Here is a 50,378-nt window from a genome sequence, read left to right as displayed (position 1 = left end):
CGAAAAAATCTACGCCAATCTGACGGACTTCATTTTATCAGCGATTCCCTAAAAATCCAATGGGGATAGAGGGAGAACTACCACATGAAGAAAGTATATACCTGCTTCTGCACCGACATCATCCACGAGGGACACAGAAATCTCCTGCGTGCAGCGGCAGAACTGGGGCGGGTTACGGTCGGCGTACTCTCCGACGCGGAGATGGTGCGCTACAACCGCTTTCCAACCAAGACGCTCGCGGAGCGCATGGAGATGATCCGCGCCCTGCCCGAGGTCGCGGAGGTCGTCGTACAGGAGCACATCATGTACGACGAGATCCTTGACCGTCTGCGTCCCAACTACGTCGTGCACGGGAGCAACTGGGCGCAGGGGCCGGAGTCCTCCATCCGTCAGAACGTCCTCGCCGCTCTCGCACGCTACGGCGGCGAGCTCGTCGAGCCGCCCTATACGGAGAGCGCCGAGGTGCGTAACATCGACTGGCGGATGCGTGAGCAGCTCGCCATGCCCGAGGCGCGGCGCGGACGGCTGCGCCGTCTGCTCGACATCGTTCCCATCGTCAAGACCATCGAGGTACACAACGGGCTGACCGGGCTGATCGCCGAGAAAACCGTTGTGGAAAGCGATGGCGGGCTCGACCAGTTCGACGCCATGTGGGTCTCAAGCCTCTGTGACTCGACCGCACGCGGCAAACCCGACATCGAGCTGGTTGACCTCTCCGACCGCATCCAGACCATCAACGAGGTCATGGACGTGACGACGAAGCCCATCATCCTCGATATGGACACGGGCGGCACGGCGGAGCATTTCGCCTACAACGTCCGTACATTGGAGCGCATTGGCGTCTCCGCCGTCATCGTCGAGGACAAGACGGGCGCAAAGCGCAACTCCCTCTTCGGCACAGAGGTCGCGCAGACACAGGATACGATCGAAAACTTCTCCGCGAAGATCGCGGCGGGCAAGGCGGCGCAGCGCACCGAGGAGTTCATGATCATCGCACGCATCGAGAGCCTGATTCTGGAAAAAGGATTAGCAGACGCTCTCAACCGTGCATACGCGTATGTCGCGGCGGGCGCGGACGGCATCATGATCCACTCGCGCACGAAGACGCCCGACGAGGTCATTGCGTTCTGCGATGCGTTCCGCACGCAGCATCCGAGCGTTCCCATCGTCGCGGTTCCCTCCTCCTACAACACGATCACGGAGGCGGAGCTTGCGTCGCACGGCGTTCGCATCGTCATCTACGCGAACCAGCTCACGCGTGCGGCATTCCCCGCCATGGAGAACGCAGCACGCTCCATCCTCACGCACCACCGCGCACACGAGATCGACAGCACGCTGCTACCGATCAAGGACATCATCCGACTGATTGAGGTAATGTAATGGGAAACAAATGGAAAGAGATCTGGAACCGCCGCAAGCCCCTCACGGGCGGACTCGACGGCGACTGGGAGCACGTTTATCTCGAGCTGAAACGACTCAACGGTTACGATGTCATGGGCGACGGCATCCCGCTTGAGGCATTTTTGAACTTTCATGAGGGGCTGATGGAACTCCTCGACCTCACACCGGGCAAGAGCGTCTATGAGGTCGGCTGCGGCGCAGGCGCAAACATGTATCTTATGCAGCGCAACGGACTGATCGTCGGCGGCTCGGACTACGCCGAGGGGCTGATCGAAACGGCGCATGCTGTCGTCCCTGACGCACGCGAGATGGGCGCGATGGAGGCGGCGGATATCCCGACGGAGGAGAAGTACGATGCCGTCTATTCCTGCGGCGTCTTCTCCTATTTCCCCGACCACGCATACGCAGCCCGCGTCCTTCGGCGGATGCTCGAAAAGTCGCGGTACGCCATCGCCGTCACGGATCTCCATGACCGCGCGAAACGGCAGGACTATCTCACGTTCCGCCGCGCGAACATCCCAAACTACGATGAACGCTATGAGGGGCTCGGCCGCCTTTTCTTCCGCAGAGAGTTCTTCGAGGACTTTGCACGGGAACACGATCTGCGTCTCGTATTCCCAAATCTCGAAATGGCAAATTACTGGAACACACCGTTTATCTTCAACTGCTTTATGTATCGGAAGTAAGCTATGAACATCAAACGCAACATCCTTCTCAACCCCGGTCCCGCGACCACCACGGATACAGTGAAAGCCGCGCAGCTCGTCCCCGATATCTGCCCACGCGAGCGTGAATTCGGTGCGCTCATGCGCGATCTCGGCGCGGATCTCCTCAAGGTCGTCCACGCAAATGAAACGGAGTGGACGACCGTCCTTTTCTGCGGCTCGGGTACGATCTGCATGGACGCGTGCGTCAGCTCGCTCATCCCCGCTGACGGAAAGCTCCTCATCGTCAACAACGGGGCGTATTCCGCGCGGGCGGCAGAGATGGCGCGCGCCTACTCTGTGCCGCACATCGACCTGAAATTCCCAATCGACGGTCTGCCCGACCTCGATGAGATTGAACGCACACTGAACGAGAACCCCGACATCACCGCCGTCTACACAACGCATCAGGAGACGGGGACGGGCATCCTGAACCCCGTGCGGGAGATCGGCGCACGCGCCCACGCGCACGGTGCAATCATGATCGCGGACACGATCTCGACCTATGCGATGATCCCGTTCTCCGTCGATGAGATGAACATCGACGTGTGTATGTCCTCGGCGCAGAAGGGCATCCAAGGCATGACGGGGCTTTCGTTTGTGCTGGCGAAAAAATCCGTCCTCACAGCGGCAAAGGCATATCCCGTTCGCTCGTACTACACGAATCTCGTCATGCAGTACGAGGGATTCGAGCAGACAGGCGAGATGCGCTTTACCCCGCCCGTGCAGACCGTCTATGCGGCAAAACGCGCCCTCGCAGAGTACTTCGCCGAGGGCGAAACGAAAAAATGGGCACGCCACACACGCACGATCGAGGCGATCCACGAGGGACTTGCAAAGCTCGGGCTAAAGGAAGCCATTCCGCGTGCGCTCCAGTCGGGGCTCGTCGTCGCGGTCGAGTACCCCGCAGACTTTGACTTTCGGCGCGTGCATGATTACTGCTACGAGCGCGGCTACACGATCTATCCCGGCAAGATGCAGACCGCATCGACATTTCGCCTCTGCGCCCTCGGTGCGATTGACGAGACGGACATCAAGGGCTTTTTCCGCGTGCTTGCGGAAGCGCTGCAGGCATAAGACACCTCGAAAGGACACAGGATAAATGCAGGACGATTTCACCGTATTTTGGCAAAGCAACACCCACGCCCGCACGCTTTTTCTCGATCTGCTTGCACGCGGGCAGAGATCTGCCTACGACGACGATTTCCTCGCCGCGCTTGCCGCCTATCGGATGGCTGCCCCCGACTCCGAGCGTGCGGATATCTTTGCCGCACTGTATCTCCTCCATCATGGTGATGCGGAGAATGCAGCGATCTGCGGGGAGCGTGCCTACGCAAAACGTCCGCAGAGTTTCGTCGTGTGGAGCACGCTTGCCGATGCCTACCGAGCGGTCGGACGTGCGCTCGATGCCCTCACAATGCAGGGATACTGTCAGCGCCGCGCCCCCAATGATGCGTTCAACCCGCCCCTCCCACAAAGCCCTCAGCACGAGGCACTCAGCCGCCTCACCCTGGCGACGAATATGTCGAGCTACGCGCCGCTGATCATCGGTCGTGCAGTTCTTGAAAACGGTGTCGTGCAGCTCGTCAACGATATTTACCTCGGCGAGGAGATTCCCACCACGATGCCAAGCGGCAGTGCCCGTTTCTGGGTTGGCATCTTCATTGATGAGGGGTTTCTCTCCATGATGTCACAGGTTCATGAACCCATGCGGCATAACCTCAAGTTCTTCATCAACAATCGGGATGCAACCTTTGACATTCAAAAGGCACGGGAGGTGACGGGCAGTACCCGCATCGAAGTCCCGACAGGCACGTCACTCGTTGTACCTGTCGCGGGGACGACGGAGGATCAGCCGTTTACGATTCAGACTGCTGGAAACGCATATCCCGGCTACCTTGGCAAGTGGATGTTCAGCTATTTCCGCCTCACAGAGACAGCAACACTGCGCTCAGACGATGCTCCCTTTGCCGTCGGTACGCCAATTCGCCTCGGGCACAGTCCGCATCGCAAAAAGCTCGTGCTGAATCTGCTCATCGACGGGCTGTGCTGGCCGGCTGTACGCCCTCTATTTGCGGAGTACATGCCACAGATTGCGAAATTCTTTTCACGCGGCGTCATCTTCGATCAGCATTTCTCTGCATCCGAGCACACCTTCCCATCCATCCCCTCCATCGAGACGGGACGCTATTCCCACCACACACAGATTTTCAACGAACGGGATGCGCACGAGCTGCCATGCACAATGCGGACAGTTGCCGAGGAGATGCAGGATCTGGGCTACTACTGCAGCGCACCGCTCGCTACGGGGCAGACGTTCTACAGCGGTGTATACCGCGGCTATCACCGCCTCATCTCGACGCATGGCTTTCAGCCCGCCTACGAGGGGACAGAACGCCTTCTGCGTACATTGGAGGCACTGCCCGACGTGGATCACTTCATGCTCTACCATACGAGCGATGTGCATCCGCTCAACGTACAAATGCCGCCCAGGTTTTCCACGGAGGTGGAGGCGCACATCCCCCTTTCCGATCGCTTCGTCCCGCTTGATCCGTCCCTGCCGAGTGTACGGACACCGCGTCTGCCGATCTATCTGGAGCAGCACCTCGTGAGCCTCCGGCATATCGACCGCAGCGTCGGGGCACTCCTCTCCTATATCGAGGAGCACTATGACGAGGACGAGTATATTGTAAATCTCTACTCCGATCACGGCTGCGCACTCTTCGACCCCGATCCTGCGGGAGCAGAGACTGACCTCATCGGAGAATACGCGACAGGTGCGGCATGGATGATGCGCGGGGCGGGTGTCCCCACGAGTGGCATTGTGCATGAACTGACGAGCAGTGTCGATATCTATCCTACCCTCGCGCATCTCTGCGGCTTCCCTGTTGCGGCGGACATCGACGGCAACCTGCCCGCTGTCTTTGGCGGTACGGCACGCGACGCGGTCTACAGTACGTCACAGTTCCCGGGGCAGACGTTCAAGCTCGCCGTACGCACGCACGAGCACGTCCTGCGCGTCGAGACACGCGGCTGTACCGCACTGGATGGAACAGCGGACTTCACGGACGCAGAGGCGTGCATCTACCTGCGTGGGCACGAATGTCACCCCGCCTATGCGGTCGACACCGAGGAGCTGCGTGCCTTCTTCTATCCACGCGCACGCAGTTTTCTGCGGGAGATATCCAACAACGGCGAACTGTTCGTACGCTAGGGAAGCACTGATAAATTCAGCTGCGTCACTCTGAGGGTCTATTTTATCAGCGACTTCCTAAGGGCTCTGTCGGGAAAGGACAAAGTATGACAAACGATCTCAGCGTATTCTGGCAGAACAATGAACGCGCATACACGCTCTTTCAAGATCTCATTGCGCGTGCGCAGCGCAACGAATATGACGATGACTTTCTGGCACAGCTGGCTGCCTATCGGGAGGAGTCTCCCGACAGTGAGAAGGCGGACATCTTCGCTGCGCAGTACCTCCTCCACCACGGCGATGCGGAGGATACCGCCATCTGCGGCGAACGTGCCTTTGCCCGCCGCCCCGTGAACTACGAGGTGTGGAAGGTGCTCGCCGCCGCATACGAGCAGCTAGGACGCGACCTCGATGCGCTCGTTTTGCGGGCATACTGTCACAGTCTCTACGGGGATCCCCTCCCTCCGCTGCGTCTCACACATACGCCCGTAAACGAGGCACTCTCCTACCTGTCCGCCGCGCTCGAAGATACGACGTATGCGCCAATGGCAACCTACCGTGCCTACCTCAAGAACGATAAGGTACACTTCCACCGCGATGTCTTCATCGGCGAGACGATGCCGCTGCCGGTTCCTGCGGGCAGCGATCCCTTCTGGGTCGCCTGCTATGCGGACTACGGCTTCCTCTCGGAGAAGAGCTACCTGATCGACGATGTACGCAACGCCCTGTGGTTCGCGGTATACGGGCATCGTGATTTTACCTTTCAGATGCAAAAGGCACGCGAGGTCTGCGGCACAGTAAACATCGCCATCGAGGACGGACAGGAGATCATACTGCCGCTCGCGGGGACAGCAGACGAGCAGCCCCTCTCCGTGGAGACGGCATCGCTCGGGACACGTACCACATATCTTGGGAAATGGGCGTTCAGCTACTATCGCTTGCAGGAGGACACAACCCTGCGCACGACGCCGGATGCGCCCATCGCCGTCGGTATCCCCATCCGCCTTGGACACAGTCCGCACCGCAAACGGCTCGTACTGAACATTCTCGTCGATGCCCTCTCATGGCCGGTCATGCGCCCCCGCTTCGCACAGGATATGCCGAATCTTGCCGCCTTTTTCAAACAGGGCATCCTCTTCGATCAGCACTTCTCCACCTCGGAGTACACCTATCCTGCACTCCCCGGCATCGAGACGGGCTGCTACCCCCATCACACGCAGCTTTTCAACGGGAAGCACTATCACAGACTCGCGCCGAACTTCATCACGCTCGCGGAGCGCATGAAGGATCTCGGCTATCACTGTGCCTCTCCCATGCTCATGTCGGACTGCCTCTACAGCAATATTTTCCGCGGATATGATCAGATCTCTCCCTGCTCGTGGGATACGCACGCTTTCGAGGGAGCAGACCGCACGATACGCTATATCAAGGCATTCGGCGAGACGGATCTCTTCCTCTTTCTCCATGTCTCAGACGTACATCCTTATGATGCAAAAGGGTACAAATTCAATCTGCCGGTGGAGACATCGCTCCCGCTCTCCGACCGGCTCTATGAGGTGCAAGACGGCGTCGCCAGTGTCCGCCTGCCGAATGCGGAGATCTATCAGCAGCAGTTTTTGGATGGTGCACGCAATGTTGACCGCACGATCGGTCAACTGCTCGCCTACGTCGCGGAGCAGTTCGACGAGGACGAATACATCGTGAACCTCTACTCCGACCACGGTGTTCCGATCTTCAGTGTAAACCCTAGGACATGGCTCGTCGACGTCACCGGATAGCAGTCTACGGGTGCGACGTGGATGATGCGCGGGGCAGGCGTCCCCGAAGGCGTTGTCGCGCATGAGCTCACGAGTTCCCTTGACCTCTACCCGACGCTCGCGCATCTCTGCGGCTTCCCCGTCGCCCCCGATATCGACGGGAATCTGCCCGCCGCGTTCGGCGGCACGGCACGCGATGCGGTCTATACGACCTCCATGTACCGTGGGCAGACGTTCAAGCTCGCCATGCGTACGCACGAGCACGTCCTGCGCCTTGAGACGAAGGAGCTCGTCAACGAGGACGGAACGGTGGACTTTGCTGGATGCGAACCGACGATCTTTATGCGCGGTCACGAAGGAGACTCTGCGTATGCAGTGGACAGCCCGGAGCTTCGCTCCTTCTTCTATCCGCGTGCGAGGGATTTCGTACGGGAGATTGCAAACAACGGCGAGCATTGGCCGGCGATGCGTGCGGCACGGCCGGAGTGGTTCGGGGAGAAATGATGGTGGATAGCGCGGAAAGGAGCGTAACGTGACGGATGATTTTTCGGTGTTTTGGCGCAATAATGACCGCGCCGCAGCACTTTTTTACGACCTTTTGGCACGTTCTGCGCGTGCGGAATACGACGACGACTATCTCGCCATCCTTGCCGCCTATCGGGAGGCTGCCCCCGAGAGCGAGAAGTCAGACATCTTCGCCGCACAGTACCTTCTCCACCACGGCGATGCAGAGAGTGCCATCGTCTGCGGCGAGCGTGCCTTTCGGAAACGTCCGCTCAATCTTGAGGTGTGGCGTGTACTCGCTGCCGCCTACAAGACGGTTGGTCGAGAGCTTGACGCTGTGACAATGCAGGGATATGCCTACGGTCTCTATCAGGGAGCGGCAACGGGTGGGGTTGACCTTGACCTCAGTCTGACCGAGGAGATGCAACATGAGGCATTGGGACGACTCACGTTTGCCGTCGGCAGGTGTCTGAACCCACCGATCACCGTCAGCCGCGCCTATTTCATGAATCCCGGGTTGGGCTTTCGCTACGATGCATTCATCGGCGAGGAGCTCCCGCTCACGATGCCGGAGGGCAGCCCGCGCTTTTGGAGCGCCCTCTACACCGAGAATGCGGGGCTCAGCGATCACAGCTATATGCTCTCGGAGGCACGTCACGATCCCTGGCTCGCACGCTACGGGCATCGCAGCATCTTCTTCGATCTGCAAAAGGCAAATGAAATCCGCGGCACGACCGAGATTCGTCTCCCCGCAGGGCGGGAGGCAATCGTCCCCATTGCGGGCACAGTTCCCGATCAGCGGCTGACCGTGACGACGGCATCCACAGGCACACGCGATCTCTATATCGGCAAATGGGCGTTCAGCTTCTTCCGCCTGAACGAAGATACCCGCCTCCATGCGGACGAGGCGGACACCTACGCCGTCGGCACACCGATCCTGCTCGGACACAGTCCGCAGCGCAAAAAACTGGTGCTGAACATTCTCGTCGACGGGCTTTCCTGGGCGGTCGCCCGCCCTCACGCGGAGACGCATCTGCCGAACATCATGCGCTTCTTTGCACGCGGTACGATTTTCGATCAGCATTTTACAACATCGGAACACACTCTGCCGTCATTTCCTGCGATCGAGACGGGCTTCTACCCCCATCACACGCATCTCTTCAACGCAAATGCGGGATGTGAACTGCCGCGCCACATGACGACAACGGCGGAGTACATGAAGGATCTCGGCTACTACTGCGCGATTCCCATGGGCGCGAATCAGGGGCTGTCCCACGGCGTGATGCGCGGCTATGACCGCGTGGTGGTCTCCTCGTGGATTCAAAACGCCGTCGACGGGGTGGATCACGTCCTGCGCCAGCTCCAGGCCTTTGACGAGGTGGATCAATACCTCTATCTTGCCGTGAATGACGTGCACCCCTACGACGGGCTCGGCTATAAGTTCGATACCGCGGTTGAGACCCATCTCCCGCTCTCCGATCGGTTCTTTGACCATACGGAACGCAAGGCGAGTGTCTTTTTGACCAATGCACGCATCTATCAGGAACAATACCTTGAACGGATACGGCAGGCCGATCGGAACATCGGCATCCTCCTTCGATATCTGGAGGAACACTTTTCCGAGGACGAGTACATTGTCAGTCTCTGCTCGGATCACGGCGTTCCCATATTCAACACAGTAGCGGCGGGCAGACACGACATCATCAGCACGAACGTCTCCAATGCAACGTGGATGCTGCGCGGCGCGGGCGTACCCGAGGGGGTTCGCGCAGACGAGCTGACCAGCATTGTCGACATCCATCCGACCCTCGCGCATCTGTGCGGCTTCCCCGCTGCCCCCGAGATCGACGGCAACCTCCCCGCCGTCTTCGGCGGCACGGCACGCGATGCGGTCTACACCTCCTCCCAGTATCCGGGGCAGACGTTCAAGCTCGCCGTACGCACGCATGACTACGCGCTGCGCCTGGAGACAAAGGAGGTCGTCGACGAGGACGGCACGGTCGACTGCGCGGGGGCGGAGGTGGGCATCTACCCGCGCACGCACGAGCTCGAAGCGGACTATGCCATGGACAGCGCGGCGTTGCGTGCCTTCTTCTATCCGCGTGCACGTGACTTCGTACGGGAGATTGCAAATAACGGTGAATTCTGGCCGGCGATGCGTGCGGCGCGGCCGGAGTGGTTCGGGGAGAATTGATGGTGGATAGCGCGGAAAGGAGCGTAACATGACGGATGATTTTTCGGTGTTCTGGCGAAACAACGACCGCGCCTATGAACTCTTTTACAATCTTTTGGCGCACGCGGAAAAGGGCGTCTATGACGACGACTTTCTCGCTCTGCTCGCCGCCTATCGGAAGGCGGATGGTGAGGCAGCACACGCGGATCTCTTTGCCGCGCAGTATCTCCTCCATCACGGTGATGCGGAGACCGCAGTCCTCTGCGCCGAGCGTGCCTATGCTCTGCGCCCGATCCAGGCGGTTCTCTGGGCTGTGCTCACACGTGCCTACGAAGCGCTCGGACGCTGGGCGGATGCACTCATCATGCAGGGCTATGCGGCAAAGCTCTACAATCTGCCGTTCCATGTGGGGCACTATCCGCCGGAGGTATTCACAGAGGAGGTGCTTGACCGTCTCTCCGCCGCGCTGTCCCGCCCCCCGTTCGCACCGATTGCCGTGCGTGCCTCCTACGATCCGGAGAAGGGCATCACGACGGAGGACGGAGTATTCGCCGGCGAATTCCTCCCCGTCGCCCCGCATATCACGCCGCCGCTCTACGTTGGGGTCTATGCGGAGCTGGGTCTACAAGGCGATAAGGCGTGGCAGCTGAACGCCTTGCGCAGTGCATACGGTGTTGCTTACTTCGGCGCGGGGGATTTCACCTTTGACCTCATCCGCTGTCAGCGCACAGGCGGCGCGGCACGCATCGAAATCTCGGAGGGAGCAGAGGCGGTGCTCCCCGTGATCGGCACGGTTCTGCCCGCGCTCGGCATACGACCGCCGCAGCAGCTCCGCGTGCGCACCTCCACCGTCGATACCATCGGATGGCTGAACGTGGCGACGCCGAATTTCTTCCGTCTGAACGAGAAGACGGAGCTCTCCTCGGAACAGGACTTCCTCGTGGGGCAGCCGATCCCGGTCAGACGCGATATGGAGCGTCCCCGTCTCGTGCTGAACATCCTCGCCGATGCCCTCCCATGGCAGGTGCTGCGCGGGAATTTCGCCGAGGAGATGCCACGCACGGCACGCTTCTTTGCGGAGGGGCTGATCTTTGATCAGCATTTTTCCGTTGCGGAGTATACGACGCCTTCCTTTGCCTCCATCGAGACGGGAATGTATCCCCATCGCAGCCAGCTCTTCAACAACAAGATCGGGATCCCCCTGCGGGAGGAATATGTGACACTCTCGGAGCGCATGCGCGATATGGGCTATATGACATCGAATCTGATGGGTGTCGGCGAGGGGATCTATACCGGTGCGGCGCGTGGCTATGATCGCTTTATCACATCCGCATACCGTCAGACAAACAACGAGGGGGTCGCACGCGTCATCCGCCACCTGGACGGGATGGGCGATGCGCACAATTTTATCCTCATCCACTCCTCCGATGTACACCCATGGCCCTCGCCGAGTTTCCAATATCCGACGGCAGCACAGGCACGGCTGCCGCTGGCGGCACGCATGACCGAGCCGATCGGTCCGATCCCGAGCCCCTACCTGCTGCCCAGCCCGCTGAGTCAGGAGGCATACCGCCTCGGCATGCGTGACCTCGACCGCTCGCTCGGGGTACTCTTCGACTATCTGGAGGAGCACTACAGCCCCGAGGAGTACATCGTAAATCTATACTCCGACCACGGCGTTTCCATCTTCAGTCCGCACCCCTACATTGTCGATCCGTACCTCACAGGAGCGTCGTGGATGATGCGTGGCGCGGGGATCCCACGCGGCGTATATACAGACGAACTCACCAGCCCCGTGGATATCTATCCGACCCTGGGGCATCTCTGCGGCTTCCCCGTCGATGACTACATTGACGGCGTGCTCCCGCGTGCATTCGGCGGGCAGGGACGCGCGATCACATTCAGCAACTCGCATTTCCCGACGAAGCCCTACTTCCTCGCGGCACGATCCGCATCTCACGTGCTCTGCCTGGAGACAGAGGAGCCTGTGGCGATGGACGGCACCGTGGACATCGCAAAGGCAAAGGTCGCGATCTACCCGCGTGAACACGAGCATGAAGCGGGCTATGAGGTGGACAACGCGGAGCTCCGCGCCTTCTTCTACCCGCGTGTACGGGACTTTTTGCAGCGGATTGCGAGCAACGGCGAGGTTTTCCCCGCGCCGAAAAACGATAAAAAGACACAGGAGCGTATATGAACGCAAGCGATCTCATCTCCGCGCTCGGCGCGGAGTTCTTCACGGGTGTCCCCGACTCGAAGCTGCGCCCGCTCGTCGATCACCTCATAGCGACCTACGGCGTACAGAGCCCCGCACACGTCATTGCGGTGAACGAGGGCAGCGCGACGGCACTCGCGGCGGGCTATCACCTCGCGACGGGCAAGATGCCGCTCGTCTACCTGCAGAACAGCGGGCTCGGCAACATTGTCAACCCGCTGCTTTCGCTGCTGCATGAGGAGGTCTACGGCATTCCGTGTATCTTCGTCATCGGCTGGCGCGGTGAGCCGGATCTGCACGATGAGCCGCAGCACCTCGTACAGGGGCGGCTCACCCTCCCGCTCCTTGAAACAATGGGCGTGAAAACAATGGTGCTGACGCGTGAGAGCACCCCCGCCGGGGTTGCTGCGTGGATAGAGGAAATGCGCCCCCACCTCGCGGGCGGCGGCCAGTGTGCTCTCCTCGTGCGCGACGGCGCACTCACAGCACCCAAACAGAAGTATGCGAACGACTATACGCTGCGCCGTGAGGAGGCGATCGCACACATCCTCGATGCAGCGGGAGACGCCATCATCGTCGCAACCACGGGCAAGACGGGACGAGAGCTCTTCGAGCTGCGGGAGAAACGCGGCGCGGATCACGCCCACGACTTCCTCACCGTTGGCTCGATGGGGCATGCGGGTGCAATCGCCCTTGGCATCGCTCTCCATCGTCCGCAGCGGCGCGTGATGGTCCTTGACGGTGACGGCGCGGCACTCATGCACATGGGCGCATTCGCAACCATCGGCGCAGCCGCTCCGCCGAACCTCGTCCACATCCTCCTCAACAACGAGGCACACGAGAGCGTCGGCGGCGCACCGACGGCGGCAGGCAGTATCAACTTCCCCGCCGTCGCCGCCAATGTCGGCTACCATGTCCTCCCCACCGCGCAGACAGCGGATGAACTCACGCATGCCCTCGCGCAGCTGCACGAGATGCGTGCCCTCACCTTCCTCGAAGTCCGCACCGCCATCGGTTCCCGTGCGGACCTTGGACGTCCGACAACGACGCCGCATGAGAATAAAGAGGCACTGATGCAGACGCTGAGAGCATAGCAGCGGGGTAGCAGATAGGAAGATTTTTCTCTGTCGAATGAAATGAAAGGAGATGTTTCCCATGCGTCCCCTGCTTCTCATCGGAAGAAGATCTGAGGCGATGAGCAATGACACAAAATGATCTGCGCTCCCTGCGCGTGCGCCAAAAACGACGCAGCTACACGCGCCTCTTTGCCCTGCTCGGCTTCGTCCTCGTGCTTGCCCTCGGCTATGGCGCATACCGCTATTTGAGTCCCGTGGACGAACCTCCTGCACGCGCCGCCGTAACCGCACACGACCGGACATCTGCACAGGAGCAGACAGCCCCCACATCTGCCGAAAATAAGGCGGCGGCTGCCCCCATCAGCGAACCAGCGGAGAAGCTCCCTGCCGAAACGCAGACAAAGCCCGCCGCACAGGCATCCACAGGTACGAGCATCCTCATCAAGAAGAGCGAGTTCCGCCTGTATCTCCTCGCGGACGGGAATCTCGTAAACTCGTGGCCGGTCGCACTCGGCAAGAACGCCGGACAGAAACGTGTGAGCGGCGACATGAAGACGCCCAACGGCATTTTTTCCATTGACGAAGTGCTTGACTCCTCCTACTGGACGCATGACTTTCATGACGGCAAGGGCGAGATCGAGGGCGCATACGGCCCGTACTTCATCAGTCTCGATACCTCGGATCTCTCGGGCGGCGCATGGGACGGCATCGGCATCCACGGCACGCACGATCCCGCAAGCATTGGGACATGCGCCTCCGAGGGCTGCATCCGTATGCACAACAGCGATCTTCTCGCGCTCAAGAAGCAGATCAGTGTCGGCACACGGGTGACGATTGAGGAGTGAGTGAGCGAGCAAAAAGCCGCCTCCCTGCATGGAGACGGCTTTTCCTATAGAAAATACGTTTGTGTTTTGTTCGTTCCTGGAGTATAGGAAGCACTGATAAATTCAGCACCATCATCTTGACGCATCTTTTTTGCCCGCACTTCGGCGAAAAATCCTCCACAGAGCACTCCTCTGCGTCCGGTTTTCCGCCTCGTTCGGACGAAAAATCTACACCAATCTGGCAGGCCTCATTTTATCAGCGATTCCCTAAAAAGAAACAGCACCTCCACCTGAATAAGATGGAGGTGCTGGACGTGTGCTCTACACGCTATATTGCTCCTACTCCTGCCAATACTTTGCGTGGTTCTTGCGATAGGTCTCGGAGTCTTTTGTCTTGATTTCTTCCTCTAGCTTCTGCACCTGCTGCTTCACAGATGCCTTTTCGCTTGGATCAGCGATCTGCTGTATGCTCGACTGGAGCTTCTGCTTGCGCTGCTTCAGGCGGCTGACCTCCTGATCGACATTCTGATCCGACGATACCGTCACAGGAACTCCATCCTCCTGATCGCCCACTGCGGGCTGCACTGCGGACGAGGGCTTCTCTGCTTCCTCTCTAAGCACAGGCTTCTCAGTAGGTGCGAGCACAGGTTTCGCGTCAGCGTTCACGTCGCCAGCCTTCGCAGAAAGTGCTACACCCTTCTTTGAAATCTCAGCGATTGCCGCAGGACCAACGTCGTGCGGTGTAACCTCTTCCGCCTTCTGCTCATCAAGTTTCGGTGTCTGCACAGCTCTTTGCAGTCCCTGCACATCCTCTAGCGCATGATTCTTCTGATGCAATCCTGGAATATGTGGCATATAGACCCCCCCTCTTTCCCTATTGGTGACAATATTAAATCACATGAACCCGAAATAATTACCACCCCAAGAGGCATTCATATTGTTCCCTAGGCGGCAACCACAACGGCAAACACGCCATGGGCGAGCATGTCCTTGCATAAGACGAGCCTGCTTCTTGAGTTTTTTCAGCGTATTCCTAAAAAAGTAACTTGTAGATTTCGGAAAGATGCCGCCTAGGGCGTTCTTTCTGTTTTTATTATAGCAACGATTGTATTGATTGACAAGCAGAAAATGTAACATAAAATTACATTTTCTTCCGCACCAGCCCCATCGCAAGCTCGGCATTGCGTGCGGCTAGGGTGCGCATCTGCGCGAGGAGGTCGGCGTTTGCCGCCGTGAATGTACTGCGTGCCGCCCATTTGCGGCGCACCTCCTTGAGAACGCTCGCGGTCGTGATGTCCTGCAGGTCGTTGACGGGCTTCTCGCCGATGGAGCGGAGGAAGCGGTCAACCTTCGGGTCGTAGGAGATGCCAATCATGGGGACGCCCATGACGCCCGCGAAGATTAGTGCGTGCAGGCGTACGCCGATCATCAGATCCATATTGGCGACGAGGGAGAGCAGCTCACTCGTACTGTACTCATCCGCAAGGACGGTGCACTCCTCTTTCGTCCATGCGGCGACGGTCTTTGCCGTGCGCACGTCCTCGGGGTACTGCATGGGGAGAAAGACGACGCGTGCGTCCATCTCGCAGACGATGGCGTCGCTGATCTCGGCGAGGATCTCCTTGTAGTGCTGCCAGCCCTGCCAGTCGCGCACGGAGATGCCGACGACGGGCTTTGCACCGTCCGCTCCATAGCGGCTGAGGATGGCACGCCCCGCCTCCCGTCCGACGGGATGGATGCCGAGCACGGGATCTGCCGTGCACTCCATCGGCGGACGTGTGATGCCAAGGCGACGCAGTTCCGCCATCGAGCCCTCGTCCCGTACGGTGATGAGGGAGACGCGGTTGCCGAGCCAGCGCATACACTGGCAGGCAAAACGCCCCGTGACAGGACCGATGCCCTGTGCATAGAGCATGACCTTTTTATCAAGCATGAGCGCGAGCAGGATAATGCCCATGTAGTAGTAAAGGCTGCGGCGGCTCGTGACGTTCTGGAGGAGGCTGCCGCCGCCGCTGATGAGAAGGTCGGTGCGGCGCAGTGCCCCGAGGATTCCGCCCATGGCAAAGGAGCCGACGGCGTGTACGCCGTGGCGACGTTCAGTGTCCGCAGGGTCGGCACTGATGACGGTGATATGAAGTTCCGGGTCCAAATCCGCGAGTACTTCAAGCATCGCCGCGAGCATGGCTTCATCGCCCGCGTTCTTCGCTCCGTAGTACCCCGATACAACGATCCGCTTCATCGGGTGAAATGCCCTCCGTTCCGTTTTCCCATTCCTATGACAATCTTCCTTTATTGCACAAAGCGCCCCTTCCGCCCTTACAAGGAGGCGATACTATACCGCTTTCCGCACGCGCTCCAAGAGATGATTCCATGCCGCGACAAGCGCGACAAGCACGACACCAATCGCACCGCCGAGGAAGACGCCGCCGATGCCGCGCACGAGCGACATTTCCACAGGAGTTCTCATATGTGCAAAGGTCTCGACCATCGACCCCTGTCCAATGGTCGCAGCGAGCACGAGCCCGAAGATGATCCACGTCTTCCACCGCCGCGCCGCCCCGTAGAACGCAAGCAGGAAGGCGGGGTGTCCGATCATGAATTCCTTCGTACGCGGGCGCGCGTAAAAGAGCTGTTCCAGTGCCGCGCGCATCTTGAGCTCGACGCCGGGCACGGGCATCCCCGAGGTGTGTCCGCTCCGCAGGACGAGAACGACGAGGGCGCCGATGAGAACGAGTCCGCCGAGGAGTGAGCCGACGCGCACGGGGGTCGCCATGATCTCCCGCAGCTGTCCGAGCACGCCCGCCGAGGCATCGAACTGCCCGTCAAAGATGTCAAACCGCTGCATGAATGCGACAGCGACAAGGATCATCGGCAGAACAAACGTGAGCTTGATCCCACGGAAGATGTCGAACTCAAGGAGATAGCGCGTATCCGTGAGTGCCCCCGAGAGATAGGACGCGCCGATCATGGAGAGCGCACTTGTAATGCCGAGCAGTACCAGCCCCGCGACGAGGATGCGCCATGTGGGCGCATTTTTCTGGAAACGCCGTCCGCGCAGGAGGTCGAGCAGCGCGACGATGGCGAGCGTGGGAAAGAGGTTCGCGCTCGCGAGTGCCGCGACAACGCGCACCTTGCTACCTGCGCCGATGAGGATCGGCATCATCGTGATGAGTGCCGCCACGGCAAAGAAGAGCAGAACCGCCTTTCTCCGTCGGTTCAGCGCGGGGATGATGAGTGAGAGGTAGAGCACTCCCGCCGCCGCAACGCCCATGATGACGAGTGCGCGCAGGATGTGTGAGGGCTCGTAGGAGGCGAACATGCCCGCCCGCCCGATCGTAAAGCCCTTTGCCTCGAGCGCGGCGCGTGTGTCCGCGAAGTACTTCATATTCGTCTCGAGGAGGCTCATATCAGGCGCGGGCTCGTCATAGATGCGCAGGAGATCGATGCGGATGTTCCGCTCCTCGTCCGTCGTCACCCAACGCTCGACAGAGGCATCGATCTTGAGCTTTTTCAGTTCGTCCTTCGGGATGGCGTAAAGACGTGCAACGTGGTCGTAGCCAACCCCCTTCGCGATCTCGTCCATGCCCTGCTGTTTGTAAAACTGCAGCTGGGTCACGCCCTCGATCAGTCCGAGCGGGAGGCGGCGTGCGTTCATCTCGTCGATGGTTGTCTGGAGTGCCTTCGGTGCGCCGAGCGTCTCCTGCCCCGAAAAGACGATTGCCGAGACGGCAATGCCGTCCATGCGGGAGAACACCGCGTGCACATCCTCGGGCGTGCAGTCATGGTAGTTCGAGGGACGCGCAATCACATCAAAGCCCGCCGCATTGACGGCACGCATCTCATCGGACGGCAGCCCGATGTTGCGCTTCTCGAATGCCTCATAGTGATCCTTGACCGCGATGACCTCATCCGTGCCGACCGTATACACGGTGACCCGCGCCGCACCAAAGCGGCGAAGGAGATCCTCCTTCAGCTCGGCATAGGTCACGGGGTCATGCGAGACGACGTAAATCTCTGTGCCGACGATCTTGCCTTCCTCTACCAATGTGCGCCAGCGCGGATCGGTGAGTGTACCCGTGTGATAGGCGGCGAGAAGATCCGCGCCCTGGACGGCGTTTGCCTTGCCGTTTTTGTTGAATTTTTCAAAGGTCGTCTCGTAGACGGCGAGCGAGGTAATCCCCGCCTCCTTCGCGCGGGCGAGCACCTGCTCAGCAGGCAGTCCCTCGCGTGCGGCGAGCTCCAACAGCCCCTCGTAGTCGATGGCGAGCTCCACCGTGCGGGACTTCTCCTCGACGGCATGACGCTCCATCCCGATGAGGAGGCTCGCGATGAATCCGATGAGGATTGCCGCGAGCAGAATCGGATGATAGTGAAATTTCTTCATGTATGATTCCTTGTTACTGTGATGCACGCCCCACGCGAACGCTTAGTTACGCAAGCGGTCGTACACTTATCTGCCTAAATACCTGCGGACTTCTTAAACGCGCTTCGCTTGAACGAAAGAAATCCGCAGGGGGCAGAACGTGTACTTTCCCCGCTTGCTCCACTAGGGTTCGCTTTGGGGCGTTGCACCACATTCGTTCAAGCACATCTATTCTTATTTCCCCGCCGTGAGGATCACCACGCCGTCCTTCGCCTCGACCGTCTGGAATGCAAGGCCAAAGGGGAGGGTGTCAGCGCGTGCGACAAGCACATCAGGGAAAATCCCGTCGAGACTGAGGGCGTTGAGCCCAAGCCCCCGCGCAGAGATGCGTGTCGCCTTGTAGTAGAGGTCACCGCTCTCAATCGCAAAACCACCCTCGAGCGTCACCTCAAAGGTCTGCCCAAAGGCACGCGTCTTCGCCGTAGCGAGGACATTGCCCGGCTGCACGGTGACGGCGACATCGGCGAATTTATCCGCCGCATTCGTGATGAGCTCGCGAATCGCATCCGCATCCACCACGCCCCGCATTTCGATGTGCTCCGCCTCGGTGAGGATCAGCTCCTGCGTCGAGAGGAGCGTGCCCACATCAAAGCGCAGATTTGTGCCCGTGACCGTCAGCTCGCGCACAAACAGCTTGCCGATGCGCCCCTGACGGAGCACACCGTCCATCGCGCCGATCTCACCAAAGATGAGGCGCGGGCTGTCCATGATCGAAAGCTGCACATCCTGTGCGCCCGTGCGCTCGCGCAGCCCATCCGTCACCATTGATGTGACAGCGCGCGGCAGCGTGACCACGCCGCACACAATACTCACGGCAAGAAAGAGGATAAGGGCAGATACTTTCCACATGATGAACTCCTTAGGGAATCGCTGATAAAATAGGCCCTCAGATTGGCGTAGATTTTTTCGTCCGATTGAGGCAGCAAACCGGACGCATAGCCAAAGCTACGTAGAGGATTTGCTAACGAAAAGCGGGCAAAAAAGATGCGCTAAGATGGCGCGGCTGAATTTATCAGTGCTTCCCTAAATCTCGTGATTTGCCTTTGCATTCAGATATGCGCGGATGAAGGGGTCGATGTCCCCGTCCATGACCGCCTGTACGTTGCCCGTCTCGGCGTTCGTGCGCACGTCCTTCACCATCGTATATGGCTGAAACACATAGGAGCGGATCTGGCTGCCCCACTCGATCTTCTGCTGTACGCCCTCGAGTTTGGCGATCTCCTCTTCCTTTTTCTCCTGCTCCAGCTCAAATAGCTTCGCGCGGAGCATCTTGAGACACTGCTCCTTGTTCTGGAGCTGTGACCGCTCGTTCTGGCACTGCACGACGATGCCCGTCGGCTCGTGCGTCATGCGCACGGCGGACGAGGTCTTGTTGATGTGCTGTCCGCCCGCACCGCTCGCGCGGAAATAGTCGACGCGCACATCGTCCATATTGATGGGGACTTCCACAGCATCGTCAATTTCCGGCATAACATCGCACGCAGAGAACGACGTGTGCCGCCGCGCCTGCGAGTCAAACGGCGAAATGCGTACAAGGCGGTGGACGCCCTTCTCGGACTTGAGGAAGCCATAGGCGTTGTGCCCCTTGATAAAGAGCGTTGCAGACTTTACGCCCGCCTCGTCGCCCGGCTGCAGGTCAGCGGTATCGACGGTAAAGCCGTGCCGCTCCGCCCAGCGTCCGTACATCCGCAGGAGCATCTGCGTCCAGTCCTGCGCCTCCGTGCCGCCCGCGCCCGCGTGGAGTGTGAGAATCGCGTCGTTCGCGTCGTACTCGCCCGAGAGCAGCACCTCAAGCTGGAGCGTCTCAAGCCCCTCGGCGATGAGGTTCAGCTCCGCGCGGATGTCCCCCTCCATCGAAGGATCGCTCTCCTCGATGCCCATCTCGTAGAGCGTCTCGGCATCCTCGTACTTCGCCTTGAGGTCACGGTAGGTATCCACGCCGCCCTTCAGCGCGGCGAGCTCCTGATTCAGCTTCTGCGCTGCCGCCGCATCGTCCCAAAAGGACGGCTCGCTCATCTTGTATTCGAGCTCGGCGATCTTCTCCTCCTTCGCGGGGATCTCCAGAGAGATGCGCATCTGATCGAGCTTCTCGCCCAGATCATTCAGTATCGGTTTCAGATCTTCCAGCATAATATGTTCCTTAAATTATTTATTCTTCCCGTGGCAGTTCTTATACTTCTTGCCGCTGCCGCAGGGACACGGGTCGTTGCGCCCGACCTTCTTGCCGTCCTCGTCCTTCTTCGCACTCTTTGCCTCGGCGGGAACGGACTCGTCGCCGTGCGAGGCGCGTGCAGTCGAGAGGTGATCCTCGAGCTTTGACCGCTCGCGTGCGAGGAGCTGCTCGGCGCGGCGCTGTGCGCCCTCGTCCACCACGGGTGCGGGGCGCGACGTACCATCCTCCGCCACAGGGGCAGCGGGCGGTGCAGACTGCGGTGTCACGATGCTCACATGGTACATGAGCGAGGCGATCTGATCCATGATGGACGCCTCCATCTCCTCGAACATCGTGAGAGCCTCGATCTTGTACTCGACAAGAGGGTTGCGCTGTCCATACGCACGCAGGTTGATGCCCTCGCGCAGCATATCCATATGGTCGAGGTGATCCATCCATTTCTGATCGACGACGCGGAGCATGACGACCTTCTCGAGCTCGCGCATATTCTCCTCACCAAACAGCAGCTCGCGCGTGCGGTAGCCCTCCTCCGCGACCTTCTCGAGTTCCTCCTGGATCTCGTCGCGTGCAAGTACCTCGAGTTCCGCTTTTTTCAATCGACCCGCAGGTGCGTACACCTTCTCCGCATCCTCGATGAGCGCGTCCAGCTGCCACTCCTCGGGGTAGAGCTTCTCGTTCGCGTACTGCGTCATCTCGTCCTTGATGATGTGCTTCACCATCGCGAGGATGTTCTCGCGCAGGTTCTCCCCCTTGAGGATCTTCTTGCGCTCGCCGTAGATGACCTCACGCTGCTGGTTCATGACATCGTCGTACTCGAGGACGTGCTTGCGGATGTCGAAGTTGCGCGCCTCGACCTTCTTCTGTGCGTGCTCGATGGAGCGTGTGATGATCGCGTGCTCGATCGGCTCGTCCTCCTCCATGCCGAGGCGATCCATGATGCCGGCGATGCGGTCGGAGGCAAAGAGACGCATCAGATCGTCCTCGAGCGAGAGGAAGAACTTCGACGCGCCGGGGTCGCCCTGACGACCCGAACGTCCGCGCAGCTGATTGTCAATGCGCCGCGATTCGTGGCGTTCTGTACCGACAATGTATAGTCCGCCGAGTGCCTCAACACCCTCGCCGAGCTTGATGTCCGTGCCGCGTCCCGCCATATTCGTAGCGATGGTAACCGCGCCTTTTTGCCCCGCATTTGCGACGATCTCGGCTTCCTTCTCGTGGAACTTTGCATTTAGAACGACGTGCGGGATGCCGTTTTTCTTGAGGACGTTCGACATCTCCTCGGACTGCGTGATCGAGGTCGTGCCGATGAGGACCGGCTGCCCCGTCTCGTGGATCTCCTTGACAGCTCTGCCGACGGCGCGGTACTTCGCCGCCTTCGTCTTGTAGATGACATCCGGCTCATCGATGCGCTGGACGGGCTTGTTCGTCGGGATGACGATGACGGGCAGATTGTAAATTTTCAGGAATTCGTTTTCCTCGGTCTTTGCCGTGCCCGTCATGCCCGCGAGCTTGTCGTACATACGGAAGTAGTTTTGGAAGGTGATGCTCGCGAGGGTCTGTGACTCGCGCTGGATCTTCACGCCCTCCTTCGCCTCGATCGCCTGATGAAGCCCGTCGGAGTAGCGGCGTCCCTCCATCAGTCGACCCGTGAACTCATCGACAATGACGATCTCGTCGTTCCGCACGACATAGTCGCGGTCGCGGTGCATCAGAGCCTTCGCGCGCAGTGCCGCCGTAAAGCAGTGCGATAGTTCGATGTTCTCGGGGGCGTAGAGGTTCGTGATACCGACGATTTTTTCAATTTTGGGTACGGCAGAGTCGGCGGGTGCGACGGTCTTCTGTTTCTCGTCAACCGTGTAGTCCTCGCCCTCCTTCAGGTGGCGCACCGCCTCCGCCATGACGCGGTAGTTGTCCGTGGACTTCGTGCCCGGCCCCGAGATGATGAGCGGCGTACGCGCCTCGTCGATGAGGATGGAATCCACCTCGTCAACGATGGCGTAGTGAAGCGGCCGCTGCACCATCTGCGCCTCGGAGAGCACCATGTTGTCGCGCAGGTAGTCAAAACCGAACTCATTGTTCGTGCCGAACGTCACGTCCGCCGCGTACGCCGCCTTGCGCTCGGGAAAGTCCATGTTGTGCGCGATGAGACCGACCGAAAGTCCGAGGTAGCGGTAGAGCTTGCCCATCCACTCGCTGTCACGGCGTGCGAGGTAGTCGTTGACGGTGACGACGTGGACGCCCTTGCCCTCGAGTGCGTTCAGATAGACCGCCGTCGTCGCGACGAGGGTCTTGCCCTCGCCTGTGCGCATCTCCGCAATCCGCCCCTCGTGGAGGCAGATGCCGCCGATCATCTGCACGTCAAAATGACGCATGCCGAGTACGCGGCGCGAGGTCTCACGTACGACGGCAAACGCCTCGGGCAGGATCTCCTCCATCGTCACGCCCTCTGCGAGCTGCTCGCGGAATTTGCGCGTATAGCCTGTGAGTTTGTCATCGGTAAGGTTTGCCATCGTGGGCTCGAGCGCGTTGATCTGCTCAACGATGCCACGGTAGCGCGCGATCTCCTTGTCATTGTTGTCGCCAAGGAAGCGTTTGAGAATCGAAGATATTCCGAACAAGTAGTTTCACACTCCTATGTTTGTGCTGTGGCTCTATGATAATACCGTACGCAAAAAAACCTGTGCCAAGACAGTATTCGTTTCATTATAACACAAAGCCCCCGCCTTTGCATAATAAATGTTGCAAGGGCGGGGGCAGGGCAAATTGGACGTTTAAGGATCGCTGATAAAATGATAGAATCGCAGCATACATCGACCCATCAAGAAAACTTGACGAAACATGGTAGTCATGTTAAAGTAATATGAAAACCAGAATAACATCCTTATGGAGAAGTCGCTCTATGTGCATGCGCTGCACGATGGACTATAGTAATCGGGAGGAAATGCTGTGACGGAAACCGGAAAACACCTGACTCTTTTGCTTCTGCTGTGTGCCATGTTCTTTCTCGGAAACGAGACACTCGCCATCACCGATCAGGTAGAGTCGAACTATGTGCTTACGGCAAAGGAAATGCTTGCTTCGGGCGACTATTTTTCGCCACGCATCTATGGAAGGTACTGGTATGATAAGCCGGCATTCTTCTACTGGGAGCTGATCGCTGCCTTTTCGATCTTCGGCACGACAGATTTTGCGGCACGACTCTTCCCCGGTATATTCGCAAGCATCGGCGTTCTCCTGACCTACGCATTTGGGCGGCAGATCTACGATGCGCGAACGGGATTCTTCGCCGCAGGCATTCTCGCAACCTCCTTTGGCTACTGGATCGTTGCAAAAAGCGTCATTACCGACGCAACGCTGTTCGTTTTTCTCAATGCCTCACTCGCGTTCTTCTACCTCGGATACAGGCGTGATCGACGACTCTACTATGCGTCATGGCTTGCTGCGGGGCTTGCCGTACTGACGAAGGGGCCCGTCGGCATCGTCCTGCCGGGGCTCATCATTCTCGCATTCCTGCTCGTACGCCGCAATATCGGCGAACTGTTGCGCATGAAACTGCTCGGACTCGGACTCTTTGTTCTTGTGGGCGGCAGCTGGTACGCAGGAATGTACGCACTGCATGGCACGGATTTCATCTCGAACTTCTTCGGGGTACACAATGTCCTGCGTGCGACCGTCGCGGAACACGGCGCGTGGGATGTCTGGTATTTCTACACCGCCATCTTCCTTGTCATCTTCTTCCCGTGGAGCTTCATGTTGATCCTTCCACTGATCCGCCGTCTGCACAGAGGACTACGGGGGATTGCGCCGGATACGATCTTTCTCCTGATCTGGGCACTTGGTGTCAACGCATTCTTTCAGTTGATGGCGACAAAATACTCGACCTATACCCTACCGGCACTGATGCCCTTTGCCCTGCTTACAGCACGTCTCCTGATGCCATATGGACATTTCATGCGCCGTCTGGCGATCTCTGCCGCGCTGATCGGGGGAGGGGGAACCATTATCCTTTTTTCTTCCATTGACGCACTGGACGGACGTATCGCTACGGCTCTCGAAGTGCCGGGACAGTCGGGGTATCGTGCGGTTGAGCTGTTCTCGGGAAAATGGTAGGCATCCGTGCTAAACAAGCATGTGAGGGAGGACGACCTCATCGTTTCCTATGGGGAGTATCAGACCTCAGTGGTCTACTATGCGGATCACATGGTCTACGATCTCATCCCTGCGGCAGAGCACGCACAGCGAACGGGTTCGGGCATGGACTGGCGACGTAAATATGTCATGCCGGTGTTGACGTTCGAGGAGTTGCCACACGACCGCGACATCTATCTGCTCTGGGATACACGACGTAGTCAAAAAATCGACGAGCACCTGTCCCCTGGGGAGTGGCAGATGCTCGCCGCGCAAAAACATATCCGTATTTACAGACGCATAAAACAGAGCACTGCGGAACAATGATACACAAGCACACATCCCGTCTGACGACATCGCTGCCGTCAGACGGTTTTCTTCTTCCCGTCGCCGAGCAGTTCCTTTGTCAGACCGCGCAGGTAGTTCATAACGAGGCGCACGTCGTCGAAGGTCTGGCGTCCCTTTTTCGTCACAAGTCCGCTGTTGATGAAGATGGGGTCGAGCAGGGGGATCTGGACGAAGTTGTCCGTCGGCAGCACGGACGGCCGTGCGAGGAAGGTCGAGCCGATCCCCGCGTGCACGAGGTTCTTGACGGTGTGGAGGTAGGGCGAGTAGTGGATGACGTTCGGCTTTTCCCCCGCGCGTCCATACGCATCCTGCACGAGGCGGTCAATGAAGAAGTTGCTGTCGAGCATGATGAGCGGCTCGTCCTTCAGCTCCATGACGCTGAGGGCGTGCCGCCGTGCAAAGGGGTGGTCGGGGCGCGTAACAAAGGTACACTCGCAGTCAAAGAGTTTCGCGTACGAGAGGCGTGCGCTGAAATCGACGGTGTAGTTCGTCAGCGCAAAGTCCAGCTTTTCCTCCTCGACCATCTGGAGCGCACTCACGCCGCCTGTCTCGATGATCTCAAGGTCGATCTCGGGGTGCTCGCGGCGAAAGTCGCCGAGGATATGCGGCAGGAAGATGCCGCCGAGCTGCAGCGGCATTGCAATCCGCACCTTTGCATGACGGTGTGCCATGTCGCGAATCTCGGCGTCCAGGCGCGCGACCTCCGTGAGGATGTACGAGACCTTGCCGAGGAGTTTCGCGCCGTCCGCCGTGACCGTAATCTTGCGTCCCTCGCGGTGGAACAGGTTCAGCCCCGTCTCCGCCTCGAGTGCCTGCATGGCGACGGTGACGGTCGGCTGTGAGACGTGCAGGTGCTCCGCCGCCTTTGTGATGTTCTGCCACTGGCATACCTCGTAGAAATATCGCATCTGTACCAACGTCATCCGGCTCATCTCCCTTAGTATGATTCCTGGTGCCATTTGCCCCCCCTATATTAGTTTACTATATATCGAAATAGCGGAATAGTATAAAAGTCACACATGAAATAAATTTTTTTCATAGGTTGACACTATCATTTTATCAGAAAGAAATATTTTATACAATACAGAAAAAGTGCTAAGTTAAGGAAGCACTGATACATTCAGCACGGACAGAGAGGTGCGGCAGGGCAGAAATCGACAGAAAAGGGGAACTGAAATGGCAGTCTATTTTGCAGATGCGGTGGAGCGTTTTGTCGAGGATATGCTTGAGGCGAACGCGGACAATCTCAAGGCGTTCGAGACGAAGCCGGGCGTGTACTCCAACGTCGACCCGGACACACACCACGATGTTGAGATCCCCGACGTGCATCTCACGAAGTAATACAGCTTACTATCATCCTACTACAGATAGATAAGGGAAGAATCGGGGAGAAAGGCTAGGTTCTCAGCGATTCTTCAAGAAAAAAGCGGGCGGCTGACCACTGCCCGCTTTTTCGTGCGTGGAAAATTGCAAACCAAAATTTCTGCGTATGCAATCCATGGAGATATGTGCCCCAAAGTGAATCCTAGTGGAGCAAGTGAGTAAAGCGTGCGTTCTGCCCCCGACGAATTTCGTCGTTCAACTGAAGGACGTTTAGGGAAGCACTGATAAATTCAGCCGCGCCATCTCGACGCATCTTTTTTGCCCGCACTGTGTCGGCAAATCCTCCACATAGCCCCTGCTATGCGTCCGGTTTGCCTCCTTGTTCGGACAAAAAATCTGTACCAATCCGACAGACTTCATTTTATCAGCGATTCCTTAGAAATTCGTCGGTATTTAGGCAGATAAGCACACGATCACTTGCGAAACGAGGTGTTCACGAGGGGTACATACCGAAATACCTCTCAGCAAATGCGCGGCACAAGGGCCCCGAGCGGCAGATCCACGACGCGGATGCCGCCGAGTGCGGTACGCAAGCCGACTGCACCCGCCGCCTCCGCCGTCGTATGACCGATGACGCACGCAGCACGTCCGTGCGGGTCGGCGTGCATGACGGCGAGGACGCGCTCCGTGTCTTCGGGCGGGACAAAGGCGAGGAGTTTCCCCTCGTTCGCGAGTGTGAGCGGGTCGAATCCGAGGATGTCGCAGACTCCCTGCACGGCGGGATGGACGGGGATTGCCGCCTCGTCCAGCAGGATGCCGACGCCCGCCGCACCCGCGAGTTCGTTCAGCGATGCCGCCACGCCGCCGCGCGTCGGGTCGCGCAGGACGGCGATGGAGGGAGCCGCCGCGAGCATCGCTGCCGTCATGTGGCAGAGCGGCGCACTGTCACTCATGATCTCAGGCGGCAGTGTCAGATTGTGCCGCGCCGCCATGACCGTAGCCGCATGGTCGCCGAGCGTACCCGAAACGATGATGTCCATGCCCGCCTTGATGTTCGTCGGAGCGATGTCCACGCCCGCGATCAGCTCCCCAACACCCGCCGTGTTGATGTAGATGCCGTCGCCGCAGCCGCGCGGCACAACCTTCGTATCACCCGTGACGATGAGAACGCCCGCCTCCTGTGCCGCCGTGCGGATGTCGCGCACGATGCGGCGCAGGGTCTCCATCGGGAAGCCCTCCTCGAGGATCACGGCGAGCGAGAGCCAGCGCGGGACTGCGCCCGTCATCGCCAGATCGTTGACCGTCCCGCAGACGGCAAGCCGCCCGATGCTCCCGCCGGGGAAGAAATGCGGCTGCACGACGTAGGAGTCCGTCGTAAACGCAACGCGTCCCGCATTGGGCAGGATTGCACCGTCATGCAGTGTATTGAGGATCGTATTGCCGAGCTCCGGCAGCACGACCTCCTCCATCAGCGCGTGACTCATCTTTCCGCCCGCACCGTGCGCGAGTGTGATGACCTCATGCTCCATAGCGGAATTTTCCTCCCCCATATTTATACCATGCGGCACACGTTCCCTCGACCGACACCATGCACGGGCCGATCGCGTGCTCCGGCACACAGACCCTGCCAAAGAGCGCACAGTCACGCGGCACGATTGCACCGCGCAGCACTTCGCCGCAGCGGCATCCGTTCCGCCCATCCCCAACCGTCGCATGCGCGAGCGGACGTACGCAGGCAAAGTCGAACGCCGCATATTCCTCCCGCATCACGAGCCCCGAGGCGGGGATTTCACCCAGCCCGCGCCAACGCACCGTCGCAGGTTCATAGACACGCTCGATTGCCGCACGCGCGACCGGATTGCCCTCCCGCCGCACAACCGTCTCGTATGCGTTCTTGATGCGCACCTCCCCTGCGCCGATCTGATGCACAATCATCTGCAAGGCACGCAGAATCTCAAGCGGGGCAAAGCCGCCCACAACGCCGGGGATATGGTAGTCCCGCGCGAGGAAGTCAAAGGCATCCGTCCCCGTCACCACCGAGACGTGTCCCGGCAGGAGGAAGCCGTCAACGCGCGTCTCCCCGCCATCGAGGAGCGCACGCATCACGGGCGGGACGAGCTTTTGCGCGGAGAGCAAAAAGAAGTTCCCGCGCCCCTGCGCCTCTGCTGCGAGCACCGCCGCAGCCTCGGTTGGCGCAGTCGTTTCAAATCCGACGGCAAGGAATACAACCTGCTTGCTCGGATTTTCCGCTGCGACCGTGAGCGCGTCGAGCGGCGAGTAGACGATGCGGACATCCGCGCCCTGTGCCTGCACCTCGGCAAGGCTTGAATGCGTACCCGGCACCTTCAGCATATCGCCGAACGTTGTGATGATGACATCCTCCATCCCCGCATACGCAATCGCCGCGTCGATGTAGTCGTCCGCCGTCACACAGACAGGGCAGCCGGGCCCCGAGACCAGCTCGATGCCCTCGGGCAGAATCTGCCGCAGTCCCGCGCGAAAAATCGCAACCGTGTGCGTGCCGCAAACCTCCATAATGCGGATGCTCCTGCTCCGTGCCGCGAGAATGCGGCGCAGATCCGCAACGATCTCCGAGGCAGCCTGCCGCGTGTCCTGTGCGCTCCTCATGGGATGCTCTCCACCATACGCGGCGCACCGCGCATCTCCGCCCGCAGAGCCTCGATGCGCTCCGCCTCTTCATGATCGACAATCTGCATCGCAAAGCCCGCGTGGACGAGCACATAGTCCCCCACCGCCGCCTTGGGCAACAGCATGAGACTTGCCGCGCGGCGCACCCCGCTCACCTCCACCGAGGCAAGCTGATCCTGTATGTCAACGATTTTTGCAGGAACTGCTAAACACATAGTTTCTCCTTCAACTTCAATTCTTCTCCATCCGTGCGCGTGCCGCCGCCGCCTGCCCGTATGCAATGCCGCCATCGTTCGGCGGGGCATTGTGCGGCAGGAGCACACGGAAATCGCCGAGACGTGTGAGCAGATTCTCCAGCAGCAGCGCATTCTGGAACACACCGCCCGAAAGCACCGCCGTGCGAAGACCCGTCCGCGTCGCCAGAATGCCGAGCATCTCCGCGACCGCCGCTGCCATCGTCACATGGAAGTCGAGCGCACGCCCCGCATGCTCCTCATCCGTCAGCCCTTCCGCGCCGTCCGCGAGCGCACGCAGCACGGGCAGAAAGTCCACCGTCATCGGCACAGATGCGCAGTTCATACGATACGGCAGCACAACGCCCGCCCGCCGTGCGCGCCGCGCACAGAGTTCCAGTCCGATTGCCGCCTGTCCCTCGTACACATTTACACGGCAGATGCCAAGCAGTGCCGCCGCCGCATCGAAGAGCCGCCCCGCGCTCGAGGTCGGCGGTGCATTCACCCCCGCCGCCGTCGCCTGCATCAGCAGTTCCCATCCTGCGGGAAGCGCAGCCGCAAAGCGCGGTGCATGCGCCGCAAGCTCTGCCCCGTACATCCCATGGAGCACCCAGAGCGCGAGCCGCCACGGCTCTGCGGCCGCTCGGTCGCCGCCCGGCAGGGGGATATAGGCAAAGTGGGCGCACCGCTCATAGTCCGCGAGATTGGCAGCCATAAACTCCCCGCCCCACGAAGCACCGTCATCGCCGTACCCCGTCCCATCGAGTGCGACACCGAGCACGCGCTCATGACAGGCGTGTTCGGCGAGCACCGCAGCAATGTGCGCGTGATGGTGCTGCACGCGCACGAGCGGAAGCCCCTCCCGTGCGGCACGCGCCGCCATGTATTGCCCCGAGAGATAGGCAGGATGGAGGTCTGCCACAAGCACCTCCGGCCGCACCGCAAAGAACTGTTCGTAATGCGCGATGGTCGCCTCGTAGGACGCGAGCACAGAACGCTCCATCAGATCGCCGATATGCTCGCTCAGAAACGCCTCTGCCCCGCGCGTCAGGCAGAACGTATTCTTCAGCTCCGCGCCGCCCGCAAGGACGGCACTCGAACGCGCAAAGGGGAGGGCAAGCGGCGTCGGCGCAAAGCCCCGGCTGCGGCGGATGATCTGCCGCCCGCCCGCCGTCATGCGCATCACCGAATCGTCAACACGGTGCACAATCTCCCGATTGTGCAGGAGGATGGCATCCGCTATTCCCGCAAGTCCCCGTACGGCGGCGTCGTCCTCGTAGAGGATTGGCTCGCCGCTGAGGTTCGCGCTCGTCATCACCCAGAGATCATTTTGTTCGAGCAGGAGGAGATGCACGGGCGCATACGGCAGGAGCACCCCGAGGTACGCATTCCCCGGCGCAACGCTCTCTGCAACAGCATCCACCCCATCCGCACGCCGACGGAGCAGCACGATCGGGGCGGCGGGCGAGGTGAGCCACCGCTCCTCCTCCGCCGATACCGTGCAGAGCTTCCGCACGAGCGCGAGCGAACCCGCCATCACGGCGAGCGCCTTCGCCTCGCGCCGCTTCCTCTGTCGCAGACGGCGCACCGCCGCGTCACTGCGCGCATCACACGCGAGATGATAACCGCCGATGCCCTTGACCGCAACAATGCCGCCCGCCGCGACCATCGCCCGCGCCCGCGCGAGCGGCTCGCCCACCTCCGCCACCCCATCAACAAGGAGACGGTAGACGGGGCCGCAATCCGCGCACGCATTCGGCTGGGCGTGAAAGCGGCGATCAGCGGGGTCATCGTACTCGCGCTGGCACGCATCACACATCTGAAACGAAGCCATCGAGGTCAGCGGACGATCATAGGGAACGCCGCGGATGATCGCGTAGCGCGGGCCGCAGTTCGTACAGTTCGTAAAGGCGTAGCCGTGCCGCCTGTTTTCATCGGACAAAATCTCACGGCGGCAGTCCGCACAGACCGCAAGGTCGGGCGAGACAAGCGTCCGCGCGAGCGTTCCCACATGGCTCGGCAGGATCTGAAAGACCTGCTCCCCCGTCGGCGAGACCTCCTCGAATGTCACAGCGGTTACAGATGCCGCAAGCGGAGCTTCCGCGTGCAGTGCCGCTGCGAATGCGTCGAGTTCCTCTGCCGTTCCCTCCGCCTCGATGCCGACGCCCGCGCTGTCATTCCATACGCATCCCGCCAGACCATATTCCCGTGCAAGACGGTAGACAAAGGGGCGGAACCCCACCCCCTGCACAATCCCTGAGACACGAAAGGCGCGCCTTGTCCGCGCGCCTTCCACTGCCATTCGATCACTCTGCCGCACGGTCATGCACTCTGCCGATCGGATGCCGCACGCGCTGTGGGAACGATCCCCCAACGGATCAGCTCCTCCACCGCACGATGCGCAAAGCGCGGCAGTGCCGCCGCCATCTCCGGACTGAGCGAGAGCCCCGCCGTCACCTCGTACGGCTGCACGCCGAGCACAACAACATTCGGAATCGCCCGCTCCGTCACCGTCAACCACGCGAGCACATCCTGAATCCCGATTTCGTGCGAAGACATCTTTTCCTGAAAATGCGCCATCACCGCGTCGTCCTCAAAGCGGTAGACCGTTCCCGCAAGTGCGTCGCCCGCGACAGCATCGAGGATGAGCAGCTTCTGTGTCCCCGTGACAAAATGCAGCAGCTCCGGGCCGAGCGTCCCGCCATCGAGCAGACGGACATCGTGAGGAAAGTGGAAGTGCTCCTCCAGATACTCCACGGCACGCACGCCAAAGCCCTCGTCCCGCAAAATAATATTGCCGATGCCAAGCACCGTCACGGGTGCCACCGCAACCAACTGGTCATTGATCACTCTCATCGCCTTCCTCCTATTGTCACGCCTGCTTCTTCTTCGCCCGCACCTGCGCGCGCAGCCAGTCGTACCACGCCGCAAGTCCCTCGCCCGTCCGACACGAAATCGGCAGAACAGAGATCCCGGGGTGCAGTGCCGTGATGTCCGCGCACGCCGCCTCCATATCGAAATTCGTATAGGGCAGGATGTCCACCTTATTGAGAAGAGCCACCGCCGACTCCTTGAAAATGAGCGGGTACTTCAGCGGCTTGTCGTCGCCCTCCGTGATGCTGAGCGCAACCGCCTTTGCATCCTCGCCGAGCGCGAACTCGGCGGGGCAGACAAGGTTGCCGACGTTCTCAATTACGAGGAGATCGAGCGCGGACAAATCCAGTTTCCCGAGTGCCGCCGCGACCATCGCCGCGTCCAGATGACAGCCGCCGCTCGTATTGATCTGCACGACAGGCGCACCGCAGCGTTCGATGCGCGCCGCATCCTTCGTCGTGAAGAGATCCCCCTCGATGACCGCCATGCGCAGCTCCCCGCCGAGTGCCGCGAGTGTCTGCTCGAGCAGAGAGGTCTTGCCGCAGCCGGGCGAGCCGAGGAGATTCAGCGCATAGATGCCATGCCGCGCAAAGAGTGCCGCATTCTCCGCCGCCGTCGCCTCGTTCTGCCCAAGGATGTCCGCCTTTACAACTACTTTCATACCTATTCCATCTCTATATAGTCGACGCGCATCTCGCGCCCATGCGTGAACTCCATCCCGCCCCCGCAGTCGGGGCAGAGGTAGTCCTGCGGGCGCAGCGCGCGTTCTTTGCCGCAGTCGTGGCAGCGTCCCGCAAGGGGGATGCTCGTCCACGTCAGTGCCGCCGTCTCCGCCATGGTCCCGCGCACGAGCGTCCGAAAGGCAAGCGTCAATGCCTCCGTCTCCACCCCCGAGAGCTCTCCGAGGAGGAGGTGGATGCGCTCGATGCGCTGCGCATGGTTGTCCCGCGCGTGCATGAGGGCGATGTCAAGGATGCCCTCGGCAATCGCCATCTCGTGCATCCTAGAGCTCCGCCGAGAGATTGTGCGCAGCGAAGGTGCTGATGAGTTCCGTCATCTTCGTCTTTGCCGGGTCATAGTCCACCGTCGTCTCACCGTCATGCGTGTGGATGTGCACATAGAGCACACCCGCAAGGCCGAGGAGAGCCTTCTCCACGGCGGCAGCATTCTCCGTCGTATAGCCCTTGACAAAAAACTGCAAATGCGTCGTACTCTCCGCGAGGCCGCAGCCACATTCCTTACACATAAAGATCTCCTTTGATTCGTTCCCATCCTACGCTGTTTGCCCAACGCAAACCTCACTCCACATCCTGTGCGTCTGCCGCCGTATGCCGCAGCAGCTTCGACCCTGCGAACATACTTGAGACCTCCGCCTCACCCTCCATGAACTCCGCACGGACGACGAGGTAGAAATGCCCAATCGCGAACAGCATAATCGCCCATGCCGCATAGTGATGCACGAAATGCGACATGAACTCGTTCCCGAGGACATGGTTCACCCAACCGAACAGGATGCCGCCGATCGCCGACGGTTCCGTCATGTAGTACATAGCAAAGCCCGTCAGCACCTCGACCGCCACCATCACATACAGCCCCGCGTATGCTGCGCGCGCCAGAGGGTTGCGCAGGAAGGGGCGATGAGACGTGCGCAGGAAAATGTAGTGCTGCACAACTTCCCACGCATCCAGATAGTACTGCTTTTTCCAGAAATGCGGGAAAAGGCGATCGCCGCGATTGATGATAAAGCCGTAGACGCGCCCGATGAAGCCCGCACAGAACGCAAACGCCGCAATGAAGTGGATGTTGCGCACGAGGTTCATCAGGAGCGGCGTATTCGTCGGCTCGGAGGCAAGGATCACGGGCGGCTTCGTAATGAGAAAGCCCGTGATAAAGAGCACGATGATCGCAATGACCATCAGCCAGTGAAAGATGCGCAGAAAGGGGCTAAAGAGGTAGTACTCCTTGCGTACTTCTTGTTTCATGCGGATCGCCCCCTATTCGTCCACGCGCACGCCGGCGTAGGGGTCGGTCGTGACGACGCGGATCTTCTCCCCCTTCGCGTTAAAGAGGTGGGTCGAGCACGCCATGCACGGATCGAACGAGCGCACCGCCTTCACGATCTCGAGCGGCTTGTCCGCAATCTTCACGGGCGTATCCATCATCGACATCTCGTATGCGCCGTGTCCTGCCGCATCATCGCGCGGGCAGGCGTTCCACGTCGTCGGCACAACCGCCTGATAGTTCGCCACCTTGCCGTCCTTGATGACGACCCAGTGACTGAGCGCACCGCGCGGTGCCTCGTAGAAGCCGACGCCCTTTGCCTCCTTCGGCCAGGTCGAGGGATCCCACTTGTCGTTGTTCACCACGCGCGTGTCGCCGCTCTTGATGTTCGCAACGAGCTTGTCAAAGAAGAACTTGCTGATCTCCGCCTGCAGCTGCGCATCGAGCGCACGTGCCGCCGTGCGGCCGACCGTCGAGGGCAGCCACGCCTCGGCAGGAACGCCGAGCACCTTCGTCACTGCGTCGATCTGGTCGACAATCAGCTGCTCCGCCCACGTCAGCTCGCCGAGCAGCCCCTGCTTTGCCTTCGTGTAGAGCACGATATAGCGCGCGAGCGGACCGACCTCGCAGAGCTTGCCGCGCCATTTCGGCGTCTTGAGCCACGAGTATTTGCCCTGCTCGTTCAGCGCCTTCCACTCCGTCTTCGTGCCTTCCTTCGGCTCCGTGTAGTGCGGCTTCGTCTCGCCCTCCCACGGATGCAGCCCCTTGCTGTCGCCGCCGCTGTACTCGTACCAGCCGTGCTCGACGCTCTCGCTGATGACCTCGGGGTCGGAGACATCCTCCATCTTGAAATCATAGACCTTTGCCTGCATCACGCCACCCGCAAAGTTCTCGACAACGCCGTTGCAGCGCACGAGCAGATCCTTGAAGAAATCGCCGTTCGTCGCGCCGCTGAACGACTCCTCGGGGAACATACCGAAGCCGAGCACGCGCTCCTTCGCGAGACCGCCGCCCGAGACATAGCCTTTCTGCACATACAGATGCCCGATGGCGAGCACGTCCGGCAGGTAGTAGTCGTTCATCATATGACGCGCGGACTGGATCGAGCGGTCGACAATCGCCAGGCGTGCCGTGTTGATCGGCGCATTGCCGTCCTCCATTGAGATGGAGCAGGGCATGCCGCCGAGCACATAGTGCGGATGCGGGTTCTTGCCGCCGAAGACAACGTGCGGCACGACGAGATCGCGCTGCTTGTCCAGCATCTCGAGGTAATGCGAGATCGCCATGAGGTGCACCTCGGGCGGCAGCATCTGATAGTCGGGGTGATCCCACCACTGCGCGGAGAAAATACCGAGCTGACCGCTCTCCACGATCTTCTGCACCTTCGCCTTGATCGCCGCATAGTACTCGGGATTCGAGACGGGCACGTCGTGCGGGTATGCCTCCGTATCGAGTCCCTGAGGGCCGCGGAAGGGGAGACGATAGGTCCTGAGCACCGTGTTCTGGAGTGCCGCCGTCGCCGCAGGATCCGCCTTCAGCGCCTCGAGCGGGCTGACCCAGTCGAGCGCGTGGAGGTGGTAGAAATGGATGATGTGGTCCTGATGTCCGAGGCATGCCGCAATGATGTTGCGGATGTAGTGTGCATTCTTCGGAATGGTGATGCCAAACGCGTCCTCCACGGCGCGCAGCGACGCGAGCGCATGGGACGACGTGCACACACCGCAGATGCGCTGGATGTATGCCCACGCATCGCGCGGGTCGCGGTCGTTCATGACGAGCTCGAGACCGCGCCATGCCGTACCGGAGGAGATGGCATCCGTGACCTTGCCCGTCGCCTCATCCACCTGGATCTCGACGCGCAGATGTCCCTCAATGCGCGTAATCGGGTCGACAACAACGTGTTTCATTCATGCACCTGCTTTCCCTCTTTTTCGAGCTGCTTCTCATGGCATTTCTTCTGTACGAGGCTCGCGCCCGCGTGTGCCGCGACACCAACTGCCGTCGCCACGGCAAGCCCCGCACCGACCATATCCACGTCGATGCCGTCATACTCGGGCAGACGTTTCGAGAAGGGTGCATCGTCCCAGAAATTCGCATTGCTGCACCCGATGCAGGGTGCCCCCGACTGGATGGGGTACGACATCCCCTGATACCACCGCAGATTTCCGCAGGAGTTGTACGTCTCAGGCCCTCGGCAGCCGAGATGATAGAGACACCACCCCGCCTTTGCGCCCGCATCGTCGAAGCGATCGGCAAACATGCCCGCATCGAAGAACGGACGGCGGTAGCAGGTGTCGTGAATACGGTTGCCGTAGAACTGGCGCGGCCGTCCCTCCCCGTCGAGCGGGGGCAGTGTGCCGAAGAGCGCGACATGCATGACGACACCCGTCATAACCTCAGGGATCGGCGGGCAGCCGGGCACGGCGATGTAGGGTTTCGCGCCAATGAACGAGCGGATGCCCTTGGACTCCGTCGGATTCGGCGCAGCTGCCTGGATGCCGCCCGCCGTCGCACACGTCCCGTAGGCGATGACCGCCTTTGCCCCCTCGGCGACACGCCTCAGCGTATGCGAGAAGGGATGTCCGCCCGACATGCAGGTATACTCGTGCGCCCCCGATGCGACCGCACCCTCGACTGCGAGAATATACTCTCCGTGGTACTTTTTGATCGTGGTCTCGAGGTGCTCCTCGAACGGCTCGCCGCAGCCCGCACTCAGGACATGGCTGTACTCAAGCGCGATGTTGTTCAGCACGAGATCGGATGCAAGCGGTGCACCCGAGCGGATGAAGGACTCATCGCAGCCCGTGCACTCGTGCCCATGCAGCCAGATCACGACCGGCAGCGGCTTCGTCTCCGCCGCCTCGACGACCTTCGTCATCATGTCCGTGCTCAGCCCCATCAGGGACGTGAGCGTCACACAGCCCTTCAAAAAGCTGCGCCGACTCATGCCCTTTGCGAGATAGGTCTCCCACAAGCTCTCCCTTTTACTCACATGAATCCTCCTAACCAATACACCATTTATAATTGATAATTATTACTCCTAGCTGTAGAAAATTTTCATAATTATACACCCATCCCATCAAAAAAGATATAGGAATCGCTGATAAAATGAAGTCTGTCAGATTGGCGTAGATTTTTCGTCCGAACAAGGAGGCAAACCGGACGCATAGCGAGGGCTATGTGGAGGATTTGCCGACACAGTGCGGGCAAAAAAGATGCGTCAAGATGGCAGTGCTGAATTTATCAGTGCTTCCTATACACTTTTGGGCAATACGAAAACTAATTTTGTGTTCGTTTTTGCATCCAAAAAAGGGCTGTCTCCCGCACCCAAAGGCACGACAAACAGCCCCTTAACACAGCCATATACACTGCATCTGCACACACGAAAACAGATACATGAAAAAGCCCTGTGACGGCAATTCTGTCGCTTCCTTTTCAATGGGGAGGCGATTCCTCCCGGCGGGAAGGCGCGCGCATTTCTGCGCGACCCCTGTGCGCGTCTTGGGAAAATCCCGCAGCACTGGCGCAATATCATAGGCGCACTGCCCTTAGATATTTTTGCTCGGAAACGTGGAAGAGAGCTCATTCTCTCCCGCGATTTAATTGTGCATTAATTCTAACAGGAAATCGCCGTGCTGTCAATATGCGACATTTATTCTCATCATGTGTACGATTTATTTTTTTTCTTCGCCGCCTTCTTCACGGCATTGCGCTCCTTCGCCGCCATTGTGTTCGGACGGATCTCGGCGGCGTGCCCGTCACGCTCACTGTCCGTAATGACGGTATTCTCAGCGTCATAGGCGATGATCTCATAGGTGCGGATCGTGTTTTTCTTCGTGTCGAGCACGCGCCGTTGGAGTGTGTAGCCGACATTGCGGTACGCTTCGTCGTGCATTGCATCCACGAACTGCGCCTTGCCGAGGTCGTTGTAGAGGATGAGCTGCCAGTAGGAGATGCTCCCATCGCTGTTGCGCTGCATCTTCGAGCGGTCAAAGAACCAGCCGCGCCGCTCGTCGCCCTCGATAAAGAGCCAGTCGCCCTCCTTCAAGGTCACGGGCTCGATCGCCGTCGCCACCCCGTAGGCAGCGTCGTCGGACGCACCGTCCACATGGGCACTCAGAGCCGTGCCGCTCCCGCGCCCGCCCCTCTGCGGTGCGGACGGATCCTCGGCAACATCCTTTTTCACTGTCTCCTCATTGACGGGATGGACGGTGGTGGCAGAGCCCGAGCCGACAGGCTCATCGCCCAGCTCGTCCATCTCCTCGTCCAAGACGCTCTCCTCGTCCCGTGTATTCGCGCGTGCATGCGCTTCTGTGGCAACGGTACTCCCGTGGTGCTCCTGCGCCGTCATGACCTCGTGGATGTCCGCTTTCTCGGCGGCGTCCCCCCCCGCGGGGAGGATGAGAAGACCTGCGGCAAGCAGGCAGATACTGGCTTTCATAGCGTTCCTCTCTTATAGATATCCTGCGGGATTGACGGGCGCACCGTTCACGCGCACCTCGTAGTGAACATGGGGCCCCGTGGAGCGTCCCGTCGAGCCGACATAGGCGATGACCTCACCGCGCCGCACCTGCTGTCCGACCGTCACAGCGACGGCGGAGGCGTGCCCGTAGCGCGTCACGATGCCGCCGCCGTGATCCACATCGACCATGTTGCCATAGCCGCCGTTCCACCCTGCCGCCGTAACAACACCGTCAGCGGTTGCAACGATGGGCGTGCCCATATCGGCGGCAATGTCGATCCCCTGATGGAACTCCGTGCCGTTAAAGCGCAGCCCGTAGGGCGAGCTGACGTAGCCCGCCGCCGGCCAGATGGAGGGCGTCGTGTGGGGGGCACTGTCCGAGGCATAGGAGGCCGCACCGGGGAACTCCCTGCGCATGGTCTCGGCGAGGAGGTCAATGGACGAGCGGCGCGTACTGAGACGTTCCTCGATCATCTCGAGTGCCTCGGAGAGATCCGCCGTGGTCGGCGTATGCTGCTCGCCGCCCGTCGGCGAGACCATCCCCTCCTGCACAGTCTCGTCCGCTGCGGCGGGCGATGCACCGACAATAGCACGCAGCCCGTCCTCGGCGCGGCGGAGACTGTCAAGATCCTGTTGGAGGGCGGATGCCTTTTTCGACACCTGTAGGATCTGCTCCTGCTGGATGCGGTTCGCCTCGCGCAGCTGTGCCGTCTCAGACGCGTGCATTTCTCCGTTCATCAGCGTGTAGACGGAGAGCACTGCACCGACGGTGAGGAGGGCAACTGCCGCGCCCGCCCCGACGGCGAGCACGCGCAGAGAGCGCAGTGACAGGCGCACAGTGCGCGTCACATCCTCCTCGCTGTCGATGAATTGAATTTTATAGCGTTTTTCTTCGTTCAAGTCGTTCTCCTATGTTATGATGTGTCAGGTCCGTTTTCTTCGCCCTATCCTAGCCGAACAAAATGAAAACCTGCTGAGTGCCAGCAGGTTTCCTGTGCTATTTCAATACTGAATCGGCAGCGGCTGTGCCATTGCCTCCCGCAGCACGCCCTTTTCCTCATCGGTCAGCGGGTACTCCGAGGAGCCGCCCTTGATCGGCTTGATGTAGCTGCGCGAGTCCGCCCGCGCGAAGATGCTTGAGAAGATCACGCCGTCGTTGTTTGCATCGAGCATCGCAACCGCATAGCTGAGGTCACCGCCCATGTCCTCGAATGCGCGAAAACGCACCATCGCGGTGCGTACGAGAGACTTGCGGATGAACTGGCGGATGAGTTCGTTCTCCTCGAGGATGCGCGTGTTCGTCGCGGCGACCTGCTCGACCTCGTGGATGTGTTGGAGCAACATCCCCTCAATGTCCTCCGTCTCCGAGCCGCGCATCATCTCGCGGTAACGGCTGCTCATCGTCGAGAGGCGCACCATCGTATAAATGACGAGAATCAATAAGACCAGAATGAGCAGCATCGAGGCGAGCAGGAGGGATGCCTCATGTGCCGCAATATAGTTGACAAGATTGTTCAGAAACAATGCTTTTTCCCTTCTTCCCTACGTTACTTGGGGTATTCACACCGTAAAGGATTGCGTGGAGATGGCACGCAGTGCCGCGCGCTTGTCCTCCTTTGCCGCGCTGTCCGAACCCGTGAGGAGAGCCAGCAGCCGCTCGAGATCGTCTGCGGAGAAATAGCTGATCTCAAGGCGTCCCTTGCCCTGCTCGCGGCTCTCCTGTATGCGCACCTTTGTCCCGAGGCTGCGTGTGAGCCGCTCCTCTGCCTCACGGACAAAGATGTCGGGCGTGCGCACCTTCGCGGGCTGCGCTGCCTTTTTGAGCACATTCGGATCCTTGAGAAGTCGTTTCACCAGAGCTTCTGCGCCGCGCGCGGAGAGTTCGTGCTCCTGGATGTACTCCGCCGCTTCGCGTTGGAGGGTTTTGCTCTCAAGTGCGAGGAGCGGACGCGTCTGTCCCATGGAGAGGACGCCGTTCGCGATAAATGCCTGTACTTCCTCGGCGAGCCGCAGGAGGCGGACGCTGTTCGCAATCGCCGAGCGGCTGCGTGCCACGCGGCGTGCCAGTTCCTCCTGCGAGAGGCGGAACTTCGTCAGCAGCTGTTCGTAGGCGCGCGCCTCCTCGATGGGATTCAGATCCTCGCGCTGGATGTTCTCGATGAGAGCCATCTCCGCCATCTCTGCATCCGATGCCGTACGCACGACCACGGGAACGGTCGCGCGCCCCGCGAGACGCGCCGCACGGAGGCGACGCTCCCCCGCAATCAGCTCATACTTCCCGTCGCCGACGGCACGCACGGAGAGTGGTTGGAGGATGCCGTGACGCGCGATGGACTCGCGCAGCTCCTCCAATGCCGCCTCATCGAACTCGCGGCGCGGCTGAAAGCGGTTCGGTGCAATCACTTCGACTGAGATTTCGGTCGGGTTCTCGGGCACGGCAGATGCTGCGGCAGGTGTTTCCTCCGCTCGCACAGGTGTGTCCGTCTTTGGAGCACCCGCAAGGACATTTTTCCCAAGCCCGAGTGCGCCAAGCCCACGTCCGAGGCCGCCCTGTTTAGCTTTCTTCACGCTTCATGACCTCCCTTGCGAGCCCGATGTAGCTCTCCGCACCGCGCGACGTGATGTCATAGGATGTGATGGGCTGCCCGAAGGACGGCGCCTCCGAAAGGCGTACGTTGCGCGGGATCAGCGTCTCGTAAAGTGCTGCACCGAAGACGTTCTTTACCTCGTCAACGACCTGCGTTGCAATCCGCGTCCGTCCGTCGTACATCGTCATGACGACCCCCTGCACGCCGAGCGCGGGGTTTGCACTCTCCTGCACGAGACCGATCGTGTTCATCAGCTGCGCGACCCCTTCCAATGCGTAGAACTCGCACTGGATGGGGATGAGGACGGCGTGCGCTGCCGTGAGTGCGTTCAGTGTGAGGAAGCCGAGGGACGGCGGACAGTCGATGAAGACGTAGTCGTAGTCGTGCTCCACCTCGGTCAGCGCATCTCTGAGGCGTGTCTCGCGCCGCTCTATGTCCGCCAGCTCAACCTCCGCACCCGCGAGCTCGACATTCGCGGGCAGGACATCCACGCGGTAGTCCGAGTGAACAATCGACTCCCGCAGACTGCGTCCCTCGATGAGGACACGATAGGTGGTCGACATGAGCATCGTCTTGTCGATGCCAAAGCCGCTCGTCGCATTCCCCTGCGGGTCGATGTCGACAAGCAGGACACGTCGTTTGGCGCGTGCAACGGCAGCGGCGAGGTTCACCGCCGTCGTCGTTTTGCCGACGCCGCCCTTCTGGCTGGCAATCGCAATGATCTTTGCCACGGGATCATCCTTTCTGCGGGAGTGTTTATTTTAATAATTTATTTTGCGGGGGGAAGTGCGCTTTCTTAGAACAGCACCTTCGCCAGATGCAGATAGTCGGGATCGAGCTTCTTCTTGTTGTTCACGGCATCGTAGAGGTTGACCGAGACGACGTGTCCCTTGCTGTAGCCGAACACCACACCAGAGAGCCCCGAGATGAGGGCAAGTGCTGCCTGCTCACCGAGCTGGCTCGCGCGTACGCGGTCGATGACCGTCGGAGAACCGCCACGCTGGATATGCCCGAGCACGGAGACGCGCGTCTCGATGTCCGTATGCTTGGCGATGTAGTCGCAGATCTCCTGCCCGCTCGCCGCGCCCTCGGCGACGACGATGAGGATATAACGCTTGCCATGCTCATAGGCACTTGAGAGATTCTTTGTGATCTCCTCGATGTTGAACTCCTCCTCGGGCACAATGATGTACTCCGCACCGCCAGAGATGCCCGCGACAAGAGCCAGCCAGCCGCTGCCGCGCCCCATGACCTCGAGCACGATCACGCGGCGATGCGCCGATGCCGTGTCGCGCAGCTTATTGATCGCATCGATGATCGTGTTCGCGGCTGTGTCACAGCCGATCGTATAGTCCATTCCCCAGACATCGTTATCAATCGTGCCCGGCAGTCCCACAATCGGGAATCCATACTCCTCCGAGAGCAGCTGTGCGCCGCGCAGAGAGCCATCACCGCCGATGACGCAGAGCCCCTCGATGCCGCGCTGGATGAGGTGTTCATGTCCGAGACGGCGTCCCTCGGGCGTCTGCCACCGCTTGCAGCGTGCCGTTCCGAGGAAGGTGCCGCCGCGCTGAATGATATCACCCACGTCCTTGGACTCCAATTCCCGCATATTCTCTTCGAGCAGGCCATGATAGCCATCGGCGATACCCCAGACCTTTACGCCCTCATAGAGTGCCGTACGCGCAACCGCACGTGCCGCCGCATTCATCCCCGGGCTGTCTCCCCCGCTCGTCATGATTGCAATACTCTTTAACACGACTCTTCCTCCCCTACCCATTTGTAAAATGCACATGAGAACTGCGCATATCCTATCTTTAAACTCCCTTCATCATAGCACAAATGACAAAAAAAATCCCCTCTTTTTTGAGGGGAGCGATGAAAATGTTTCACGTGAAACATTTTGATGCCGACGCCGTATCATGTGAACACTAGGGAATCACGCCTCACGCGCAAGATCGCGGAAGCGCGTATACTCCTTCTGGAAGAACATCCTCACCGTATCGGTTGCACCGTTGCGGTGCTTGGCAATGCTGAGTTCGGTGATGTTCGCGTTCTCCGTGTCCTGATTGTAGTAGTCCTCGCGGTAGAGGAACATGACAATGTCTGCGTCCTGCTCGATAGAGCCCGACTCACGCAGATCGGAGAGCATGGGACGCTTGTCCGAGCGTCCCTCGGTCGCGCGCGAGAGCTGAGAGAGTACAATGATGGGGACGTTCAGCTCGCGTGCGAGCACCTTGAGCGAGCGCGTCATCTCCGCGACGGCGAGGGTGCGGTTCTCCGCGCGGCCGGGGGCTTGGATGAGCTGGAGATAGTCGATGGCGATGAGGTCAAGGCCATGCTCCGCCTTCAGTCGCCGCGCACGCGTGCGAATGTCAAGGACAGTGGTGCTGCTCGTGTCGTCAAAGTAGAGGTTCGTCTTCATCATGCGATCGGCAACCTGTACAAGGCGGGACCACTCCTCATCGTCGAGCTCGCCGCGTGCGAGACGCGTCGCGTCGATCTGCCCCTCGGCGCAGAAAATGCGGTGCATCAGCTGCTCGCGCGGCATCTCCAGAGAAAAGAAAGCAACCGTGCCGCCCTGCAGGGCGACATGCGTTGCGAGGTTGAGGACGAACGCCGTCTTGCCCATTGCAGGGCGTGCGGCAACAATGATAAGATCCGACTTTTGCAGTCCGCGTGTCACCGAATCGAGGGTTGTAAGACCTGTGGAGAGCCCCGTAATCCCCCCCTTTGCCTTGGCAAGTTCGCTCACACGATCCACAGCGTCGAACACCACGTCCTTCACAGGGACAAATGCACCCGTCGTCTGACCGCCTGCGATTGCAAGGATCTTGCGCTCGGCATCATCCAGCTGCTCGGCAATATCCTCGCTCGCCTCGTACGCTGCGCCCGCAATCTCCGTACTCGCGTCAATGAGGGAGCGCAGGATCGCCTTTTCCTTGACAATTTTTGCATAGTGGACAAGGTTTGCCGTGCTCGGCACGCTGTTCGTCAGATTCGCAAGGAATGAAATACCGCCGACCTGCTCAATGAGATTCTTCTTTTTGAGCAGCTCCGTCACGGTCACAATGTCGACCGGCTCGCCGTTTTTGACCAATTCCTCCATTGTCTCAAACACGGCGCGATGTGCCTGCCGATAGAACTCGTCCGCTCGTAGCAGCTCAATCGCCTGTGTCGTCGCCGCAGGTTTCAGCATCATTGCACCAAGCACGGACAGCTCCGCCTCAATGCTCTGTGGGGGGATGCGTCCTTCCGTCATCGGATTCTCCTTTCTTCTTCCACGTATCATCCGCAAAGAGAACCGCAAAAGCCTCCTCCGCTTTCTTGAGACGATGAATCTCTAGGCCCAGATGCTCCTCGGGGATATCCTTCTTGTTCTCCCACGGGATGATGAGCGTGGAGATTCCTGCCTGTCGTGCGCCGTATGCCTTTTCAAAAACACCGCCGACGGGTCTCAGCTCTCCCTGCAGTGAGATCTCCCCCGTCACCGCCACATTCTGACGGATCGCCGTCCCTGTCACCGCACTGACAATCGCCGCGAGAATGGCAGTGCCCGCGCTTGGGCCGTCAATGTTGCCGCCGCCGATCACGTTGACATGGATGTCATAGTCGTGGATATCGCGCCCCGTGAGCTGACGCATGACCGACGCCGCGTTGAACACGGAGTCCTTCGCCATGCTGCCCGCCGTCTCGTTGAAGCGCACCGTGCCCTTCCCCTTCTCCGCTGCAGGAAAGGCTACTGCCTCAATCTCGATGATCGATCCGAGGAATCCTGCGACGCCAAGCCCAAACACCCTGCCAACGGCTGGGGTGTCCGAGGCTTTCTTTCGACCGAAACGGTAGAGGCGGCTGACCTGCGCGACCTCATAGATATCGTCCTTCGTGACGCGAATCTGCGGCAATGTTTCACGTGAAACAATGTGGTGGGATTTCACATTTACTTTGGACGGATCTCCCTCTGTTTCATGTGAAACATTTTCCTTTGCGACATCCTCCACTGTTTCACGTGAAACAATCTGCGCAATCTCCGCATCCGTGAGACGATTCAGTGCAAGGCTGTAGGCATCCGCGAGAATGTTGATTGCCTTGCGTCCCTCAATGGTGTATGTGCTGATGAGCTGTGCCACGCCCTCTGCAAGCTCGACATTCAGACGCTGCGCTGCATTCTCCACAATCGTGAGGATGTGCGCGGGGGTCAGCGGCTCAAAGTAGATCTCCGCACAGCGTGAGCGGAGTGCAGGGTTGATATGATCCGCCTCGCGTGTCGTCGCACCGATGAGAACAAAGTCCGCAGGCGCGCCCTCCTCAAAGAGCTTCCGAATGTACGGCGGTACACGCTTGTCATCAGGGTCGTAATACGCCGACTCGAAATGTGCTCGCTTGTCCTCAAGCACCTTCAGGAGTTTATTTTGCAGCATCTCGTCCATCTCACCGATCTCGTCGATGAACAGGATGCCGCCGTGTGCGTCCGTCACGAGCCCCGGCTTCGGCTCAGGCACGCCGCTGTCCGCAAGACTCTTCTGTGCCCCCTGATAGATGGGGTCGTGTACCGATCCAAGCAGCGGATTCGTCATGTCGCGCGGGTCCCAGCGCAGCGTTGTTCCGTCCGTCTCCACGAACGGCGCATTCTCCGCGAACGGCGACGCCGCACGCTTCTTCGCTGCCTCAAGCACGAGGCGTGCCGCCGTCGTCTTGCCCACACCCGGCGGCCCATAGAGAAGGAGGTGCTGCGGATAGGGAGAGGAGAGCTTTGCCATGAGCGAGCGCACGGCACGCTCCTGACCGACCACCTCATCGAAGCTGCGCGGACGCAGGAGCTCCATGACCGACTGTGTGAGATGGATGCTTTCCAGTGCCTCCAAATCCTCGCGCTTCTTCTTATCGTGCGGCGACTCCGTGCCGGGGCTCTCCTCCGAGATCACCTGGCGGCGGATGTCGTCCACATACTCCTCGTGATCCTTTTCGAGCTTCTCCGTCACCTTGCGCTCGATGCGATCCTCGAGATCACGCCGTGCGAGAATCCCCGCAAGCTGCTCCGTCATACGGTTCAGGATCTCGGGAATCTCCGCCTCCGAGGGCGGCGGGGAGAGCAGCGGATCCTCCTCAAGGATGCGCATGAGAGCAAGCACGCGCTCGCGCCGATTCTCCGAGCGCATGAGCGTCATTGCGTTCATCTTGCCCGCCTGTATCACGAGGCGTTCCGTCCCCATCGTATCTGCGAGCATCCGAAAGATCGCCGCAATCTCCGCATCAATCCGCGCCTCGGTGGAAAGCTCAGGCGGCTTTTTCGCTTGCCCTTCACTGCCGAATAAATCCTTAAAAAATGACATAGAAATTGTTTCCTTTTGAGAGAAAAGCTGATGAGGCAATCCTCATCAGCCTGTTGGATGAAATTGTTATGTGAGATCCCCTCTCCGCTGTGGTAGGAGAGACTTTCGGGTGGGGATGAGGCGTGCAATACCCATAAGTGAACCCTAGTGGAGCAAGTGAGTAAAACAGGCGACTCGCCCCCGGCGCACTTCTTTCGTTCAAGCAAAGCGCGTTTGGAATCCGCAGGTATTTAGGCAGATAAGTGTACGTCCGCTTGCGTAACGAGGTGTTTGCGAAGGGCACTCGACACCATGTCTACTCTTTCCTCACATGAATCTTGATCGTCGTCGCGATGTTCGGATGCACCTTGACGACTGCCTCGTAGAGGCCCTCGCCGACCACCTCGCCGCGAATCGTAATCTTGCGGCGATCCACGTCGATGTTCTTCTTCTTCAGAGCCTCCGCGACATCCTTGCCCGTCACCGCGCCGAAGAGCCGCCCGTTCTCGCCGATGCGCACGGGGATCTCCACCGCGACCTTTTCGAGCTGTGCCGCCATCAGCTTTGCCTCGTCGACCGCCATCGCATCCTTGCGCGCCTTCGCGCCCGCCTGCGCCTTTGCCACATTCACATTCTCACTGTTTGCGGGCAGTGCGAGCTTCTTCGGCAGGAGGAAATTGCGCCCGTACCCGTCCGCAACCTCCACGATCTCGCCCTTTTTCCCGATATTCTTAACGTCCGCCTGCAGTATGACTTTCATGTTTGTCACTCTCCTCTATATACTCTCTAGCACGTTCGACGACGTTGCCGCGCACCACACTGAGTGGTACGCCCTTGACCTGCGCGCCCGCCACATTCGCGTGCCCGCCGCCGCCAAACGCCTCCATAATCACCTGAACATTGAGCTCCCCCGTCGAGCGTGCGCTGATGCCCACCGCATCGCCCGGCAGCTGGAACACATAGATGCTCATACGCACCCCATCCACGCGCAGCATCCCGTCCGCCGCCTGTGCGGCAATGATCTGCCCATTCGCCAGACGCTCGGGAATGCTGCCCACGATCAATCCACCCGCAAAATACTCCGCATTCGCCTTGGCGCGCGCGAGTGCAACCGTCGTCTCGTAGTCGCTCTGGAATAGTGCCCGCACAAGCACGGGGTCTGCCCCCGCACGGCGGAGATACGCCGCCGCATCAAACGTGCGAACCCCCGCACCGACATTGAAATTCTTCGTATCCACCACGACACCCGAGTAGAGTGCCGTCGCATCAAGACGCGTCGGGCGCACCGTATCACCGAAATACATCAAGAGCTCCGTCACAAGCTCGCTCGCCGAGCTGGACGCCGTCTCAATGTAGACGAGCAGCGGGTTCTTGACAAAGTTCTCGCTGCGGCGGTGATGGTCGATCACAACAATCTTTGGAATGCGGTCAAGCAGCGTCGGGTCGGCAAGAATGTGCGGGATGTGCGCGTCCACCACGACGAGCAGCGCAGTAAGCGAGGCAACACCGGCGATATCGCCGGCGCGGACGAAAAGCCCTTCATACGCCTCGTCTTTCCCTACCATGTCAAGAATGCGGTCAATGCCCTCATTCGTATCGCTGAGCACAATGTGCACAGGCTTGCCAATCGCACGTGCCATACACGCAACGCCCATCGCCGCGCCGAAGCAGTCATAGTCCTCGTTGTGATGCCCCATGACATAGACCTCGTCCGCCAACTCCATGATGTCGCGCAGAGCGTGTGCCACCACACGTGCCTTGACGCGCGTATGCTTTTCGACCGCCTTTGCCTTGCCGCCGAAGAACTGCGTCTTGCCGCTGATATCGAGTGCCACTTGATCGCCACCGCGACCGAGCGCGAGGTCGAGCTTTGCCTCCGCTTCCTCACCGAGCTCCTTGAGCGACTGATCCGCCGCAAGCGAGAGCCCGATGGAGAGCGTCACGGGAAGCCCCTTCGAGTTGACAATCTTGCGCACCTGGTCGAGAATGTCAAACTTCTCCGCAATCGCATGATCGAGTGCTGCGCGGTCAAGCAGCGCGACGAACTCGCCATCCGAAATGCTGCGCATAAAGCCGCCAAGCCCGTTCATCCACGCATCCAGACGCTCGCGCACAGCGAGCAGCAGCATCGACTTCTCCGCCTCCGACTGCCCCTGCATGATCTCATCGTAGTTGTCCAGCTGAATGTAAAGGAGCGCCGTCCGACTCTCATGGAATCGTTTCTCAAGATCGGCAAACTCCGTCTCATCCTCCACGTAGAGCGCAAGCAGCGGATCCATATTCGGCGGGGTAGGTACCATGCGATGATGGATGCGGTACGAGTGTCCCTCATGCGGCAGTCGATACTCGCCCTCGCTGCCCCAGACCGTCTCAAGGTTGAACTTCGGCCAGAAATCCGTAACCGCCGTTCCCTGTTCCGGCTTTCCCCCGCCAAGGGACTCTCCAAGCTGATGATTGCACCACTCGAGATGACCGTCCTGATTCACGAGGAGAATCGACTGCGGCAGCGAGTCGACCGCATAGTTCATAACATTGTTGACATTACGGATAATGCCCATACAGTAGCGTTCAAACCGCCGTTCTCTGTCGCGACACCGTTCCCACGCAAACGCCGCAAGCAGAGCCCACAAGAGCAGCGCGGCCGTCCCCACGTAGGGGTTGTAGCAGAACGTCACAAGTGCAAGCGCAAGCATGACGATCAGATGGACCGTGAGGTCGATCCACGCGGATAAATTCCGCGGCATAGAATCACCTTCTTTTTATATGCAAAGTATATACAAGAAATATTATTTTACTGTAAATGATTGCGTTCCCGAAACTTTTTCCGATAATCAAACGCCATATCAAACAGCCCCGTCCACGAGAGGATCTGCGTCATGAAACCGTTCAGCGCGATGAACACATAGATGAGGATGCGCACGAACGAGGACACCTTAAAATGTTTCATCAGGAACTGCACGAGAGAGAGTCCCTGCACCAGCCCTGCAATGAAGGCAATCAGATAGCCGTTCAGCCCCGCCTGATAGAGCAGGGTGATGTCGCGCGTCGTTCCCCAGTAGATCGCAATGAGCGAGAATGCAAAAAGATACGGGAAAAAGACGGGCAGCCGCCACTCTGTGAACGCAGGCAGCGGCGAGGCAGGGAGTCCCAGACGCGTGAGTACCTTGCGCAGGAGGGCAAAGCACGCCGTCACCTCGATTACGGAACTGCCGAGGAACAGCGCAGGCAGAATGAGCACGAACAGCTCGAGCACCTGCGTCGACGCGACGCGCGTCTCCTCCAGCTGCGCCTCATCCATGCCGAGGGAGCGGTACATTGCCAGGGTCTCGTCCAGTGTCGCGTTCGCCGTGGAGATATCCATCGCAAACGGGTTCAGCCCGAAGAGCAGCAGCATCATGAGTGCCGCCGCAACCTTGCCGCCGAGTGAGGCGAGTGCGCCGCCCACGAGAGCACGCATCGTGTCCGCCCTGCGGCGGAAGAATGCGCCGAGCACCAACCCCGTCGGCGCAAACGAGAACACAAAGAACGCCCCCGTCACCGGCGTTGCAAACAGCATCGTGAGCAGCAGGGATGCAGCAGCGGCAAGTACGCCCCAGCGCAGCCCCTCACGCACCGTCACGAGTGCGATAAAGACCGGCCAGAACATCCCCATCATCATTGTCAGCATGGGCAGATAGATCGCCGCGAGCGCGTAGACCACCGCCGCAGCCGTCATAACCCCCGCCGTCGCGGCAGGGCGAGCATCTTGCTCACTCATTCCATATCCTTTCTGCGGGTTTAGGAAGCACTGATAAATTCAGCCGCGCCGTCTTAGCACATCTTTTTCGCCCTGTCTGTGCCCTAGAATCCTCCACATAGCTTTGGCAAGCGTTGGGTTTGCCTCCTTGTTCGGACGAAAAAATCTACGCCAATCTGAGGGTCTATTTTATCAGCGATTCCTTTATTCGCATTCCCTTCCTTATGTAAAGGAAGCACTGATAAATTCAGCCACGCCATCTTGACGTATCTTTTTTGCCC

Annotated in this window: 42 protein-coding genes, 2 pseudogenes and 1 riboswitch; of the genes and pseudogenes, 14 read left to right on the top strand and 30 right to left on the bottom strand. The window is 59.7% G+C overall.

The window, feature by feature from the left end:
* Window positions 1-84 precede the first annotated feature (84 nt).
* From aepX to ACO6BQ_RS01925, 9 genes and pseudogenes are all read left to right on the top strand, one after another.
* Window positions 85-1,380, top strand: coding sequence for a phosphoenolpyruvate mutase (gene aepX / locus ACO6BQ_RS01965; protein ID WP_489119206.1), 1,296 nt, complete (start codon window positions 85-87; stop codon window positions 1,378-1,380).
* Window positions 1,380-2,087, top strand: a complete 708-nt coding sequence (locus tag ACO6BQ_RS01960) for a class I SAM-dependent methyltransferase (protein WP_489119203.1) — start codon at window positions 1,380-1,382, stop codon at window positions 2,085-2,087. Before aepX ends, ACO6BQ_RS01960 begins: the two co-directional genes overlap by 1 nt.
* Before the next feature lie 3 nt (window positions 2,088-2,090).
* Window positions 2,091-3,182, top strand: coding sequence for a 2-aminoethylphosphonate aminotransferase (locus ACO6BQ_RS01955; RefSeq protein WP_489119201.1), 1,092 nt, complete (start codon window positions 2,091-2,093; stop codon window positions 3,180-3,182).
* A 25-nt stretch (window positions 3,183-3,207) separates the two neighbouring features.
* Complete coding sequence (locus ACO6BQ_RS01950) at window positions 3,208-5,319, top strand: sulfatase-like hydrolase/transferase (protein ID WP_489119199.1); 2,112 nt, start codon at window positions 3,208-3,210, stop codon at window positions 5,317-5,319.
* A gap of 86 nt (window positions 5,320-5,405) precedes the next feature.
* Window positions 5,406-7,559 (top strand): annotated as a pseudogene (locus ACO6BQ_RS01945) (sulfatase-like hydrolase/transferase).
* 28 nt (window positions 7,560-7,587) lie between these two features.
* Entirely contained in the window at window positions 7,588-9,753 is a 2,166-nt protein-coding gene (locus tag ACO6BQ_RS01940; RefSeq protein WP_489119197.1) for a sulfatase-like hydrolase/transferase, read from the top strand.
* 28 nt (window positions 9,754-9,781) lie between these two features.
* A complete protein-coding gene (locus tag ACO6BQ_RS01935; protein WP_489119195.1) occupies window positions 9,782-11,929 on the top strand; it encodes a sulfatase-like hydrolase/transferase in 2,148 nt (715 codons plus the stop codon).
* Window positions 11,926-13,041 carry a phosphonopyruvate decarboxylase gene (aepY, locus tag ACO6BQ_RS01930; protein WP_489119192.1) on the top strand — a complete coding sequence of 372 codons (1,116 nt, stop codon included), beginning with the start codon at window positions 11,926-11,928 and terminating at the stop codon, window positions 13,039-13,041. Before ACO6BQ_RS01935 ends, aepY begins: the two co-directional genes overlap by 4 nt.
* Window positions 13,042-13,148: 107 nt before the next feature.
* A complete protein-coding gene (locus ACO6BQ_RS01925; protein ID WP_489119189.1) occupies window positions 13,149-13,868 on the top strand; it encodes a L,D-transpeptidase family protein in 720 nt (239 codons plus the stop codon).
* A 318-nt stretch (window positions 13,869-14,186) separates the two neighbouring features.
* On the opposite strand, the gene ACO6BQ_RS01920 is transcribed toward ACO6BQ_RS01925, so the two are convergent.
* From ACO6BQ_RS01920 to ACO6BQ_RS01905, 4 genes are all read right to left on the bottom strand, one after another.
* Window positions 14,187-14,702 (bottom strand): hypothetical protein, encoded by a 516-nt coding sequence (locus ACO6BQ_RS01920; protein WP_489119187.1) that lies wholly within the window; start codon window positions 14,700-14,702, stop codon window positions 14,187-14,189.
* A gap of 286 nt (window positions 14,703-14,988) precedes the next feature.
* Complete coding sequence (gene csaB, locus ACO6BQ_RS01915; RefSeq protein ID WP_489119185.1) at window positions 14,989-16,086, bottom strand: polysaccharide pyruvyl transferase CsaB; 1,098 nt, start codon at window positions 16,084-16,086, stop codon at window positions 14,989-14,991.
* 93 nt (window positions 16,087-16,179) lie between these two features.
* On the bottom strand, window positions 16,180-18,231 hold the full coding sequence (locus ACO6BQ_RS01910) for a DUF5693 family protein (RefSeq protein ID WP_489119183.1): 2,052 nt from the start codon (window positions 18,229-18,231) through the stop codon (window positions 16,180-16,182).
* A gap of 213 nt (window positions 18,232-18,444) precedes the next feature.
* Window positions 18,445-19,119 (bottom strand): DUF2993 domain-containing protein, encoded by a 675-nt coding sequence (locus tag ACO6BQ_RS01905; RefSeq protein ID WP_489119181.1) that lies wholly within the window; start codon window positions 19,117-19,119, stop codon window positions 18,445-18,447.
* Window positions 19,120-19,183: 64 nt separating this feature from the next.
* Here ACO6BQ_RS01905 and ACO6BQ_RS01900 point away from each other — a divergent pair, with 64 nt between their 5' ends.
* A complete protein-coding gene (locus ACO6BQ_RS01900) occupies window positions 19,184-19,297 on the top strand; it encodes a secretion protein HlyD (RefSeq protein WP_106626817.1) in 114 nt (37 codons plus the stop codon).
* Here ACO6BQ_RS01900 and prfB read toward each other — a convergent pair.
* Window positions 19,294-20,400 carry a peptide chain release factor 2 gene (gene prfB / locus ACO6BQ_RS01895; protein WP_489119178.1) on the bottom strand — a complete coding sequence of 369 codons (1,107 nt, stop codon included), beginning with the start codon at window positions 20,398-20,400 and terminating at the stop codon, window positions 19,294-19,296. The two genes, ACO6BQ_RS01900 and prfB, sit on opposite strands and share 4 nt — an antisense overlap.
* 15 nt (window positions 20,401-20,415) lie before the next feature.
* Complete coding sequence (secA, locus tag ACO6BQ_RS01890; RefSeq protein ID WP_489119176.1) at window positions 20,416-23,061, bottom strand: preprotein translocase subunit SecA; 2,646 nt, start codon at window positions 23,059-23,061, stop codon at window positions 20,416-20,418.
* Between the two features lie 328 nt (window positions 23,062-23,389).
* Between secA and ACO6BQ_RS01885 the strand changes: the two genes are divergently transcribed.
* The gene (locus ACO6BQ_RS01885; RefSeq protein WP_489119174.1) at window positions 23,390-24,553 is read left to right on the top strand and encodes an ArnT family glycosyltransferase; all 1,164 of its coding nucleotides are present in this window, start codon (window positions 23,390-23,392) and stop codon (window positions 24,551-24,553) included.
* Window positions 24,554-24,559: 6 nt separating this feature from the next.
* On the top strand, window positions 24,560-24,898 hold the full coding sequence (locus ACO6BQ_RS01880; protein WP_489119172.1) for a hypothetical protein: 339 nt from the start codon (window positions 24,560-24,562) through the stop codon (window positions 24,896-24,898).
* Window positions 24,899-24,936: 38 nt separating this feature from the next.
* Here the strand turns inward: ACO6BQ_RS01880 and ACO6BQ_RS01875 are convergent, their stop codons facing one another.
* A complete protein-coding gene (locus ACO6BQ_RS01875; protein WP_489119170.1) occupies window positions 24,937-25,842 on the bottom strand; it encodes a LysR family transcriptional regulator in 906 nt (301 codons plus the stop codon).
* A 253-nt stretch (window positions 25,843-26,095) separates the two neighbouring features.
* Here ACO6BQ_RS01875 and ACO6BQ_RS01870 point away from each other — a divergent pair, with 253 nt between their 5' ends.
* Complete coding sequence (locus tag ACO6BQ_RS01870; RefSeq protein ID WP_006305454.1) at window positions 26,096-26,260, top strand: hypothetical protein; 165 nt, start codon at window positions 26,096-26,098, stop codon at window positions 26,258-26,260.
* Window positions 26,261-26,512: 252 nt separating this feature from the next.
* Here ACO6BQ_RS01870 and ACO6BQ_RS01865 read toward each other — a convergent pair whose 3' ends face one another.
* The 12 genes from ACO6BQ_RS01865 to ACO6BQ_RS01810 form a co-directional block, all read right to left on the bottom strand.
* On the bottom strand, window positions 26,513-26,662 hold the full coding sequence (locus tag ACO6BQ_RS01865) for a secretion protein HlyD (RefSeq protein ID WP_489119167.1): 150 nt from the start codon (window positions 26,660-26,662) through the stop codon (window positions 26,513-26,515).
* Between the two features lie 101 nt (window positions 26,663-26,763).
* On the bottom strand, window positions 26,764-27,771 hold the full coding sequence (gene hypE, locus ACO6BQ_RS01860; RefSeq protein WP_489119165.1) for a hydrogenase expression/formation protein HypE: 1,008 nt from the start codon (window positions 27,769-27,771) through the stop codon (window positions 26,764-26,766).
* Window positions 27,761-28,870, bottom strand: a complete 1,110-nt coding sequence (hypD, locus tag ACO6BQ_RS01855) for a hydrogenase formation protein HypD (RefSeq protein ID WP_489119163.1) — start codon at window positions 28,868-28,870, stop codon at window positions 27,761-27,763. Before hypD ends, hypE begins: the two co-directional genes overlap by 11 nt.
* Window positions 28,867-29,106: a HypC/HybG/HupF family hydrogenase formation chaperone gene (locus ACO6BQ_RS01850; protein ID WP_489119161.1), complete on the bottom strand. Its 240-nt coding sequence runs from the start codon at window positions 29,104-29,106 to the stop codon at window positions 28,867-28,869. The genes hypD and ACO6BQ_RS01850 overlap by 4 nt, the downstream gene beginning before the upstream one ends.
* A gap of 16 nt (window positions 29,107-29,122) precedes the next feature.
* Window positions 29,123-31,450, bottom strand: coding sequence for a carbamoyltransferase HypF (hypF, locus tag ACO6BQ_RS01845; protein WP_489119208.1), 2,328 nt, complete (start codon window positions 31,448-31,450; stop codon window positions 29,123-29,125).
* Window positions 31,447-31,980, bottom strand: a complete 534-nt coding sequence (locus tag ACO6BQ_RS01840) for a HyaD/HybD family hydrogenase maturation endopeptidase (protein ID WP_489119159.1) — start codon at window positions 31,978-31,980, stop codon at window positions 31,447-31,449. Before ACO6BQ_RS01840 ends, hypF begins: the two co-directional genes overlap by 4 nt.
* Window positions 31,981-31,996: 16 nt before the next feature.
* The gene (gene hypB, locus ACO6BQ_RS01835; RefSeq protein ID WP_489119157.1) at window positions 31,997-32,659 is read right to left on the bottom strand and encodes a hydrogenase nickel incorporation protein HypB; all 663 of its coding nucleotides are present in this window, start codon (window positions 32,657-32,659) and stop codon (window positions 31,997-31,999) included.
* A gap of 2 nt (window positions 32,660-32,661) precedes the next feature.
* Window positions 32,662-33,000, bottom strand: a complete 339-nt coding sequence (locus ACO6BQ_RS01830; RefSeq protein ID WP_489119155.1) for a hydrogenase maturation nickel metallochaperone HypA/HybF — start codon at window positions 32,998-33,000, stop codon at window positions 32,662-32,664.
* Between the two features lies 1 nt (window position 33,001).
* Window positions 33,002-33,244 carry a hypothetical protein gene (locus ACO6BQ_RS01825; protein ID WP_315452801.1) on the bottom strand — a complete coding sequence of 81 codons (243 nt, stop codon included), beginning with the start codon at window positions 33,242-33,244 and terminating at the stop codon, window positions 33,002-33,004.
* Between the two features lie 52 nt (window positions 33,245-33,296).
* Entirely contained in the window at window positions 33,297-33,980 is a 684-nt protein-coding gene (cybH, locus tag ACO6BQ_RS01820) for a Ni/Fe-hydrogenase, b-type cytochrome subunit (protein WP_489119153.1), read from the bottom strand.
* 12 nt (window positions 33,981-33,992) lie between these two features.
* On the bottom strand, window positions 33,993-35,906 hold the full coding sequence (locus ACO6BQ_RS01815; protein WP_489119151.1) for a nickel-dependent hydrogenase large subunit: 1,914 nt from the start codon (window positions 35,904-35,906) through the stop codon (window positions 33,993-33,995).
* Window positions 35,903-36,991: a hydrogenase small subunit gene (locus tag ACO6BQ_RS01810; protein ID WP_489119149.1), complete on the bottom strand. Its 1,089-nt coding sequence runs from the start codon at window positions 36,989-36,991 to the stop codon at window positions 35,903-35,905. The genes ACO6BQ_RS01815 and ACO6BQ_RS01810 overlap by 4 nt, the downstream gene beginning before the upstream one ends.
* Window positions 36,992-37,131: 140 nt before the next feature.
* On the opposite strand from ACO6BQ_RS01810, the pseudogene ACO6BQ_RS01805 reads away from it, so the two are divergent.
* Window positions 37,132-37,254 (top strand): annotated as a pseudogene (locus ACO6BQ_RS01805) (secretion protein HlyD); the annotation flags it as partial.
* A gap of 157 nt (window positions 37,255-37,411) precedes the next feature.
* A riboswitch (molybdenum cofactor riboswitch) is annotated at window positions 37,412-37,579 on the bottom strand.
* An 81-nt stretch (window positions 37,580-37,660) separates the two neighbouring features.
* Here the strand turns inward: ACO6BQ_RS01805 and ACO6BQ_RS01800 are convergent.
* The 11 genes from ACO6BQ_RS01800 to ACO6BQ_RS01750 form a co-directional block, all read right to left on the bottom strand.
* The gene (locus ACO6BQ_RS01800; protein WP_489119147.1) at window positions 37,661-38,440 is read right to left on the bottom strand and encodes a hypothetical protein; all 780 of its coding nucleotides are present in this window, start codon (window positions 38,438-38,440) and stop codon (window positions 37,661-37,663) included.
* 12 nt (window positions 38,441-38,452) lie between these two features.
* Window positions 38,453-39,361 (bottom strand): M23 family metallopeptidase, encoded by a 909-nt coding sequence (locus ACO6BQ_RS01795; protein ID WP_489119144.1) that lies wholly within the window; start codon window positions 39,359-39,361, stop codon window positions 38,453-38,455.
* Between the two features lie 102 nt (window positions 39,362-39,463).
* Window positions 39,464-39,985 (bottom strand): DUF4446 family protein, encoded by a 522-nt coding sequence (locus tag ACO6BQ_RS01790; protein ID WP_314666084.1) that lies wholly within the window; start codon window positions 39,983-39,985, stop codon window positions 39,464-39,466.
* 36 nt (window positions 39,986-40,021) lie between these two features.
* Window positions 40,022-41,029 carry a ParB/RepB/Spo0J family partition protein gene (locus ACO6BQ_RS01785; RefSeq protein WP_489119141.1) on the bottom strand — a complete coding sequence of 336 codons (1,008 nt, stop codon included), beginning with the start codon at window positions 41,027-41,029 and terminating at the stop codon, window positions 40,022-40,024.
* Window positions 41,016-41,780 (bottom strand): ParA family protein, encoded by a 765-nt coding sequence (locus ACO6BQ_RS01780; protein WP_489119138.1) that lies wholly within the window; start codon window positions 41,778-41,780, stop codon window positions 41,016-41,018. Before ACO6BQ_RS01780 ends, ACO6BQ_RS01785 begins: the two co-directional genes overlap by 14 nt.
* A gap of 65 nt (window positions 41,781-41,845) precedes the next feature.
* The gene (gene pfkA, locus ACO6BQ_RS01775) at window positions 41,846-42,808 is read right to left on the bottom strand and encodes a 6-phosphofructokinase (RefSeq protein WP_489119136.1); all 963 of its coding nucleotides are present in this window, start codon (window positions 42,806-42,808) and stop codon (window positions 41,846-41,848) included.
* Window positions 42,809-42,988: 180 nt separating this feature from the next.
* On the bottom strand, window positions 42,989-44,311 hold the full coding sequence (gene dnaB, locus ACO6BQ_RS01770) for a replicative DNA helicase (RefSeq protein ID WP_489119134.1): 1,323 nt from the start codon (window positions 44,309-44,311) through the stop codon (window positions 42,989-42,991).
* The gene (locus ACO6BQ_RS01765) at window positions 44,277-46,382 is read right to left on the bottom strand and encodes a S16 family serine protease (protein WP_489119132.1); all 2,106 of its coding nucleotides are present in this window, start codon (window positions 46,380-46,382) and stop codon (window positions 44,277-44,279) included. The genes dnaB and ACO6BQ_RS01765 overlap by 35 nt, the downstream gene beginning before the upstream one ends.
* A 295-nt stretch (window positions 46,383-46,677) precedes the next feature.
* Complete coding sequence (rplI, locus tag ACO6BQ_RS01760) at window positions 46,678-47,121, bottom strand: 50S ribosomal protein L9 (RefSeq protein ID WP_489119130.1); 444 nt, start codon at window positions 47,119-47,121, stop codon at window positions 46,678-46,680.
* Window positions 47,093-49,105: a DHH family phosphoesterase gene (locus ACO6BQ_RS01755; protein WP_489119128.1), complete on the bottom strand. Its 2,013-nt coding sequence runs from the start codon at window positions 49,103-49,105 to the stop codon at window positions 47,093-47,095. The genes rplI and ACO6BQ_RS01755 overlap by 29 nt, the downstream gene beginning before the upstream one ends.
* Window positions 49,106-49,152: 47 nt before the next feature.
* Window positions 49,153-50,118: a YybS family protein gene (locus ACO6BQ_RS01750; RefSeq protein WP_489119126.1), complete on the bottom strand. Its 966-nt coding sequence runs from the start codon at window positions 50,116-50,118 to the stop codon at window positions 49,153-49,155.
* Window positions 50,119-50,378: the final 260 nt, after the last annotated feature.

Source organism: Centipeda sp. (in: firmicutes), from assembly GCF_057271695.1.
The sequence above is the reverse complement of the archived record's forward strand: the minus strand, read 5'-3'. Positions and strand labels throughout refer to the sequence as shown.

Bases quoted from the DNA above. Each gene is read 5' to 3' on its own strand.
- aepX (WP_489119206.1), top strand. From the start codon at position 85: ATGAAGAAAGTATATACCTGCTTCTGCACCGACATCATCCACGAGGGA.
- ACO6BQ_RS01960 (WP_489119203.1), top strand. From the start codon at position 1,380: ATGGGAAACAAATGGAAAGAGATCTGGAACCGCCGCAAGCCCCTCACG.
- ACO6BQ_RS01955 (WP_489119201.1), top strand. From the start codon at position 2,091: ATGAACATCAAACGCAACATCCTTCTCAACCCCGGTCCCGCGACCACC.
- ACO6BQ_RS01950 (WP_489119199.1), top strand. From the start codon at position 3,208: ATGCAGGACGATTTCACCGTATTTTGGCAAAGCAACACCCACGCCCGC.
- ACO6BQ_RS01935 (WP_489119195.1), top strand. From the start codon at position 9,782: ATGACGGATGATTTTTCGGTGTTCTGGCGAAACAACGACCGCGCCTAT.
- aepY (WP_489119192.1), top strand. From the start codon at position 11,926: ATGAACGCAAGCGATCTCATCTCCGCGCTCGGCGCGGAGTTCTTCACG.
- ACO6BQ_RS01925 (WP_489119189.1), top strand. From the start codon at position 13,149: ATGACACAAAATGATCTGCGCTCCCTGCGCGTGCGCCAAAAACGACGC.
- ACO6BQ_RS01920 (WP_489119187.1), bottom strand. From the start codon at position 14,702: ATGCCACATATTCCAGGATTGCATCAGAAGAATCATGCGCTAGAGGAT.
- csaB (WP_489119185.1), bottom strand. From the start codon at position 16,086: ATGAAGCGGATCGTTGTATCGGGGTACTACGGAGCGAAGAACGCGGGC.
- ACO6BQ_RS01910 (WP_489119183.1), bottom strand. From the start codon at position 18,231: ATGAAGAAATTTCACTATCATCCGATTCTGCTCGCGGCAATCCTCATC.
- ACO6BQ_RS01905 (WP_489119181.1), bottom strand. From the start codon at position 19,119: ATGTGGAAAGTATCTGCCCTTATCCTCTTTCTTGCCGTGAGTATTGTG.
- prfB (WP_489119178.1), bottom strand. From the start codon at position 20,400: ATGCTGGAAGATCTGAAACCGATACTGAATGATCTGGGCGAGAAGCTC.
- ACO6BQ_RS01875 (WP_489119170.1), bottom strand. From the start codon at position 25,842: ATGACGTTGGTACAGATGCGATATTTCTACGAGGTATGCCAGTGGCAG.
- ACO6BQ_RS01870 (WP_006305454.1), top strand. From the start codon at position 26,096: ATGGCAGTCTATTTTGCAGATGCGGTGGAGCGTTTTGTCGAGGATATG.
- ACO6BQ_RS01865 (WP_489119167.1), bottom strand. From the start codon at position 26,662: ATGAAGTCTGTCGGATTGGTACAGATTTTTTGTCCGAACAAGGAGGCA.
- hypE (WP_489119165.1), bottom strand. From the start codon at position 27,771: ATGGAGCATGAGGTCATCACACTCGCGCACGGTGCGGGCGGAAAGATG.
- hypD (WP_489119163.1), bottom strand. From the start codon at position 28,870: ATGAGGAGCGCACAGGACACGCGGCAGGCTGCCTCGGAGATCGTTGCG.
- ACO6BQ_RS01850 (WP_489119161.1), bottom strand. From the start codon at position 29,106: ATGTGTTTAGCAGTTCCTGCAAAAATCGTTGACATACAGGATCAGCTT.
- hypF (WP_489119208.1), bottom strand. From the start codon at position 31,450: ATGACCGTGCGGCAGAGTGATCGAATGGCAGTGGAAGGCGCGCGGACA.
- ACO6BQ_RS01840 (WP_489119159.1), bottom strand. From the start codon at position 31,980: ATGAGAGTGATCAATGACCAGTTGGTTGCGGTGGCACCCGTGACGGTG.
- hypB (WP_489119157.1), bottom strand. From the start codon at position 32,659: ATGAAAGTAGTTGTAAAGGCGGACATCCTTGGGCAGAACGAGGCGACG.
- ACO6BQ_RS01830 (WP_489119155.1), bottom strand. From the start codon at position 33,000: ATGCACGAGATGGCGATTGCCGAGGGCATCCTTGACATCGCCCTCATG.
- ACO6BQ_RS01825 (WP_315452801.1), bottom strand. From the start codon at position 33,244: ATGTGTAAGGAATGTGGCTGCGGCCTCGCGGAGAGTACGACGCATTTG.
- cybH (WP_489119153.1), bottom strand. From the start codon at position 33,980: ATGAAACAAGAAGTACGCAAGGAGTACTACCTCTTTAGCCCCTTTCTG.
- ACO6BQ_RS01815 (WP_489119151.1), bottom strand. From the start codon at position 35,906: ATGAAACACGTTGTTGTCGACCCGATTACGCGCATTGAGGGACATCTG.
- ACO6BQ_RS01800 (WP_489119147.1), bottom strand. From the start codon at position 38,440: ATGAAAGCCAGTATCTGCCTGCTTGCCGCAGGTCTTCTCATCCTCCCC.
- dnaB (WP_489119134.1), bottom strand. From the start codon at position 44,311: ATGACGGAAGGACGCATCCCCCCACAGAGCATTGAGGCGGAGCTGTCC.
- ACO6BQ_RS01765 (WP_489119132.1), bottom strand. From the start codon at position 46,382: ATGTCATTTTTTAAGGATTTATTCGGCAGTGAAGGGCAAGCGAAAAAG.
- rplI (WP_489119130.1), bottom strand. From the start codon at position 47,121: ATGAAAGTCATACTGCAGGCGGACGTTAAGAATATCGGGAAAAAGGGC.
- ACO6BQ_RS01755 (WP_489119128.1), bottom strand. From the start codon at position 49,105: ATGCCGCGGAATTTATCCGCGTGGATCGACCTCACGGTCCATCTGATC.
- ACO6BQ_RS01750 (WP_489119126.1), bottom strand. From the start codon at position 50,118: ATGAGTGAGCAAGATGCTCGCCCTGCCGCGACGGCGGGGGTTATGACG.